The 57,671-nt window shown below is 65.4% G+C and carries 46 protein-coding genes and 1 tRNA gene (1 of these 47 running past the window's edge); 30 read left to right on the top strand and 17 right to left on the bottom strand.

Annotation, left to right across the window (positions count from 1 at the left end; all coding sequences use genetic code 11):
• Together QQZ18_RS19145 and QQZ18_RS19140 are read right to left on the bottom strand one after the other, a co-directional pair.
• Window positions 1-834 carry the 5' portion of a carbohydrate ABC transporter permease gene (locus tag QQZ18_RS19145; RefSeq protein WP_284542587.1) on the bottom strand. Its footprint begins 9 nt before the window's first position, so 834 of the gene's 843 nt are visible here — the first part of the coding sequence; the start codon lies at window positions 832-834; its stop codon lies beyond the left edge, outside the window.
• Window positions 835-1,062: 228 nt separating this feature from the next.
• Window positions 1,063-2,358, bottom strand: coding sequence for an ABC transporter substrate-binding protein (locus QQZ18_RS19140; protein WP_284542547.1), 1,296 nt, complete (start codon window positions 2,356-2,358; stop codon window positions 1,063-1,065).
• A gap of 116 nt (window positions 2,359-2,474) precedes the next feature.
• Between QQZ18_RS19140 and QQZ18_RS19135 the strand changes: the two genes are divergently transcribed.
• The 7 genes from QQZ18_RS19135 (at window position 2,475) to QQZ18_RS19105 (ending at window position 10,994) form a co-directional block, all read left to right on the top strand.
• Window positions 2,475-3,473, top strand: a complete 999-nt coding sequence (locus QQZ18_RS19135; protein WP_284542546.1) for an ABC transporter ATP-binding protein — start codon at window positions 2,475-2,477, stop codon at window positions 3,471-3,473.
• Window positions 3,474-3,863: 390 nt separating this feature from the next.
• Entirely contained in the window at window positions 3,864-4,862 is a 999-nt protein-coding gene (locus tag QQZ18_RS19130) for a LacI family DNA-binding transcriptional regulator (protein ID WP_284542545.1), read from the top strand.
• Between the two features lie 38 nt (window positions 4,863-4,900).
• Window positions 4,901-6,190: an ABC transporter substrate-binding protein gene (locus QQZ18_RS19125; protein WP_284542544.1), complete on the top strand. Its 1,290-nt coding sequence runs from the start codon at window positions 4,901-4,903 to the stop codon at window positions 6,188-6,190.
• Between the two features lie 161 nt (window positions 6,191-6,351).
• Window positions 6,352-7,287 carry a carbohydrate ABC transporter permease gene (locus tag QQZ18_RS19120; protein WP_284542543.1) on the top strand — a complete coding sequence of 312 codons (936 nt, stop codon included), beginning with the start codon at window positions 6,352-6,354 and terminating at the stop codon, window positions 7,285-7,287.
• Entirely contained in the window at window positions 7,280-8,158 is an 879-nt protein-coding gene (locus tag QQZ18_RS19115) for a carbohydrate ABC transporter permease (protein WP_284542542.1), read from the top strand. Before QQZ18_RS19120 ends, QQZ18_RS19115 begins: the two co-directional genes overlap by 8 nt.
• Window positions 8,159-8,160: 2 nt before the next feature.
• A complete protein-coding gene (locus QQZ18_RS19110; RefSeq protein WP_284542541.1) occupies window positions 8,161-9,843 on the top strand; it encodes a GH32 C-terminal domain-containing protein in 1,683 nt (560 codons plus the stop codon).
• A gap of 110 nt (window positions 9,844-9,953) precedes the next feature.
• Window positions 9,954-10,994 carry an ABC transporter ATP-binding protein gene (locus QQZ18_RS19105; protein WP_284542540.1) on the top strand — a complete coding sequence of 347 codons (1,041 nt, stop codon included), beginning with the start codon at window positions 9,954-9,956 and terminating at the stop codon, window positions 10,992-10,994.
• A gap of 13 nt (window positions 10,995-11,007) precedes the next feature.
• Here the strand turns inward: QQZ18_RS19105 and QQZ18_RS19100 are convergent, their stop codons facing one another.
• Window positions 11,008-11,907, bottom strand: a complete 900-nt coding sequence (locus QQZ18_RS19100) for an AraC family transcriptional regulator (protein ID WP_284542539.1) — start codon at window positions 11,905-11,907, stop codon at window positions 11,008-11,010.
• 151 nt (window positions 11,908-12,058) lie between these two features.
• Window positions 12,059-13,096, bottom strand: a complete 1,038-nt coding sequence (locus tag QQZ18_RS19095; RefSeq protein WP_284542586.1) for an NAD(P)-dependent alcohol dehydrogenase — start codon at window positions 13,094-13,096, stop codon at window positions 12,059-12,061.
• Between the two features lie 338 nt (window positions 13,097-13,434).
• Here QQZ18_RS19095 and ahcY point away from each other — a divergent pair, with 338 nt between their 5' ends.
• The 7 genes from ahcY (at window position 13,435) to trxA (ending at window position 27,156) form a co-directional block, all read left to right on the top strand.
• Entirely contained in the window at window positions 13,435-14,832 is a 1,398-nt protein-coding gene (ahcY, locus tag QQZ18_RS19090; protein ID WP_284542538.1) for an adenosylhomocysteinase, read from the top strand.
• Between the two features lie 456 nt (window positions 14,833-15,288).
• On the top strand, window positions 15,289-17,781 hold the full coding sequence (locus QQZ18_RS19085; protein ID WP_284542537.1) for a PAS domain-containing sensor histidine kinase: 2,493 nt from the start codon (window positions 15,289-15,291) through the stop codon (window positions 17,779-17,781).
• Window positions 17,778-19,301, top strand: a complete 1,524-nt coding sequence (gene tsaE / locus QQZ18_RS19080) for a tRNA (adenosine(37)-N6)-threonylcarbamoyltransferase complex ATPase subunit type 1 TsaE (protein WP_284542536.1) — start codon at window positions 17,778-17,780, stop codon at window positions 19,299-19,301. The genes QQZ18_RS19085 and tsaE overlap by 4 nt, the downstream gene beginning before the upstream one ends.
• A 40-nt stretch (window positions 19,302-19,341) precedes the next feature.
• Window positions 19,342-20,085, top strand: coding sequence for a nucleotidyltransferase family protein (locus QQZ18_RS19075; RefSeq protein ID WP_284542585.1), 744 nt, complete (start codon window positions 19,342-19,344; stop codon window positions 20,083-20,085).
• Window positions 20,086-20,088: 3 nt separating this feature from the next.
• The gene (gene addB, locus QQZ18_RS19070; RefSeq protein ID WP_284542535.1) at window positions 20,089-23,151 is read left to right on the top strand and encodes a double-strand break repair protein AddB; all 3,063 of its coding nucleotides are present in this window, start codon (window positions 20,089-20,091) and stop codon (window positions 23,149-23,151) included.
• Entirely contained in the window at window positions 23,148-26,639 is a 3,492-nt protein-coding gene (addA, locus tag QQZ18_RS19065; RefSeq protein WP_284542534.1) for a double-strand break repair helicase AddA, read from the top strand. The genes addB and addA overlap by 4 nt, the downstream gene beginning before the upstream one ends.
• Window positions 26,640-26,835: 196 nt before the next feature.
• Complete coding sequence (gene trxA, locus QQZ18_RS19060) at window positions 26,836-27,156, top strand: thioredoxin TrxA (protein ID WP_284542533.1); 321 nt, start codon at window positions 26,836-26,838, stop codon at window positions 27,154-27,156.
• A gap of 92 nt (window positions 27,157-27,248) precedes the next feature.
• On the opposite strand, the gene QQZ18_RS19055 is transcribed toward trxA, so the two are convergent.
• From QQZ18_RS19055 to QQZ18_RS19045, 3 genes are read right to left on the bottom strand one after another with little or no spacing between them, the layout of a single operon-like run.
• The gene (locus tag QQZ18_RS19055) at window positions 27,249-27,494 is read right to left on the bottom strand and encodes a FeoC-like transcriptional regulator (protein WP_284542532.1); all 246 of its coding nucleotides are present in this window, start codon (window positions 27,492-27,494) and stop codon (window positions 27,249-27,251) included.
• A gap of 5 nt (window positions 27,495-27,499) precedes the next feature.
• On the bottom strand, window positions 27,500-29,902 hold the full coding sequence (gene feoB, locus QQZ18_RS19050; RefSeq protein WP_284542531.1) for a Fe(2+) transporter permease subunit FeoB: 2,403 nt from the start codon (window positions 29,900-29,902) through the stop codon (window positions 27,500-27,502).
• Window positions 29,899-30,132 (bottom strand): FeoA family protein, encoded by a 234-nt coding sequence (locus QQZ18_RS19045; RefSeq protein WP_284542530.1) that lies wholly within the window; start codon window positions 30,130-30,132, stop codon window positions 29,899-29,901. The genes feoB and QQZ18_RS19045 overlap by 4 nt, the downstream gene beginning before the upstream one ends.
• Window positions 30,133-30,951: 819 nt before the next feature.
• Here QQZ18_RS19045 and QQZ18_RS19040 point away from each other — a divergent pair.
• Both QQZ18_RS19040 and QQZ18_RS19035 read left to right on the top strand, forming a co-directional pair.
• A complete protein-coding gene (locus QQZ18_RS19040; RefSeq protein ID WP_284542529.1) occupies window positions 30,952-35,580 on the top strand; it encodes a 2-oxoacid:acceptor oxidoreductase family protein in 4,629 nt (1,542 codons plus the stop codon).
• 299 nt (window positions 35,581-35,879) lie between these two features.
• Window positions 35,880-37,568 (top strand): methyl-accepting chemotaxis protein, encoded by a 1,689-nt coding sequence (locus QQZ18_RS19035; RefSeq protein ID WP_284542528.1) that lies wholly within the window; start codon window positions 35,880-35,882, stop codon window positions 37,566-37,568.
• Between the two features lie 77 nt (window positions 37,569-37,645).
• On the opposite strand, the gene QQZ18_RS19030 is transcribed toward QQZ18_RS19035, so the two are convergent.
• The 8 genes from QQZ18_RS19030 to QQZ18_RS18995 all read right to left on the bottom strand — a co-directional run bounded on the left by QQZ18_RS19030 (window position 37,646) and on the right by QQZ18_RS18995 (window position 43,403).
• Complete coding sequence (locus tag QQZ18_RS19030; RefSeq protein WP_446728682.1) at window positions 37,646-38,476, bottom strand: ferredoxin--NADP reductase; 831 nt, start codon at window positions 38,474-38,476, stop codon at window positions 37,646-37,648.
• A 226-nt stretch (window positions 38,477-38,702) separates the two neighbouring features.
• A complete protein-coding gene (locus QQZ18_RS19025) occupies window positions 38,703-39,005 on the bottom strand; it encodes a hypothetical protein (RefSeq protein ID WP_284542527.1) in 303 nt (100 codons plus the stop codon).
• A gap of 104 nt (window positions 39,006-39,109) precedes the next feature.
• A complete protein-coding gene (gene hisA, locus QQZ18_RS19020) occupies window positions 39,110-39,871 on the bottom strand; it encodes a 1-(5-phosphoribosyl)-5-[(5-phosphoribosylamino)methylideneamino]imidazole-4-carboxamide isomerase (RefSeq protein WP_284542526.1) in 762 nt (253 codons plus the stop codon).
• On the bottom strand, window positions 39,868-40,515 hold the full coding sequence (gene hisH, locus QQZ18_RS19015; RefSeq protein ID WP_284542525.1) for an imidazole glycerol phosphate synthase subunit HisH: 648 nt from the start codon (window positions 40,513-40,515) through the stop codon (window positions 39,868-39,870). The genes hisA and hisH overlap by 4 nt, the downstream gene beginning before the upstream one ends.
• On the bottom strand, window positions 40,512-40,982 hold the full coding sequence (locus QQZ18_RS19010) for a DUF2628 domain-containing protein (RefSeq protein ID WP_284542524.1): 471 nt from the start codon (window positions 40,980-40,982) through the stop codon (window positions 40,512-40,514). The genes hisH and QQZ18_RS19010 overlap by 4 nt, the downstream gene beginning before the upstream one ends.
• Before the next feature lie 11 nt (window positions 40,983-40,993).
• The gene (gene hisB / locus QQZ18_RS19005; protein WP_284542522.1) at window positions 40,994-41,587 is read right to left on the bottom strand and encodes an imidazoleglycerol-phosphate dehydratase HisB; all 594 of its coding nucleotides are present in this window, start codon (window positions 41,585-41,587) and stop codon (window positions 40,994-40,996) included.
• Between the two features lie 40 nt (window positions 41,588-41,627).
• Window positions 41,628-42,686, bottom strand: a complete 1,059-nt coding sequence (gene queG / locus QQZ18_RS19000; RefSeq protein ID WP_284542521.1) for a tRNA epoxyqueuosine(34) reductase QueG — start codon at window positions 42,684-42,686, stop codon at window positions 41,628-41,630.
• A 24-nt stretch (window positions 42,687-42,710) separates the two neighbouring features.
• Complete coding sequence (locus QQZ18_RS18995; RefSeq protein WP_284542520.1) at window positions 42,711-43,403, bottom strand: glutathione S-transferase family protein; 693 nt, start codon at window positions 43,401-43,403, stop codon at window positions 42,711-42,713.
• Window positions 43,404-43,609: 206 nt separating this feature from the next.
• On the opposite strand from QQZ18_RS18995, the gene QQZ18_RS18990 reads away from it, so the two are divergent.
• Entirely contained in the window at window positions 43,610-44,419 is an 810-nt protein-coding gene (locus tag QQZ18_RS18990) for an undecaprenyl-diphosphate phosphatase (RefSeq protein ID WP_284542519.1), read from the top strand.
• Window positions 44,420-44,429: 10 nt separating this feature from the next.
• Here the strand turns inward: QQZ18_RS18990 and QQZ18_RS18985 are convergent, their stop codons facing one another.
• Complete coding sequence (locus QQZ18_RS18985; protein WP_284542518.1) at window positions 44,430-45,410, bottom strand: complex I NDUFA9 subunit family protein; 981 nt, start codon at window positions 45,408-45,410, stop codon at window positions 44,430-44,432.
• Window positions 45,411-45,633: 223 nt separating this feature from the next.
• Between QQZ18_RS18985 and QQZ18_RS18980 the strand changes: the two genes are divergently transcribed.
• The 13 genes from QQZ18_RS18980 (at window position 45,634) to QQZ18_RS18920 (ending at window position 56,622) form a co-directional block, all read left to right on the top strand.
• Window positions 45,634-45,718: transfer RNA gene (locus QQZ18_RS18980), tRNA-Leu, on the top strand.
• Between the two features lie 241 nt (window positions 45,719-45,959).
• Complete coding sequence (locus tag QQZ18_RS18975; protein ID WP_284542517.1) at window positions 45,960-47,147, top strand: FprA family A-type flavoprotein; 1,188 nt, start codon at window positions 45,960-45,962, stop codon at window positions 47,145-47,147.
• A gap of 166 nt (window positions 47,148-47,313) precedes the next feature.
• Window positions 47,314-47,928, top strand: coding sequence for a ribonuclease D (locus QQZ18_RS18970; protein WP_284542516.1), 615 nt, complete (start codon window positions 47,314-47,316; stop codon window positions 47,926-47,928).
• A 223-nt stretch (window positions 47,929-48,151) separates the two neighbouring features.
• A complete protein-coding gene (lptC, locus tag QQZ18_RS18965) occupies window positions 48,152-48,892 on the top strand; it encodes an LPS export ABC transporter periplasmic protein LptC (RefSeq protein ID WP_284542515.1) in 741 nt (246 codons plus the stop codon).
• 85 nt (window positions 48,893-48,977) lie between these two features.
• On the top strand, window positions 48,978-49,526 hold the full coding sequence (gene lptA, locus QQZ18_RS18960) for a lipopolysaccharide transport periplasmic protein LptA (RefSeq protein ID WP_284542514.1): 549 nt from the start codon (window positions 48,978-48,980) through the stop codon (window positions 49,524-49,526).
• The gene (gene lptB / locus QQZ18_RS18955; RefSeq protein ID WP_284542513.1) at window positions 49,526-50,332 is read left to right on the top strand and encodes an LPS export ABC transporter ATP-binding protein; all 807 of its coding nucleotides are present in this window, start codon (window positions 49,526-49,528) and stop codon (window positions 50,330-50,332) included. Before lptA ends, lptB begins: the two co-directional genes overlap by 1 nt.
• A 102-nt stretch (window positions 50,333-50,434) precedes the next feature.
• A complete protein-coding gene (rpoN, locus tag QQZ18_RS18950) occupies window positions 50,435-51,952 on the top strand; it encodes an RNA polymerase factor sigma-54 (RefSeq protein WP_284542512.1) in 1,518 nt (505 codons plus the stop codon).
• A 346-nt stretch (window positions 51,953-52,298) separates the two neighbouring features.
• Window positions 52,299-52,904 carry a ribosome hibernation-promoting factor, HPF/YfiA family gene (hpf, locus tag QQZ18_RS18945; RefSeq protein ID WP_284542511.1) on the top strand — a complete coding sequence of 202 codons (606 nt, stop codon included), beginning with the start codon at window positions 52,299-52,301 and terminating at the stop codon, window positions 52,902-52,904.
• A 93-nt stretch (window positions 52,905-52,997) separates the two neighbouring features.
• Complete coding sequence (ptsN, locus tag QQZ18_RS18940; RefSeq protein ID WP_284542510.1) at window positions 52,998-53,462, top strand: PTS IIA-like nitrogen regulatory protein PtsN; 465 nt, start codon at window positions 52,998-53,000, stop codon at window positions 53,460-53,462.
• A 157-nt stretch (window positions 53,463-53,619) separates the two neighbouring features.
• Window positions 53,620-54,120 carry an MmcB family DNA repair protein gene (locus tag QQZ18_RS18935; protein ID WP_284542583.1) on the top strand — a complete coding sequence of 167 codons (501 nt, stop codon included), beginning with the start codon at window positions 53,620-53,622 and terminating at the stop codon, window positions 54,118-54,120.
• A 185-nt stretch (window positions 54,121-54,305) separates the two neighbouring features.
• A complete protein-coding gene (locus QQZ18_RS18930; protein WP_284542509.1) occupies window positions 54,306-55,706 on the top strand; it encodes a polyhydroxyalkanoate depolymerase in 1,401 nt (466 codons plus the stop codon).
• A gap of 90 nt (window positions 55,707-55,796) precedes the next feature.
• Complete coding sequence (locus QQZ18_RS18925; RefSeq protein WP_284542508.1) at window positions 55,797-56,225, top strand: Hsp20 family protein; 429 nt, start codon at window positions 55,797-55,799, stop codon at window positions 56,223-56,225.
• A 121-nt stretch (window positions 56,226-56,346) separates the two neighbouring features.
• Entirely contained in the window at window positions 56,347-56,622 is a 276-nt protein-coding gene (locus tag QQZ18_RS18920) for a BQ00720 family protein (protein WP_446728681.1), read from the top strand.
• A gap of 5 nt (window positions 56,623-56,627) precedes the next feature.
• On the opposite strand, the gene QQZ18_RS18915 is transcribed toward QQZ18_RS18920, so the two are convergent.
• Complete coding sequence (locus QQZ18_RS18915) at window positions 56,628-57,659, bottom strand: hypothetical protein (protein ID WP_284542507.1); 1,032 nt, start codon at window positions 57,657-57,659, stop codon at window positions 56,628-56,630.
• Between the last annotated feature and the right edge of the window lie 12 nt (window positions 57,660-57,671).

Below are 57,671 nucleotides of genomic sequence, written 5' to 3'. Positions count from 1 at the left end.
TTCATCCTTCGGCAGGAAGGAAGCATAGACGAGCGCCAGACCGAGGCTGATGACCAGCATCAGGATCGACAGCACGCTGCCGGCGGCGAGGTCATAATTCCGGAACACCACGTTGAACGTGTAGAGCGACAGCACCTCGGTAGCTCGACCGGGGCCGCCGCCGGTCAATGAAATGATGGCGTCGAAGGTGTTGAGCGTCTGGATGGTGATAAGGATCATGTTGACCAGGATCGCCGGACGGAGCTGCGGCAGCGTCACGAAGAACAGCCTTTGCCGGGCGTTGGCGCCATCCACCTCGGCCGCTTCATAAAGCGAGGGATCGATCGCCTTCAGCGCCGCGTACATCACCACCATCGAGAAGGCGGTGCCGCGCCAAATGTTGGAGAGCACGACCGACCACATGACCACGTCGGGGTCGGACAGCCACTGAACCGGCGCCATGCCAAGAACGCGCAGCAGGGAGTTGAGACCACCAAAGGGCGCCTCGTTGAACAACATCTTCCAGATGATGCCACCGGCGATGCCGGGCACGACCCAGGCGATCAGGGCTGTGGTTCTGAGGATTGTGGTTCCGAACAGATGGCGCTTCTCGGCTCGCACCACCACCAGCGCCATGGCAAGACCAATGAGCTGCTGGCCGACCACCGAGCCAGCCGTAAAGATGAAGGTCACCCAGACGATCTGCAGCAGTTCAGGGCGCGTCAGAACGTTGGCAAAGGTGGAAAGCGTGTAGTGGCCTTCGCCCCCCAAGAGCGTCAGATCGGTGAACGCATACCGAAAGACATCGATCACCGGGTAGAGATAGAACAGCCCCATCACCAGGATCACCGGCATGAGCCAGGGATAGGGCGACGGAACGCGATTGTGCCGGCCTGCGGCCCCGATGAAGGGCAATCTCGAGCTCAGGGCGCGTGCGGACATGGGCACCTCGGCATTGGTGAGCGACGAAGCGAAAGCGGCCGCCAAACTGGGCGGCCGCCCGCGGCGGAGTGACTCCTGAGCTTATGGAATCACCGTCCTGCCGGACGCCGCCCGCCTAGAGGAACGGCGGACGGCAAGGGCTCAGAGCCGGGCATAGGCATCGAGCGCTGCCTTGTAGGCTTCATCGACCGCAGCGTCGGTAGCCGCGGCGCCGGTCAGCACCTTGCCCATCATGATCTGGATCTGGTTGGAGATTTCCGGATAGATCAACACGCCTGGGCGGGCCTGACCGACCTTCAGCGCCTTGGCAAAGGTCTGGTTGGCTTCGCTCTTGAACACATCGTACTTGTCGTAGAGGTCGGCGCGGGTCGGCAACTGCTCCTGTAGCGCGTTGGCTGGCCCCATGTAGATCTCGCGGGCAAGCGCGGCGCACATTTCGACCTTCTCGGGTTCCGACGAGAAGGCGGCAACCGTCCAGCCGCCGGTGCCGGTCGATCGCTGGTCGGCGGTGATGCCCGGCAGCATCGAGAAGGTCCACTTGGCGAACTCGTCCGGCTCCATCGAGTTCTGCAGCTGACGATACTGCCAGTTGCCACCGACGAACAACGCGGTCGTGCCTGCAACGGCAGCGGCGTTGAGATCATCATAGTTGCCGATGGTGGTGACACGCTTGGGTGCGGCGCCGGACTCCACGAGGTCGCGGTAGTAGTTCACGGCCTTGATGAATTTGTCGCGGTTGGCGGCGTCGGCGAAGATCGGCTTGCCGGCGTCGTCGACCAGCTTGCCACCCTGGCCCCAGAAATTGCCGAGCCAGTCGAAGGCGGTGCCTTCGTAGCGGCTGCCATTGAACAGAATGCCTTCCATGCCGGCCTCGACCGACTGGAGGCCGGCCGCCTTGGCATCAGCCCAGGTCGCCGGTTCGTTCGGTACGACTTCCTTGTTGCGGTAGAGCACGCGCAAGTCGGTCGACCACCACCATGCATAGATCTGACCGTCCTTGCCGGTGACGCCATCACGCACGAAGGGGAAGAGCTGGTCGATTTCCTCCTTGGTAAAATAGGGCGAAAGCGACTTCAAAACGCCGGCCTGCTTGAACAGCGGCAGCACGAAGCTGTCGACGGCGGCACAATCGGGTGCATGGCCGGCCTTGGCCTGCTCCAGCATGCGCGCCTGTTCCTGACTGATGTCGCCGGTCATCATCTGCAGCTCGAGCTGCCAGCCGGGATGGTTGTTGATGAACTCGGTATAGAGCTTGCTGTAACCGGCCGCCCAAGTCGGATCGGTGCTCGACGGGCCGTCACCCGTCATGCGGAACACCATCTTTTTGGGGGCATCGGAGGGGCCGACGCGGTCGCTGGTAATGAGATCCTCGGCGGCAACCGGCAGACAGCCGAGCGCCGTCGCGGCGGCAAGTGCCGCCAGCAAAGATTTCTTCATCGCTTTTCCTCCCAGAAGGCGTGGAAGCCGCTCCTCTAAAATTCGGCTTCCCAAACCAACGTCGATTAGATTAAATCACTTTGCTTTGTTGTCAAGCCAGCGTCTGGGAGGTTCGCATGGCCACCGTCGAGATCAGAAATTTGCGCAAGGCCTATGGGGCGCTCGAGGTATTGCACGACATCACGATCGACATCGCAGACGGTGAGTTCGTGGCTCTCGTCGGCCCGTCGGGCTGCGGCAAATCCACACTGTTGCGGTGCATCGCCGGCCTCGAAACCATCCGAAGCGGCGAGATTTGCATCGACGACAAGGTCGTCAACGACCTCGCGCCGAAGGACCGGGACATCGCCATGGTGTTCCAGAACTATGCGCTCTACCCGCACATGAACGTAGCCGCCAACATGGGCTTTGCCCTGAAGTTATCCGGCCGGCCAAAGGCGGAAATCGAAGACCGCGTCGGCAAGGCGGCGACCATTCTCGACCTGACGCGTCAGCTCGGCCGCAAGCCGGTGGCCCTGTCAGGCGGTCAGCGTCAGCGCGTCGCCATGGGGCGCGCCATCGTTCGCGATCCCAAGGTGTTCCTGTTCGACGAACCGCTTTCCAATCTCGACGCCAAGCTGCGCGTGCAGATGCGCGTCGAGATCCGGGAGTTACAGCAGCGACTTGGCACCACGACCATCTATGTGACGCATGACCAGACCGAGGCCATGACCATGGCCGACAAGATCGCCGTGCTGAACGGAGGCAGCCTCGAGCAGGTGGGGGCGCCACTCGAACTTTACCGCTCGCCGGCCAACCTGTTCGTCGCCGGCTTCATCGGCTCGCCGCAGATGAACTTCATTACCGGCGATCTGGCCCAGAAAGCCGGTGCCGACACTATCGGAGTCCGCCCCGAGCATCTCGTCGTCAGTCGCGATGGCGATGGCTGGCGGGGTCGGGTGGTCTCTGCCGAGCATCTGGGCAGCGACACCTTCATCCACGTTGAAATGGCCGTTGCAAGCCGTCTCACGGCGCGTACTGTCGGCGATATGCCGGTGGCGGCAGGCGACGACGTCACACTCATGCCGATCGAGGGGCATCTGCATCGCTTTGGTACCGACGGCAAGGCGCTTTGACAGAAGACACCCTTCAAGAGACGACCGGGTGACATCGGGATCGTCAGGGCGTCGAGTTGTGCCGGCACTCCACTCCGGCGCAACGCCAGAACTATGACGCCTCGATCCGGGCGGCGGCGGATCTGATGATACACGGGAAGGCGATGGCCGGCGTCCGCGACGGTGTCGGTAGCGGCCGGCCCGTCAGTTTCAACCCGCTCACCAGTCCAGGTCGGCTCGTTGTTTCGGACAGCCCAGCGACGCAGACCTGATGCGAACGACCAACCTCCTTTCTCTTGACAAGGATTGAGCGCGGTGGCATTTGGGTAATCGATAACTCAAGGGCACGAACCAAAGACGGTCGAGGAAGCCGTCGGGGGCAGACGCAAGGTGCCTTGGGAGGAGCGAGTCGTGGCCGTTTCGTTGCAGGATATTGCAAGTCTCGCCGGGGTGTCGGTCAAGACCGTCTCCGGTGCGCTGCATGGTGGCTCGGCCCGCATGGCCGACGAAACGCGCGACCGGATTCGCAAGATCGCCGAGGAACTCGGCTACGTCACCAACTTCGCCGCCCGCAGCATGCGCCAGGGCTGGATGCCGCTGATCGCCATCATTGGCGACGAGCTGCTGACCTCGCCCTTCGCCACCGAGATCATTCGCGGCCTCGACAACTCCGCCCGCAAGGCCGATCTCTCGGTGTTCTTCACCACCATCGGCGGCGATCGCGACATCATCAAGGTCTATGACGACGTCAGCCGCTTCCGGCCGCGCGCCATCGGCTACGCGGCGATGTATCACAAGGAAGTCGTGCTGCCGCCGGAAGTCGCCGACCATATCGGCGTGATGATCAACTGCCGCGATGCGGCCGGTCTGGTCACCTCGCTGGTGCCCGACGAGGAAGCGGCCGGCCACACCATCGCCAGCCACCTGATCGACGCCGGCCGGCGCCGAATCGCCTTTATCAATCTGCCCGGCCTTCTGGCCGGCGAACTGCGCGAACGCGGCTTTCGCGCCGCGCTGGACGAGGCTGGGCTAGCCCCCGTCGCCGTGTTGCCGGCGGTAAAGCGCGCCTCCTATGCCGACCGCGCCCGCAGCCTCGTGGCGCAGCACGTCGCCGATCTCATGGCCGGTCCCGACCGGCCGGACGCCATCCTCTGCGGCAACGATCGCGTTGCCATGGAGGCCTATGCCGCGCTTCGCAAGGTCGGAGCCGGCATTCCCGACGATGTCGCCGTGGCGGGATTCGACAATCAGGTCGATATCGCCACGCGGCTCGACCCGCCGCTGACCACCATGGCTCTGCCGCACAGGGCGATGGGCCGGCTGGCGGCGGAGATACTTCAGGCGGCCGAACCGCCGGAGAGGGGGCTGAAACTGCTCCCATTCCAGCTCGTGGAGCGAGCTTCCGTCTGAGCTGGCGAGGAAACCAATGAGTGGAGGAGATTTTCACAATGGGTAATCGTTTACTTAGCACCCTTGTCGCCACCACGGCGCTGATGGCACTTGCCGGCGTTGCCGACGCCAAGACCGTCGTTCGCATGATGCATCAGGGCGATCCCGGCTGGGTGGCGCTGTACGGCAAGGTCGCCCAACGCTTCGAAGCGGCCAATCCGGATGTCGACATCGAGCTGATCTATGCCCCGCACGACGCCTATAACGAGAAGTTTTCGTCGGCGGTGATGTCCAAGCAGTTGCCGGACATCATGGAGCTCGATGCCCCGTTCCTCGCCAACTACGTCTGGTCGGGCTACCTCAAGCCGCTCAAGAGCTACATCGACCAGGACCTTCTGGACGACATGACGGCCTCCAACGTCGCCCAGGGCACCTATCCGATCGACAAGGAGCTCTACGCCATCGGCCTCACCGACAGCTCGGTGGTGCTCTACGGCAACAAGAAGTATCTTGAGAAGATCGGCGCACGCATTCCGAAGTCGGTCGACGATGCCTGGACGCGTGCCGAGTTCGAGGACTACCTCGCCAAGCTGGCCAAGGTGGATGGCGTCAAGTGGCCGATCGACACCTTCCGCGGCTATGGCATCAAGACCGAGTGGGTGACCTATGCCTACCAGCCGATCCTCAACTCCTTCGGCTGCGACCTGATCGATCGTACGACCTGGACGGCAACCGGCACGCTGGACAGCCAGCCTTGCGTCGACGCGCTGACGATGATGCAGACCTGGGTGAAGAACGGCTGGGTCGTGCCGATGTCGTCGGGCACCAACCAGTTCTACGCCGACGGTGAGCCGGCGGCGCTCGCCTGGGGCGGTCACTGGTTCTACGCCGAGGCCGCAGCCAAGATGAAGGACGACGTGGTGGTCATGCCGCTGCCGAAGTTCGGCGACAAGAGCGCCAGCCCCGACGGAACCTGGATCTGGGCGATCACCACCCAGTCCGAGCACCCCGACATCGCCGGCAAGTTCCTGAGCTTCCTCTTGAAGGACAAGGACTATCGCGACTTTGCCGTGAGCCAGAGCGCCTATCCCGGCCTCAAGAGCTTCGCCGCAGAGTCGCCGCTCTACGCCGAGGGTGGCCCGATGACCGTTGCCTTCGAGCAGGCGTCGAAAGTGGCCGTGCCGCGCCCGCCGCATCCGGCCTATCCGACGATTACCTCGGCCTTCATGCAGGCCGTCGACCAGATCTTCAACGGCGAGGACGCCCAGAAGGCGCTGACGGCCGCCGCCAAGAAGATCGACGAGGACATCGCCGACAACGACGGGTATCCGCCCTTCGACGGCAACTGATGTCCGCGCCGCGAACCGGCTTTCCCCTGGGACGGCTGGTTCGCGATCGGAACGCCGGGCCATGCTGATCCGCGCCCGCCCGGCACGGCTTGCCGGCGCGCGTCCGCCCTCCCTTCGGGCGCGCGCCGCTCTCCTATAACCCATCGCCCGGCGAGGGGCCCATGTCCGCACTTTCCACCGTTCCGAAGCGGCGTCGCCGCTCCATCATCGCCCGCGTCGGCTGGCCGCGCTTCCTTCAGGAAATCGGCATGCTGGCACCGGCGGTCGTGCTGATGACCGCCTTCCTGATCACGCCCTTCCTGCTGTCGTTCTGGACGGCCATGACCAACCAGCCGCTGGTCCCCCGACCGACGCCGGTGCGCTTCATCGGGCTCAACAATTTCCTGCGCATTCTTAACGACGACCTGTTCTGGACGTCGCTCTGGAACGTCACCCGCTTCACTCTGTGGGTACTGCCGGTCCAGTGCGGGCTGGCCTTCGTGACCGCGCTGATCCTCAATCAGAAAATCCCGTTCCGGAACCTGTTCCGCGGCATGTTCTTCCTCCCCGCCATCACGTCGATGGTGGTGGTCTGCGTCATCTGGGGCACGCTGTTCCAGTATCCGACGGGACCGCTCAACCACGTCGTCGTGACGCTGTCGGGCGGCTACATCCAGCCGATCGATTGGCTGGGCGATCCCAACTGGGCGATGTTCTCGATCGTGCTGCTGTCGGCCTGGCAGGCCTACGGTTTCCAGATGATCATCTATCTTGCCGGCATGCAGGGCATTCCCGACGAGCTCTACGACGCCGCCCGCATCGACGGCGCCGGCCGCTGGGGCCGCTTCTGGCACGTCACCATGCCGGGGCTCAGGCCGACCCACGTCTTCGTGCTGGTCATCACCACCATCCAGGCCTTCAAGCTCTACACCCAGGTGGCCATCCTGACGCAGGGCGGACCGAAGTCGTCGACCGAGACCGTCGTGCACTACATGGTGCGCGCCGGCTTCGAGGAGCAGAAGCTCGGCTACGCTTCGGCCGTGTCGGTGATCCTGTTCCTGATCGTTCTGGTCATCGCGCTCATCCAGCGCAGGCTCATGAGGCGCTTCGATGTCTGATCTCGCCCTTTCCTCCCGCAAGCCGGCCGCGCCGGTGAACGGTTACCGCGTCGTCCAGTCGATTTCTGTGTTCGTCATCGCATTGGTGGTGATCTCACCGCTGTTCATGCTGTTCATCGCCTCGCTGAAGGACGATCGCTTCCAGATCCTCGCCGACATGGGCTCGTTCCGGGCCTTCTGGGTGGACAACCCGACCTTCAACAACTTCCGCGAGGTGGGCAACTTCGCCGGCGAGCTGGCCTTCGGCCGCTATCTCGGCAACTCGCTGTTCATCCTGGGCTCGACGGTGAGCCTCGGTCTCGTGATCAACTCGATGGCCGGCTTCATCCTGGCCTGGGGCAGCCTGCCCGGGCGGGCGCTGATCCTGTCGGTGATCATCGCGCTCTACGTGATCCCGCAGGAAAGCATCATCATGCCGCTCTTGATCATCGTGTCGAGGGCCGGCCTTTCGGATACCTTCACCGCGCAGATCCTGCCCTTCGTGGCAAGCCCGCTCTATACTTTCCTGTTCTACCAGTTCTTCGCGCAGTTGCCGAAGGAGCTCTACGAAGCCGCGTCCATCGACGGCGCCTCGATCTTCCGCACGTGGTGGTCGATCTTCATGCCACTCAGCCTGCCGGCGCTCGCCACCGTCTCCATCCTGATGGGCATCGAGACCTGGAACCAGTATCTGTGGCCGATCCTGATCACCCAGACCGACTATGCCCGGCCGATCTCGGTCGCCATCGCCACCTTCTTCGGCCAGGACAGCATCTATTGGGATCGGGCCATGGCCGCCTCGGTCCTGATGATGATCCCGATCCTTGTGTTCTATCTCGCCTTCCAGCGCTGGTTCATCAGCTCCTTCGTCGGCTCGGCGGTGAAAGGTTGACCATGCCTCACCCATTTCCTGAAGCCGGCCGACCGGGCCGGGAAACGATCTCCTTTGCCCCGGTGGCGGCCGGCGAAACCGTCGAGCTGTTCCTGATGGCAAGAGGGTCGGAACCCGCCGTCGTGACATTGGCCGGCAACGGCGAAGTCACCGTTCGTCGAACCGACGCCTTCGAGCGCCACCGCATCGTTGTTGCCGGGACTCTCGACCGTGTCAGCTTCGATCCGGACACCACCCTCGTCTCGGCCGTCTACGCCTATGACCCAGCCACTGTGCTCGACAGCGGCATCCGCGTGCTTCATGCCGGGCCGGCGCCGACGCCGCCGGAGTTCACCGGCAGCTATCACTTCCGGCCACCTTTCGGCTGGATGAACGACCCCAACGGCTTCGGTCGCTTCGGCGGGCGTGCCCACCTTTTCTACCAGCACTATCCGCATCGTCTGCGCTGGCACGCCATGCATTGGGGACACGCCGTCTCCGACGACCTCATTCATTGGCGCCACCTGCCCGTCTTCCTCGAGCCGGGCGACGCGGTGTTCGCCGCCAACGGCGCCGGGGGCATCTTCTCCGGCTCCGCGATCGCCGTGCCGGGAGAAAGCGGCTTTCGCGCCTTTTTCACCGACCATATCGACGGCCGCAAACCGGAGATGGAGGTGCAGTGTGCGGTACCTTGTCCTGACGGCTTCACGGCCGGCACGCCAGCGGTCGTACTGGCGGGGCGCCCGGACGGACTCAGCCTCGGCGAGGACAACCGCGACCCTTACGTCTTCAAGGGGCCCGACGGCCGCCTCAAGATGCTGCTCGGCGGCCGCGATGCCGAGGGCGGCGTCGTCCTGCTGCACGAGACCGACGATCCGACCGGTGCGTCCGGCTGGCGCTTCGTAGGCCTTGTTCACCGCGAACGGGAGTTTGGGCGGACCGTGGGAGAGTGCCCGGCCATGCTGCCGCTTGACGGCCCGGCGGAAGATCCCGCCACGCGATGGCTGCTGATCGTCGGCCTCCTGATGAGCCGCGATCCGGCGACCCGGCGTCGGAACCTCACTTTCGGCATCGTCGGACGCTTCGACGGCAGGCGCTTCACGCCGGAGTTCCGGCAGGAGCTCGACTTCGGAACCGATGCCTACGGCTTCCAGGCCTTCGTCGACACGGATGGCCCGGTCGGCATCGCCTGGCTCGCCAACTGGACGGACATCGTCAAGACGACCGATTGGCCAACAGCCATGACGCTGCCGCGCCGACTGCTTCTGAAGAATGGCGCGCTGACGACCCCGCCGATCGACGCCGTCACCACGCTTCGGCAAGCGCTTGTCGACGACCGCCGCCTCGCCGCCGGCGAGACGGTGGCCCTCGACGGTGGTGCCGAGATCGTCATCGAGCTGGAAGAGGCAGGCGCACCGTTCGAACTATCGCTGTCGCACCCGACGCTGAAACTCGCCATCACGGCCGGCTCGAATGGCCTTGCCATCGTCCACGAGGACGGAACACCGTCGCCGCACTATCTCGCGGCCGGCGCGAAGGTGCGCTCGGTCTGTGTCTTCCTCGACCGGGGATCGATCGAAGTGTTCGCCGACGAGGGCCGCTACACGGGAACCAAGCGCATCGCCGATCCTGCCCCGATTACCGCCATTCGCCTCGAGGCACCACAAGGACGCACCGCCGCTCGCGTCTGGCGGCTTGGCCTCTGAACCTGGATCGCCAGAGCCCCGACGGATCGCGATCTAGTCTTTTGTTATCGCATCGGATTTTCCGAAAACCGGAATCCACTTTTCGGCCCGATGCTGTAGGGAGGAACACCATGGCCAGCGTTTCCATCGACAACGTCGCCAAGTTCTACGGCAACCATCAGGTCATCCATGGCATCGACATCGACATTGCCGATGGCGAGTTCGTGACGCTGGTCGGTCCCTCCGGCTGCGGCAAGTCGACGCTGCTCCGGATGATCGCCGGCCTCGAGGAAATCTCGGACGGCGACATCCGCATCGGCGACCGCGTCGTCAACGACGTGCCGCCGAAGGAACGGGACATCGCCATGGTGTTCCAGAACTATGCGCTCTACCCGCACATGACCGTGGCGCAGAACATGGGTTTTGCGCTGAAGTTGAAAGGCGAGAGCCGAGCCGCCATCGACGCCCGCGTCAAGGAGGCGGCGGCCATTCTGGCGCTCGACCCCTATCTCGACCGGCTGCCCAAGCAACTGTCGGGCGGCCAGAGGCAACGCGTCGCCATGGGCCGGGCGATCGTGCGCAGCCCGCAGGTATTCCTGTTCGACGAACCGCTGTCCAATCTGGACGCCAAGTTGCGCGTCCAGATGCGGGCAGAGATCAAGGATCTCCACCAGCGCCTTGGCACGACCACGGTCTACGTCACTCACGACCAGATCGAAGCGATGACCATGGCCGACCGCATCGTGGTGATGAAGGGCGGCGTGGTCGAGCAGGTCGGTCGGCCGCTCGAACTCTACGACCGGCCGAACAACCTGTTCGTCGCGACCTTCATCGGTTCGCCGGCCATGAACCTTCTCAAGGGGCGGGCGGGAGATGGCGGGTTCGTCACCGAGAGCGGCGTTGTTCTGCCACTGCCGGCGACGGCGGCGGCCGGTGCGGCGACCTATGGCATCCGCCCCGAGCACCTGACGCTCGACGAGACGGGGTTCCGGGCCGAAGTGGTGGTGATCGAACCGACGGGCGCCGAGACGCAGGTGTTGGCCCGCTGCGACGGCCAGACGCTGGTCGCCGTGCTGCGCGAGCGCGTTGACCTGAAACCAGGCGACAGCATCGGCCTCAAGCCGGATCTGTCAGCGGTGCATCTGTTCGCCGAGGACGGACGCCGACTCTAGTATTGCGGCGGTATCAAGCGGCGCGGGCCTTGCCGCGCGGGCCTGCCCGCCGCTCGGTGCGGAAGGTCGAGGGCGTGCGACCGATCAGGCGGAGAAAGTTACGGTTGAAGGTCGACAGCGTCTCGTAACCGACATCCATGGCGATCGAGGTCACCATGTCCTCGGTCTCTGACAGCAGCTGACACGCCTTGTAGATTCTGAGGTGGTTGATGTACTCGGCGCAGGAGCAGCGCAAATGCCGCTCGAACAGGCGCGAGAAGGCCGGCAGGGCCATGCCCTCCGTCGCTGCCACCTCACGGCAGGTAAGCCCCGGTCGGTTGAAGTTGGCCGCGATGTAGGCAAGCATCCGTTCGAGCCGACGCGGCTGGGCGCATTGATGCTCCATGCCTTTCAGCGACAGCGACCGGCGGTCGCCATCCTGTTCCAGCACGCGCATCAGCTCGAAGAACAAGGCGATGCGCTCGAAGCCGCCGGCGACCAGCAGCGCTTCCATCAGCCCGGCCGCCTCGGTGGCGGCGGAAGGCGAAAACTCGATGCCCGACCGGGTCGCGTCCAGAAGAGCGGAGAGGCCGGCGCAGTCGGAGAACTCCGCCATGCAGCGTTCGGCGAATCCCGCCCCCATCTGCAGCACCAGATCGCGGTCGCGGATGCGGCCGTCGACATCGCGGTCGGCGCCGTCCGAAACCCACATGTGCGGCAGGTTCGGGCCGGTCATGACGAGATTGCCCGGGCCGAACTCGCCGGCATAGGTGCCGACATAGAACTGGCCGGTGCTGCGGCGGATCAAATGCAGCTCGTATTCCGGATGATGGTGCCAACCGGAATAGGCGAAGGGGTAGTCGTGCGAGTAGACGCGGAACGTGCGCTCGAGCGGCGCCTCGATCACCTCCAAAACGGGCTTTGTCTGACCCACCTTCGCCTCCCTTTGGTGGATAGCGGGACCGTTCGTAGCCGACAACGATAACAGACTTGCCGGGCAACGCCGAGACCGGCTTTCAGAGCCTCGTGGCTCTCGTCACCCCGAACCGGAAGCCGCACGAGACGGCTTCCGGGGTAGCCGGCCTTCAGAACGTGATCTGGACCTTGACGTCCGACGGGTTCTGCTGGGCGGCCCGTTCGAAGGCCTCGATCGACTTGTCGAACGGATAGCTCGCCGAGATCAGCGGCTTGACGTCGATCTTGCCCGAACCGAGCAGCGCCAGCGTGCGGTCCCAGACGTTGGCGTAGCGGAAGATGCCGGTCAGGCTGATTTCCTTGACCTCAAGCGCCACCACGTCGAGCGGAACGCGATCCTGCGGCATGCCGACCAGAACCACCCGGCCACCCTGCGTCACCACGTCCAGCATGTCGTCGAAGGCCTTGGGAGCACCGCTTGCCTCGAAGAACAGGTCGGCGCCCTTGCCGGCCGTCCGCCGGGCGACAACGTCGGCAAGCTTTTCGCGGGTCAGGTCGACGGCGATGACGCCGGGCACCTTGGCGATGATGTCGAGCTTGGCCTTGGCGACGTCGCTGACGATCACTTCCGAGCAGCCCGAAGCGAGCGCGGCAAAGGCTACCATCATGCCGATGGTGCCGGCACCGGCCACCACGGCGATGTCGCCAGGACGGATGGCGCCCTTGGCGGCGGCGTAGACGCCGATCGCCAGTGGCTCGACCATGGCTCCCTCGGCGAACGACACACTGTCGGGCAGCTTGTAGGTCAGCGCCGCCGGATGCACCACTTCCGGCGTCAGGCAGCCGTGGATCGGCGGCGTCGCCCAGAAGCGCACGGCCGGATCGAGGTTGTAGTGGCCTTCCAGCGTCTGGCGCGAGCCGAAGTCGGGAATGCCGGGCTCCATGCAGACGCGGTCGCCGACCTTGAGGTGGGAGACCTTGGCGCCCACCGCCGTCACGACGCCCGAGGCTTCGTGACCGAGCACCATCGGCTCGTTGACGATGAAGTCGCCGATGCGGCCGTGCTTCAGATAGTGAACATCGCTGCCGCAGATGCCCACCGCCTTGATGGCGACCCGGACCTCGCCCGATGCAGGCTCAAGAGACCCAGGAAGCTCGATGTCGCGGAGCGCGATGTTGTTGACGCCTTCAAGGACGACCGCTTTGATTTTCATCTTCTTTCCTCCTCCGCTCCTCGCAAGGCGCGGGCCGACCGGATCTTCGTCCGGCAATGGAGGAAAGCATGCCTGTTCCCGCCAGCGGGGACAAAGCGCGGGTCAATCAATTTTTGTGCATGGTTTTACATCGCGACCCACCTCTTTCTTCGCGACCTCCGCTCTCCCCATGTCGGGATGAGCATGAACCCTTCATCATGATATAAGGATCTCTTTATATCGAGATTGCACCGGAGGCCGACATCTCCTATAAGGCGCTGACTGGCGGCCGATGCTGCCCTCCTGCTTGCCTCAACCAGCCTATCCTCATCCCTTAATCCGGAGATCCGCCGATGGTCGCCAAGGAATACATCGTCAAGGACATCTCGCTCGCCGACTGGGGCCGTACCGAACTCGACATGGCCGAGATCGAGATGCCCGGCCTGATGTCGGTGCGCGCCGAGTATGCCGCCGCCCAGCCGCTGAAGGGCGCCCGCATCGCCGGCTCGCTGCACATGACCATCCAGACCGCGGTGCTGATCGAGACGCTGAAGGCGCTCGGCGCCGACGTCCGCTGGGCCTCCTGCAACATCTTCTCGACGCAGGATCACGCCGCCGCCGCCATCGCCGCCGCCGGCATTCCGGTGTTTGCCGTGAAGGGCGAGAGCCTCAAGGACTACTGGACCTACACCGACCGGATCCTCGACTGGGGCAATGGCGAGACCGCCAATATGATCCTCGACGACGGCGGCGACGCTACGTTGCTGGTCACGCTGGGCTCCAAGGCCGAGAGCGATCCGTCCGTTCTCGCCGATCCCAAGTCCGAGGAAGAGGAAGAGCTGTTCGCCACCATCAAGGCGCGCCTCGCCAAGGACCCGACCTTCTATTCGCGCGCCAAAGCGAACATCCGCGGCGTCTCCGAGGAGACGACGACCGGCGTCATGCGCCTCTACCAGATGGAATCGCGCGGCGAGCTGCCCTGGCCTGCCTTCAACGTCAACGACAGCGTCACCAAGTCGAAGTTCGACAACAAGTATGGCTGTCGCGAAAGCTTGGTCGACGCCATCCGACGTGGCACCGACGTGATGATGGCCGGCAAGGTCGCCATCGTCTGCGGTTATGGCGACGTCGGCAAGGGCTCGGCCCAGTCGCTGCATGGCGCCGGCGCCCGCGTGCTGGTCACCGAGGTCGATCCGATCTGCGCCCTGCAGGCGGCCATGGACGGCTTCGAAGTCGTCACGCTGGAGGATGACATCCATCGCGCCGACATCATCGTTACCTGCACCGGCAACCTGCACGTCGTCACCGTCGATGACATGCGCAAGCTCAAGAACATGGCCATCGTTTGCAACATCGGCCATTTCGACAATGAGATCGACGTCGCCGGCCTCCGGAACTTCAAGTGGAAGAACGTCAAGCCGCAGGTCGACCTCGTCGAGTTCCCCGACGGCAAGAAGATTGTCCTTCTGTCGGAAGGCCGCCTCGTGAACCTCGGCAATGCCACTGGCCATCCGAGCTTCGTGATGAGCGCTTCCTTCTCCAACCAGACGCTGGCCCAGATCGAGCTTTGGACCCGCGGCAACAAGTACGAGAAGAAGGTGCACGTGCTGCCCAAGCATCTCGACGAGAAGGTCGCCCAGCTGCATCTCGCCAAGCTCGGCGCCAAGCTCTCCAAGCTGACGCCCGAGCAGGCCGACTATATCGGCGTCAAGTCGACCGGCCCGTTCAAGTCGGCCATGTACCGCTACTAACAGCGCGTTCGAACGCTCCTGATGCCCGTCCGCTCCCCCAGGGGATCGGGCGGGCTTTTTATTGTCGGCAAAGCCTTATCCACAGCTGTTCCACATATGCGGATTTTTTCGGGTCAACCTGCCCGCATTTACGAGACGTTAAGAAAAAGATGCTGGTCGAACCGCATAAGGCGAGTCCGGTCAGTCCCCTGGCACCACCCTGCCCACGGTTGTCGACTCCCTCAGGTCATTTGCCGAAGCGATAGAATGCCGGAACGTTCCGCGAACATTTGCCGTTCGGAGACCTGTTGCACTCCGAGGCACCAAACCGGCCGGCCACGACTCTTTTTGCCCCTCCTGAAAGGCGGTATTTTGGGGTGATTCGGATCGGCGGTGGGGCACGCGCCGGTCCGGGGCGGACCTCTGTTCAGGGGGCAACCGCCCTTTCATGGATGCGGCCATAAAGGGGACAAGTGCATGCCGGGGCTGGGCCGGACACGATTGCCGTTTGTGGGGCATGTCGGGAAGATCGCCCTGCTCTCGACCATCCTGTCGCCGGTGGCCGCGAGCCCGGCGCTCGCACAGGCCATCAAATTCGGCTCTGATGGCTCGATCTATTTCGAGCCGCTTCAGGTTGCCGCTCTGTCCGCCTTCGTATCGGCCATCTGCATCGCCGTGGTCTCGGCCGCTGCCCTGATCCGGGCCCGCCGCATGGCCGAAGAGGACCGCGAGCGCCTGCTGCGCGAGAACGCCGACCTGAAGCTCGCCGCCGACCGCACCGAAGCCGCGCTCAACGCCGACGACCAGCGCACGGTGATCTGGGGCTCCCGCGACGAGGCGCCGAAGGTCATGGGTTCGCTGCCGGAAGCATCGGGCGTTCCCCGCAGCCAAGTCGGCTTCCTTGCCTTCGGCCAATGGCTGGAGCCAGCCTCCGCCCAGCTTCTCGAGGCCCGTACCCGCGCCTTGCGCGCCGAGGGCGAGGCTTTCCTCGACGTTCTGACGACCACCAGCGGCGTCCACATCGAGGCGGCCGGACGGGTCAACGGCTCGCGGTGCTTCATCCGTTTCCGAAATCTCACGCGCGAACGGCAGCAATATGCCGAGCTCGCCGAGCGCTTCGAACGCCAGCGGACGCTTGTCGAGACCTTCGAGGGCCTGATCGACAAGGTGCCGATGCCGGCCTGGACGCGCGACAAGGCCGGCCGGCTCGTCTGGGTCAATGCCGCCTATGCGCGCGCCGTCGAAGTCGCCAGCTCGACTCAGGCGGTGGCCGTCGGCGCCGAATTCCTCGATACCGCCGCCCGCAAGGCGATCACGGACAGCCGACAGACGGCTCCCGTGTTCGAAAAGCGCCTGTCGGTCGTGGTGGGCGGAGCCCGCCGGGTGTTCGACGTCGTCGACGTCGAGACGGCTTCCGGCAGCGCCGGCATCGCCACCGACGTGTCCGAGCTGGAGCAGGCGCAGGTGGAACTGCGCCGGACCATCGAAAGCCACGCCCGCACGCTCGACCAGTTGGCCACCGCCGTCGCCATCTTCGGCGCCGACAAGCGGCTCAAGTTCTACAACGCCGCCTATCGTTCGCTGTTCGACCTCGACACCGCCTTCCTCGAATCCGGCCCGGACGATGCCGCCGTGCTCGACCAGTTGCGCGTTTCCCGCAAGCTGCCCGAGCAGGCAGACTTCCGAACCTGGAAGCGCGAGCAGCTCTCGGCCTACCAGGCGATGGAGGCTCGCGAAAGCTGGTGGCACCTGCCCACAGGCCAGACGTTGCGCGTCATCGCCAACCCGCATCCGCAGGGCGGCGTCACCTATGTCTACGAGAACGTCACCGAGCAGATCGAGCTCAAGAGCCGCTACAACGCCCTGACGCGCGTACAGGGCGAAACGCTCGACCATCTGTCGGAAGGCGTGGCGGTGTTCGGCTCCGACGGCCGTCTTCGCCTGTCCAATCCGGCCTTCGGCAGCCTCTGGAAGCTTTCCGACGAGATGCTGGCCGGCCGGCCGCACATCAACGACGTCGTCGGCCATTGTATGGCCGCGCACGGCAATCGCGAGGCGTGGGACCAGGTGCGCCTTGCCGTCGCCGGCCTCGCCGACAGCCGCAACCGCCTGACCGGCCGACTCGACCGTCGCGACGGCGGCGTCATCGACTTCACCACCGTGCCGTTGCCGGACGGCGCGACGCTGATCACCTTCGTCAACGTCACCGACTCGGTGAACGTGGAGCGGGCGCTGACCGAAAAGAACGAGGCGCTCGAAGAAGCCGACCAGCTGAAGAACGCCTTCATCCAGCACGTTTCCTACGAGCTGCGCTCGCCGCTCACCAACATCATCGGCTTCGCGCAACTGCTCGCCGACGACAATGCCGGTCCGCTCAACATCAAGCAGCGGGAATACACCGGCTACATCATGGATTCCTCGACGGCGCTTCTGGCGATCATCAACGACATCCTCGACCTCGCCACAGTCGACGCCGGCATCATGGAGCTGGACCTGGGCTCGGTCGATATCCCCTCGACCGTGGGAGCTGCCACCACCGGCCTCCGCGATCGCATCGCCGAGGCGCACATCGACCTTAAGCTCGACGTTCCCGCCGACATCGGTTCGTTCGTCGCCGACGAGAAGCGTATCCGTCAGGTGCTCTACAACCTCCTGTCCAACGCCATCGCCTTCTCGGACGACGGCGGCATGGTGTCGCTCTCGTGCCGTCGGACCGGCGAGGAAATCTCGTTCACCGTCGAAGACCACGGCCGAGGCATTCCCGACGAGTATCTCCAGGCGGTGTTCGAGCGTTTCGAGAGCCGCACCAACGGCGCCCGCCGACGCGGGCCGGGTCTCGGCCTCTCAATCGTCAAAAGCTTCGTCGAACTGCACAAGGGCAGCGTCGACATCACCTCCAAGATTGGCGTCGGCACTCGGGTCGTCTGCCGGTTGCCGATAAACCCCAGCATCGCCGAAGCGGCCGAGTGAGCGCCGCCGCGATGAGCCCGCAGCTTCGCCGAACCGTGAGCGTCACCGACGAAGCCGGCACGCTTCGCCTTGCCGACGACATCGCCGCCATCGCCCGGCCGGGCGACGTCATCGCCCTTCACGGCGATCTCGGCATGGGAAAAAGCGCCCTGGCGCGTGCCGTCGTCCGGCGCCTTGCCGGCAATCCCGACCTCGAAGTGCCCAGCCCGACCTTCACGCTGCTGCAGAGCTACGAGACCGCCCGCTTTCCCGTCCATCACTTCGATCTCTACCGTCTCGCCGATCCCGACGAGCTCATCGAAATCGGCTTCTCCGAGGCCGTCGGCGAGGGCCTATCGCTGATCGAGTGGCCCGAGCGGGCAGGCGAAGAGTTGCCGGGCGAACGGCTCGACATCGTCATATCCGAGGGAGACGGGTTCAATGGTCGCCGCTTCTCGCTGGAAGCGCACAGCGGCGGCTGGGCGGAGCGGCTTGAGGAGACGTTCGCCGTTCGCGGTCTTCTCGACCGGGCCGGTTTCGCGGGCGCCGAGCGGCGGCATCTGCATGGCGACGCCTCGACACGCAGCTTCGAACGGGCGACGATCGGCAGCGACGCGGCGGTGGTGATGCGCTGGCCAGCCTGGCGCGCCTTCCTGAAGCGGGCCGACGACGACCGCTACGAGGAGATCGTCCACCTCGCCGACAGCCTCTCGGCCTTCTCGGCCATCGCCGACACGTTGCGCCGTCATGGCTTTCGCAGCCCGCGCGTTCTCGACCGCGACGCCGAGCGGCGGCTGATGCTGGTCGAGGATCTCGGCTCGGACGGCATCGTGCGCGATGGCGTGCCAATAACGGAGCGCTACCTCGTCGCCGCCCGGCGGCTTGCCGACCTCGCGGCCATCACCTGGCCGGAGGTCGCCGTCGACGACGCCGGAAACCGCTGGCCAATGCCGCGCTACGATCGGCGGGCCCTGGCAACCGAGGTGGGACTCTTTGCCCTCTGGTACGTGCCGCATTTGACCGGCGCGCCGCTTGGCGCCGATGCCCTCGCCGAGTGGAACGATCTTTGGGACGGGCTTCTTGCCCGTTTCGACGAGGATCAGGGGCGGCTGGTGCTGCGCGACTACCATTCGCCCAACATCCTCTGGCAGGCTTCCGGCGATCCCATCGGATTGATCGACTTCCAGGACGGCCTCCTCGGCTCGCCGGCCTACGATTTCGGGGCTCTCGTCACCGACGCCCGCGTCGACATTCCCGATGACCTCGCGGTGGCGATGACCGCCGCCTATGTCGAACGCCGCCGGGTCCACGATGCCGGCTTCGATGCGGCCGACTTCCTGGAGCGCGCGTCGATCCTCGGTGCGCAGCGAAACGCCAAGATCCTCGGCCGCTTCGTCGAATATGCCGCGCGCACAGGCCGTACCCATCACCTTCGCTTCTTGCCACGCGTGCGCCGCAATCTCGAAAAAGCGCTGGACGACAAGGTTCTCGCCGACGTCAAGCTCTGGTATGAACGGCTCGGACTCGCTGCACGGCCGTGAGCCCGATCTTTCCAATCGCAGAGAGCCCGACCTTTCCAAGATGACCGATGCTGCTTTCCCCTCCGCCTTCCGCCCTCGCCGGGCCATGGTGCTCGCCGCCGGTCGCGGCAAGCGCATGCGTCCGATCACGGCGACCACGCCGAAGCCGCTGGTGGAAGTGCTCGGCCGCAGCTTGATAGACCGGGTCTTCGACCGCCTGACCGAGGCGGGCGTCGAGACGGCGGTGGTCAACGTCCATTACCTCGCCGATCTCGTCGAAGTGCACGTCGGCAAGCGGCGCGACCTGTCCGTCACCGTCTCGGACGAACGCGGCCTGCTGCTCGATACCGGCGGCGGCGTCGTGAAGGCCCTGCCGCACCTCGCCAGCGAGCCATTCTATCATCTCAACTCCGACTCCATCTGGATCGAAGGCGTATCCGCCAACCTGCCCGCCCTGGCGCGCGCCTGGGACGGCGACCGCATGGACGGCCTGCTGCTGCTCGCCCCCATCGTCGGGTCGGTCGGCTATTCCGGCGTCGGCGATTTCGACATGGCCGGTGATGGACGCCTGACACGCCGACGCGAACGCACGGTCGCCCCCTTCGTCTATGCCGGCGCGGCCATTCTCAAGCCCGAGATATTCGCCGATCGTCCGCTGGCGCCCTTCTCGCTCAACCGCGTTTTCGACGACCTGATCGGCAAGGGACGCCTGCATGGCCTTCGGCTGGAAGGTACCTGGCTGCACGTCGGCACGCCCGAAGCGATCAGACAGGCGGAGCGGACCATTCTGACATCGGCGGAGTAGGCAATGACCGGGCGCGTCTTCACCATTCACCCCGGTGCGCCCTTCCTCGCCACGCTGGCCGAAGCGCTTCTCGACGGCCGCCTGTTTGCCGGCCGCGACTATCGGCGCAACCCTCTCGACCTTGCCGACGTCAGCATCTACCTGCCGACCCGACGGGCTGGCGCAGCGCTGAGACAGGCGTTCCGCGACGCCTTCGGTGCTGGGTCGGCAATGCTGCCCCGGATCCTTTCCATATCCGACGTGCTGGAGGCCGAGGACGATCTTCTGGCACCCGAGGCGCTCGATCTGCCGCCGGTGATCGCCGCCGCCGAACGACGCCTGATGCTGGCACGCCTCGTTGCCCGCTGGCGCGAGCGCGTGGCGAGCGATCAGTTGCTGACACCATCCGGCCAGCCGGTCGCCGTGCCGGGGTCACCAGCGGAAGCGCTCAATCTCTCAGCCGACCTTCTCGCCCTGCTGGACCAGGCCGAGCTGGAAGGCGTCGACTGGGGCAAGCTCGGCACCCTGGTTCCGGACGACTATGCGGCTTGGTGGCAGCTGTCGCTCAACTTTCTCAGGATCGCCACCGAGGCGCTGCCGGCCGCCATCGCCGAGCAAGGCCAGATCGGGGCCGGAGCCTTTCATCGCGCCATGGTCGAGGCGACCATTGTCCGCTGGCAGCGCCGGCCGCCGCCTGGTCCAGTGATCATCGCCGGTTCGACCGGTTCGGTGCCGAGCACCGCCGATCTGATGGCGGCGGTACTCTCCCTTGCGGAAGGGGCCGTGGTGATGCCGGGTCTTGCCACCGCCGCGCCGAGCGAAACCATCGCCGCCAGCCTACTTGATTGTGCCCACCCCGAGCACACCATGAACCGGCTCGTAGAACGGCTCGGAATCGAACGGGAAGACGTCGGCGAACTGGGCACGCCGGCGGCGGCACTGGCCGCCCGCGTCGACATCGTCCGTCGGGCTCTGGTGCCGGCCGCCGTCACCGACAGCTGGCCGCAGCACGCCGCCGTTCTCGACGCCGACCCCGAGGGCACCGATGCCGCGCTGGCCGGAGTTTCCCTTGCCGTTGCCGCCAACGAGGCCGAAGAGGCGCTCGCCGCCGCCATCGCTCTCCGCCAATGCCTCGAAAATCCGGATGCGCGATCGATCCTCGTCACGCCGGACCGCACCATCATCCGCCGCGTTGGTGCCGAGCTCGAACGCTTCGGAATCGAGGTGGAGGACACCGCCGGCCAGCCGCTGCCGCAAACGCCCTACGGACAGCTCGTCCTGCTCCTCGTCGAGGCCGCCGCCGAGAATTTCCCGCCGGTGAAGGTGGCGGCCATCCTGGGCCACCCGGAGGCGCGCTTCGGCTGGAGCGCGGCGCGGATTCGGCCGGCCGGGCGCCTGATCGCCCGCAAGGTGCTGCGCGGCCCCCGCCTTGCCGGCGGCGTTCCCGCGATCTCGCAAGCGTTGGGAGCGTTGGTGGAGCAGGCCGAGCCGGGCCGTGACGGTACCGCCCTGTCCGATGCGGTCGCCCTCGCCGCCGCCTTTGGCGATGCCTTGGCGCCGCTCGTCGCGGCAGCGGCCATGCCGGCGCCGACGCTGGCCGAGTTTCTCGGCGCCCTGCGCGAGACGCTGGGTCAGGTCACCCGCCGCGCCGAGGACGACAATGACGAGCCGACCCGGGCGGAACGGCAGCTTCTGTCGATCCTCGATGAGCACCTCCGCGCCCCAGACGCCGGACTGGCGCTCACCGGTACCGATTTCGCGCCCGTCCTGCGGGCGCTGATCGGCAACGTTCTGGTACTGACGCCGAGCCGGAATGCTCGCGTCATGGCAACCGGCCCGATCGAGGCGCGCCTTCTGCCCACCGATCGCCTCGTGCTGGTCGGACTCGACGAAGGCGTCTTCCCGCCGGTCACCGACACCGGCGCCTGGCTGTCGCGGCCGATGCGCGCCGGTCTCGGACTCAGCCCGCCCGAGGTCCGCATCGGCCTGTCCGCGCACGATTTTTCCTCGGCACTCGGCGCACCGGATACGGTCCTGATCCGATCGGCCCGGCGTGGCGGTGCGCCCACCGTGCCAACCCGCTTCCTCCAGCGCCTGACCAGCCTGATCGGTCCGGCACGAACTGAGGCCATGGAAGCGCGCGGCGGCCGCTTCCTCGACTGGGCGCGCCGGCTCGACGACCGGCCGGCGGTCTCGCGCGCGCCGCGGCCGAATCCCGCACCGCCTGTGGCGGCGAGACCGCGCATGCTGCCGGTCACCGACATCGAAACGCTGATCCGCGACCCCTACGCCATCTATGCCAAGCGCGTCCTGAAGCTCAGGCCGCTCGACAGCTTCGGCGAGACGCCCGACTTCGGCACTCGCGGGACGCTCATCCACGACATTCTCGCCGACTTTGCGGCGACCTGGACCGCTCCCTGGGACGAGACAGCCGTCGCGGCGCTGATCGAGCTCGGTCGGGGGCGTTTTTCCGAGGCGCTCGCCGCCCACCCGGAAGTCCACGCGCTCTGGTGGCCGCGCTTTCAGGCGCTGGCCCGTTTCATCGTGCTGGAGTTCGAAGCAAGGCGCGCGCCGCTGGCGCGTCACCCGGAAATCGAAGGCAGTCTGAAGGTAAGCGACGACTTCGCCCTGACCGGCCGAGCCGACCGGGTCGACATCGAAGCCGATGGCCGCGTCACCATCATCGACTTCAAGACGGGCCGGGCGCCCACGGCGGCGCAGATCGCCGCCCAGCTTACGCCGCAGTTGCCGCTTGAAGCGGTCATCGCCCGCCACGGCGGCTTTGCACGCCTGGCGAGCCCGCGCGAGTCGGCCGAACTGGTGCACGTGGTGTTGCGCGGCCTCGAAGGCCGCGACGAGATCGAGAGCTATACCGGTCACGCGCCGCGCGGCGGCGATCCTGTGACGCTGGAGGAGACCATAGCCGAGGCGGAACTGCGCCTGCGTGGCCTCGTTCGCGCCTATGCCGACCCGAAGCGCGGCTACCTGTCGCGCGCACGGCCCTTCCGCAAGACCGACCGCGGCGACTACGACCATCTCGCCCGGGTCAGCGAGTGGAGCATCGAGGACGACGGAGGCGAGGAATGAAAATCCCGGTCGCGACCCGTCGGACGCAGCTTCTCGCCACCGACCCCGAAGCCTCCGCCTTCGTGTCGGCCAATGCCGGCTCGGGCAAAACCTGGGTGCTGACACGGCGGGTGATCCGCCTGTTGCTCGATGGCGTCGACCCCGGCCGCATCCTCTGTCTCACCTTCACCAAGGCGGCGGCGGCCGAGATGTCGGGGCGCATCTTCGACGAGCTCGGCCGCTGGGCGGGGCTCAGCGACGACGACCTGATCGCCGTTCTGTCCGAGCTTGAGGGAAAGCCGGTGCAGCCGGAGCGTCTGGCGCCGGCGCGACGGCTGTTCGCCCGCGCCATCGAAACGCCGGGTGGCCTGAAGATCCAGACCATCCACGCGTTTGCCGAAGCCCTGTTGCAGCGTTTCCCGCTGGAAGCCGGGCTCGACGGCCGCTTCCGCGTCCTCGACGACGCACGCGCCGCCGACCTCTACGCCGAAGCGCGGGCCGAGCTTCTGTCCGCCTGCGCCGCTCATCCCGACAGTCCGGAAGGGCGGGCGCTTTCCGAGCTGGTGGCCATCGCTGGCGACGAAGCGCTCGACCGGGCGCTTTCCGCCGTAGTGGCCGCTCGCGACGAGCTGGCCGCCTTCTTCGGCGGCAAGCCATCGATAAACGAGACGCTGGCCGCTTTGCCAGAGGACCTCGGCGCGCCGGCCGGCGCCAGCCGGGAGAGCCTTGTCGGGGATATGGCAGCCCCGCCGGACTTCTCTGGATCGTTCCTGAGCCGGCTCATCGATGCCCTGGACGCCTCGAAGGCCAAGTCGATGACGACGCTCGCCGAGGGCTTCCGCGCCGCCCTGGCCGCTAGCGACGCCGAGGCGCGTAGGCCGCTCTGGCGCAACCTGTTCCTGACGGCCAAGAGCGAGCCGCGCAAACGCCCCTTCACCAAGGATGTCCTCGATGCGCTGCCGGAGGCGAGCGAGCGTTTCGAACAGGAAGCGCAGCGGCTTGTCGGCCTTGAACGCGCCCTGTCGGCGACGCTTTGGGGGACGCGCAGCGCCGCCCTCCTTCGCCTTGCCGACCGGATGATCGGCCTCATCGAAGCCAAGAAGGCGCGGCTCGGTCTCCTCGACTTCGACGACCTGATCGATCGGGCCGCCACCCTCCTCTCGAATTCGGACGCTACCGAGTGGGTGCAGTACAAGCTCGACGAGGGTCTCGACCACGTGCTCGTCGATGAGGCGCAGGACACCTCGCCGCGCCAATGGCAGATCGTCGAGGCGCTCACCGGCGAATTCTCAGCCGGCGAAGGAGCGCGACCGAACCGGCGGCGAACCGTCTTCGCGGTCGGCGACGAAAAGCAGTCGATCTATTCCTTTCAGGGGGCGGCACCGCATCTGTTCGGCCAGACGCGCAAGACGCTGGGGCGGCGCCTTGCCGCAGCCGGACTGCCGGTTCACGATCTCCGCCTTACCCTGTCCTTCCGCTCGACGGCCGCCGTGGTAGGGGCCGTCGATGCGGTGTTCCGCAATCCCGAAGCGCATGCCGGCCTTTCCACCGACCCCGGCCCGACCGTTCACGAGACGGTGCGCGGCCGCGAGCCCGGTCTCGTCGAGCTGTGGCCGTCCGTCGAGAAGCTGCCGGCGCCACCGCCCGGCAACTGGGAAGATCCTGTCGACGCCACGGCCACGGCCAGTCCCGCCGTGCGTCTTGCCGGCCGCATTGCCGATGAGATCGCCGGCTGGCTGCGCTCGGGCACCCGCCTCCCCGCCACTGGTGCTCCGATCCGGCCCGGCGACATCCTGGTGCTCGTCCGCAAGCGCGGCGCTTTCGTCGAGGCGGTCAACCGGGCCTTGAAGCAGCGCGGCGTGGCGGTGGCCGGTGCCGACCGGCTCGACGTGGTCGGCCACATCGTCACGCAGGACCTGCTGGCCGCAGCCCGCGTCGCACTCCTGCCCGAAGACGACCTGACGCTCGCCACCGTCGCCAAGTCGCCACTCGTCGGGCTTTCGGAGGAGGCGCTGTTCCGCCTTGCCCACGGCCGATCCGGACGTCTCTGGGACGCCGTCCGGCGACAGGCGGCCGAGGGGGACGCCGACGCCGAACGGTTGCGAGCCACCGTCGCGCTCTGGATGAACCGGGCCGACCGGGGCGAGCCCTTCGCCTTCCTGTCGCGACTCGTCGGTCCCGATGGCGGGCGTGCGACCTATCGCGCCCGCTTCGGCCGCGAAGCCGACGAAGTGATCGACGAGCTACTGACGCTGGCGCTGGTCTACGAAGGTGAGGAGACGGCCGGGCTCAACGGCTTCGTCGACCGGCTCGCCAAAGGGGGCGAACTGATCCGCCGCGAACTCGACGCCGAACGCGACGAGGTTCGCGTCATGACGGTGCACGGCTCGAAGGGCCTGGAAGCGCCCATCGTGTTCCTGATCGACCCCGGCGACAAACCGGCCAGCGAGAAGAACCTGCCCGACGTGCTGGCGGTGGGCGACGGTCCCAACCCGCCGATCGTCTGGCGCCAGGGAGGAGCCTTCCGTCCGGCGCCGGTGGAAGCGGCAGCTTCGGCCTTCATCACCGCGCAGGAGGAGGAATACAAGCGCCTGCTCTATGTCGGGCTGACGCGCGCCCGGGACCGGCTGATCGTCGCCGGGCTGAAAGGCGCCGAAGAGGGAGCCGATCGCCGCTGGCACGGGCTGGTCGAAGCGGCGCTCGGAACCGATGCCGAGGTGGTGAAGGATGCCGAAGGCACCGTTGTCGCCTGGCGATGGCATGCACCTGACGAAGATCCGCCCGCCCCGCCGAAGCCAGCCAAAGCGGGTATCGGCGAGCCCGAGCCGCTACCCGGATGGCTGGCCCGCAAGGTCGCCGACGCCGCTCCTGAACCGACAAGGGTTGCGCCATCGCGCGCTGCGCCGACGAGCCGGAGCGGCGGGCCGGGAACGACCTTCGATCCGGCGGCTGCGGCCCGTGGCATCTTGCTGCACCGCCTGTTCGAGCTTCTGCCCGACATCGAGCCTACCGCCCGCACCGCCGCCGCCGACAGTTATCTCGCCCGTCTCCTGCCGGACCTTTCGGACGGGGAACGGACCACGCTGGTCGAGAGCATCGTGGCCCTGATGGCCCGGCCGGACCTCATGCTGCTGTTCTCTCCGGCCGCCCGAGCCGAGGCGGCGATCGTCGGAAGCGTGACGACCGCCGGCGGGAAGTCGATTTCCATCGGCGGCAATGTCGACCGCCTTCTGGTCGAACCGGGAGCCGTGACCATCGTCGACTACAAGACGGCGGCGCATCCGCCGCGCACGGTTCCGCAGAGATACGTCCTGCAGCTTGCTCTCTATCGTGCCGTGCTCGGGCGCCTCTGGCCCGACCGGCCGGTTCGGGCCGCCATTCTCTGGACGGTCACGGCGCGGTTCGACGAGGTGGCGGAGGACACATTGGACGCGACGCTCGCCGCCTATCTCGAGGACTTGGATGCCGGCGGCGAGCCAATCGATCACAAAAGCGAAATCGGCGATTGACCCTGAAGCAAAAATCCGTTGGGCGGCCGCTCTAAGGCTTTGTTTTATCGAGGAGCGATTTCGAGTGCGGCTGGCGGCACCCACCGCCCATGCTTCAGCCGCGCTTGACGCTGAAGGGTCCGCTCCTTAGCTTTCTGGCAACAGGCGCGGCCCGACGATGAGTCGGCGCCGCGTCGTCCATCTTGCGAGGTCCGTCATGTCGACCAAGAAAGTCACCGACCAGTCGTTTCCCACCGACGTGCTTGCCTCGTCGACGCCCGTCCTCGTCGATTTCTGGGCCGAGTGGTGCGGCCCCTGCCGCATGATCGCTCCGGCGCTCGACGAAATCGCCGGCGAGCTCGACGGCAAGATCACCATCGCCAAGCTCAATATCGACGAGAACGGCAATACGGCGATGAAGTACGGCGTCCGCTCCATTCCGACGCTGATCATCTTCAAGGATGGCGAGCCTGCCGCCATGAAGGTGGGAGCCGCTCCGAAAAGCGACCTCGCCGCCTGGATCAAGGCCGCCATCTGACAGTTTTTGAGCTTTGAAAAGACAAACCCCGGTTCCGCGTCGCGGAACCGGGGTTTTTCGTTGGAAGCGGGTTCAGCCGGTTGGAAGCGCGTTCACCCGGCCAGCCTCAGGTCTCCGACCCACTCGTAGATCTCCTCGGCCTTGCAAGAGCAGCCGCAGGAACCCGCTCTCGAACAGGCGGCGCCGGCCGCCAGCGGACGTATCTTGCCCTTGGCGACCCAGAGATCCAGCACGGCGCGGACGGCATCCTCGCCGGCATCGAAGTGCACGGCGACGTCGGAGAGGGACGCGTTGCCCCGCTCCTTGAGATAATCGCGGACGGTGGAGGGCGTCATCATGGGCATCACTCCGCGGGCTGCGCGGCGAGCGAACGCCCGCGCGCCCGGCCGGCCATCCACATGGCGGCAACGCCGGCTGCAAAAATGACGGCGGCCATCAGCAACCAACGGGTGGAACTGGCAGGATGGGCGGCAAACGTCGCCGCCTGATAGAACGACACGGCGGCGAGATAGCCGACGGCGGTCGTCCAGACGGCCGCGAAGGCCGTCCACTTGCCACCGATCTCGTGACGCATGGCACCGAGCGCCGCGACGCATGGCGTATAGAGCAGGATCAGCAGCATGTAGGAGAAGGCTGCGGCGGTCCCACCGAAATGGGACTGCATGGCGCCAAACACCGAGCCGTCGACCTCCAGTTCCTGGGCAGCGGCGGCACTGTCGTCGACGTAGCCGACATTGATCCCGAGCGGATCGACGAGACTGCCACCAAGCGCCCCGAGGTTTTCGGGGATGGTCGCGAGCGCGCCGAGAAGCTTGCCGCCGAGACCGACCGCTTCCTCAGTGGTCGCAGCGCCTTCGGCAGCGGCGGGCGCCGCCCCTTCCGTACCGACTTGCTCGTAGAGGGCGTTGAGCGTGCCGATCACCGCTTCCTTGGCGAAAATGCCGGTGAACAGGCCGACCGCGGCCGGCCAGTTGTCGCGGGTCACACCCATCGGCTCGAACACCGGAACCAGTTCCTGGCTGACGACTGCCAACACGCTGCCGCGGGTGTTGTCGCGGTTCACGCTGCCATCGGTGCCGATCGCCGACAGGAAGGACAGCACCATGACGATCGGGACGATCACCTGACCGGCGCGGAGGATGAACTCGCGCAGACGCTGCCATGCCTGAACGGCGACGGAGCGGATGGTGGGAATGTGGTAGGGCGGCAGCTCCATGACGAAGCGGGTCGGCTCGCCGTCGAGCAGCGTCGACTTCAGGACGAGGCCGGTCAGCACCGCGAAGGCGAGGCCAACGATGTAGAGGCCGAACACGATGTTCTGGCCGCTCACCGGGAAGAAGGCAGCCGCGAACAGCGCGAACACCGGCAGGCGGGCACCGCAGGACATGAAGGGCGCCATCAGCGACGTCATGATGCGGTCGCGGCGGCTCTCAAGGGTTCGCGTCGCCATGATGGCCGGCACGTTGCAGCCGAAGCCGACGATCAGCGGCACGAAGGACTTGCCCGGCAGGCCGATGGCCCGCATGGCGCGGTCCATGACGAAAGCAGCGCGGGCCATGTAGCCGGAGTCCTCGAGGAAGGACAGGAACAGGAACAGACAGGCGATGATCGGCACGAATGTCGACACCGTCTGGATGCCCGAACCGAAGCCGACCAGAGCCGCCTCGACGATGGGAGGCGTACCGAGGGCGGCTAGCAGCCCGCCCAAGCCGTCGACGAAGACGGCGCCGAACGCCTGGTCGAAGAAATCGATGAAGGCTCCGCCCACCGAGATGGTGAACAGGAACATCAGATACATGGCGAACAGGAAGATCGGGACGCCCAGCACACGATTGAGGACGACGCGGTCGATCATCTGCGACATTGAAGCGGACAACCGCTGCGTCCGCCGAAAGACGCCGGCCATCAGCTCGCCGATGAAGCGATAGCGGCCGTCGGCGATGACGATGTCGGCATCCTCGCCGGTCGCCGCTTCGATGGCGGCACGGGCGTTGGCGACATCGGTAGCCAGGCTTGGCCCGGCTATGGTCTCTGCGAGGGTATCGCCTTCGATCAGCTTCAGCGCCACCCAGGCGGGATCGGCCTTCGCGTCACGGGCGGCGTCGGCGACGAGCGGAGCTAGCTTCGCGACGGCTGCGACGACGGCGGGATCCTGTTCGGGGCGGGCAATCGGCCTCGCTCCAGCGCGGGCGGCCTCGATGATCGCCGACTTGAGGGCGTCACGACGACCTTGATGGCCATGGTGATGCCCGTGGTGGGCGTGTTCGTGACGACCAAGCCCACGCGTTGCGATCGTTGGAATGACTGGGCAGCCGAGCCGCTTCGACAGCTCGTCGATGTCGATCTCCACGCCATCCGCCTTCGCCATGTCCATCATGTTGAGGACGACCAGCATGGGCACGCCGAGCTCGATGAGCTGTGTGGTGAGGTAGAGATTGCGCTCCAGGTTGGACGCATCGACGATGTTGAGGACGAGATCGGCCTCGCCGGACATGACGAAATCGCGCGCAACGCGCTCATCCTGCGAACCGGCATCGGCACTGCCGATCAGGTAGACACCCGGCAGGTCGACCACGTCGACGGGCTGGTCTTCGAGGAGAAAGCGGCCGACACGCTTTTCGACGGTAACGCCCGGCCAGTTGCCGACCTTTTGCGTCGCGCCCGTCAGAGCATTGAACAGGGTGGACTTGCCGCAGTTGGGATTACCGACGACGGCAACAACGAGAGGCTTTCCCGTGACCATCATACGGCCTCCAGCTCCAGGATGGCCGCTTCGGATTTGCGAAGGGTCAGCGTGAAATTGCGAACGGAAATTTCAACCGGGTCGCCGAGCGGTGCCTTACGCCGGACTTCCAGCACCGCGCCAGGGGTAAGGCCCATGGCGAGCAGGCGCTGCCGGTAGCCACGATCGCCGGCCACCAGGCCAGTGACGCGGGCACTGTCACCCGGCTTCATCGTCTCGATCGAAAGGCCCATTCTCGCGCACTCCGCCAGTGGCGCGCCCAACCGGATGATCCGGCCGGCAGCATCGACACTGCAACTCACTCTCAACTGTATATGTCCTCGTGCTTATGCCTCTCAATTCGTATTCGACCTTAGGCTTAACGAATGTCACGGAGGTCGCTTGATAACTTCAGCGAGTTCGGTGGCGATGCATTGGCAAACGCGGCAGTACAATCGGCCTGGTCTCGTGTAGAAACCGCCGGCGCCTGCCGGCGGTGGAATACGTAGGGTCGAAAGGGAGCTGGAAATCCAGCTTCTCGAGGATTAAACTTGCTTTCTGTGGTGGACTTTGAACTGCGGCGCCTCGCAAAGAAAAGAGCGCGATCGACATCGCGTAGATAAACCGATTAATTTTCTGACGAATACTGTCCGGCCCGTTGCGAGAAATACCGCTAATCACCAACCACAGGGGCCAGGAAAAAAGGCGCCGCCGAACTCAAGTTTCGGGGATTTCTGCTTTAGCAGCAGTAAGTTGCCGAAAGATGAGACGAAAGAGGACCATTGGTGGCGTAGCCGGTGCTCTGCAAAAAACGCATAGCAGTAAAACCTTCGCATTTTCACGTAGTCCCCGGTTGAGTACTTACGACAAAGCTCAGCCACACCTCTATAACGGCAGAAGGGTCCATCGGTAACAACACCGAAGCCCAAGTAAGTTTCGTATAGTTTTGACTGAAATCAAGGTCAAAACTCCATCGGCAGCTGAACATCGGCGTACGTTGCCCGAACCTCGACCAGTGACTGATCGGACGAGGGCGGACAGGAACACCAGATGCAGCAGGACGGATGCAGCAAATGAGCGCGAAATATCCAGGTCTTCCCACGGTCATCAACGGCAACGGCGCCGTTGCCCATGTCATGGGCCACGTATGCGGCGGCGTCATCGGCTACCCGATCACGCCCTCGACCGAAATTTCCGAAATCTATGAGAGCTTCCGCGCTGGCGGCGGCTGCAACGTCTGGGGCCGCCACCCCTTCTTCTACGAGCCGGAAGGTGAGCATTCGGCCCAGTCGGGCGCCCTCGGCGCGGCGCTGACCGGTGGCAAGTTCATCTCCAACGCCTCGTCCTCGCAGGGCATCCTCTACGGCCTCGAGTCGCATTACGTGACCGTCGGCAAGAAGGCCGGCGGCTTCGTGCTGCAGGTGGCCGCCCGCGTGGTGTCGAAGCATTCGCTCAACGTCATGGCCGGCCATGACGACGTCTACTCGCTGCTGCCCACCGGCTACACCATCCTGTTCGGCGCCAACCCGCAGGAAGCGGCCGATCTCGCCGCCATCTCCTACAAGGTGTCCGCGCTGTCGCTGGTGCCGGTCGCCAACTCGATGGACGGCTTTGCGACCTCGCACATGCTGTCGGAAGCCAAGATGCCGGAACCGGCGATGCTGAAGGAATTCCTCGGCGATCCCACCGGCCGCATCAAGTGCCCGACCGTCGCCCAGGAAATCCTGTTCGGCGCCAAGGGCCGCGCCTACCAGCTGCGTCAGTGGCTGGTGCGCAAGAAGGACACCTTCGTCGCCGCCGACGCCACCTCGCTCAAGGCCTACATTGACGCCAACGAAGAGGCCATCGAGGCCGACAACGAGGGCAAGCTGATCGAAGCCGCCGCCAAGTGGGTTCCGGCCGAGCTCAAGGGCCAGTTCAAGCGCCAGTGGCTGAACGCCTGGGAAAAGGGCACCCGCCAGCTCGTCCCGGCGCTGGTCGACATCCACAACCCCGGCCTGACCGGTGGCGTGCAGAACCAGCCCGATTTCCAGTCCGGTGCCGCCGACCATCGCACCCACTTCGTCGTGGACGTGCCGAAGTTCGTCAAGCAGGCCATGGACGAGTACGGTGAGCTGACCGGCCGCCACTATTCGCCGGTCATGACCTACAAGACCGAAGACGCCGACTACGTCATGATCGGCCTCGGCTCGGTCACCGACGACGTCGAAGCCGTTGTCGACTATCTGCGTTCGAAGGGCCGCAAGGTCGGTTCGATCGCCATCAAGCTGCTGCAGCCGTTCCCGGAAGCCGAGCTGATCGCTGCCATCGCCGGCAAGAAGGCCGTCACGGTGCTCGAGCGCTCGGACGACACCGCCCTGACCGGCTTCGTCACGCAGGCCCTGTTCAAGGCCCGCGAGAACGCCGACGGCGGCCGTCACGAGGGCATCCCCGCCATCGACAAGCTGCCCAAGGTCACCACGGCCATCTTCGGCCTCGGCGGTCATGACCTGCAGTCGCGTCACATCGTCGCCGCCTTCGACAACATGGAAGCGGCCCGCAACAACCCGTTCGTCTACCTCGGCTCGCAGTTCTTCTCGAAGAACCCGAATGCCCGCATGAGCGAAGTCCAGGCCAAGCTCAAGGCTGCCTATCCGCAGACCGAGTTCATGGCGCTGGAGACGGGCGAGAACCCCCGCCTGCTGCCTGACGATGCCTTCCGCGTCCGCTTCCACTCGGTGGGCGGTTACGGCACCATCGCCACCGGCAAGCTCCTGACCGATATCCTGGCCGGCGCCCTCGGCCTCTACTCCAAGGCCGCCCCCAAGTACGGCTCGGAGAAGTCCGGCGCGCCCACCAACTACTACATCACCCTGTCTCCGGAGCCGGTGAAGATCACCAACGCCGAGATCGAGGACGTCGAGATCGTCATCTCGCCGGACCACAAGGTCTTCGCGCACTCCAACCCGCTGCGCGGTCTCGCCAAGGGTGGCACGTTCATCCTGCAGACGTCGAAGTCGCCGCTTGAAGCCTGGCTCGACATGCCGGCTTCGGCCCGCAAGACGATCCGCGACAAGGAGATCAAGTTCCTGGTGGTCGACGCCTTCGCCGTCGCCAGCAAGAACGCTCCGTCGCCGGAACTCGCCACCCGCATGATGGGCATCGCCTTCATCGGCGCGCTCTGCGGCCATGAGAAGCGGATCACCGCCGGTGCCGACCGCGCCGCCATCCTGGAGAAGGTGCGTCAGCAGATCTCCAAGAAGTTCGGCGCCAAGGGTGACGCCGTCGTTGCCGGCAACATGGCGGTCATCGCCGAGGGTGCCGAGGCAACCCACGAAGTCGCCTACAACGACCCGGCCTTCAAGGCTGCCGAGGCCGACGCCCCGGTGACCCAGGCTCGTTCGGTGGCGGTCTCCGCCTCGATGTGCAGCCTCGACATCAGCTCGCCGGCCGGCATCTTCGACAACGAGTACTACGAGGACATGCTCGCCGGTCCGTTCAAGGATGGCACCATCGGCGAATCGCCGGTTCTGCCGGGCACCGGCATGTTCATGCCGGCCGGTTCCGCCGCCATGAAGGACAAGGGCCTCTTCCGCCGGCAGGTGCCGGTGTTCGATGCCGAGAAGTGCACGGCCTGCCTTGAGTGCACGCTGGTCTGCCCCGACGCCGCCATGCCGTCGACGGTGCATGAGATCGACGATCTTGTTGCCACCGCCGCTCGTCAGATCGACGTTTCGGAAGCCCGCCGCGCCGAGCTCGTCGCCAAGGCTCCGGCCATCGCCACTGCCATCCGCGAAGTCTACAAGGCTCAGCCGAAGGCCCGCGCCTTCCATGAGATCTTCGCCCAGGTGGCGCCCGGCATCGCCGCCGGCAACGCGTCGCTCGCTCTCGACTTCGACAAGATGACGACGGTTCTCGCCAACTTCCCGGTTGCGCGCACCCGTCTGTTCTTCGATCAGGCCGAGAAGAAGGTGCCCGGTTCCGGTGCTCTCTACTCGGTCGGCCTCGACCCGTGGAAGTGCTCGGGCTGTCTCGAATGCACCACCGTCTGTGGTTCCGACGCTCTGGTTCAGACCGAGCAGGACGACGCGCTCCTCGAGACGCTGCAGGCTCGCTTCGAGTTCCTGACCAAGACGGCCAACACCCCGTCTCGCTTCACCGAGCAGCTGACTGGCGCCAACGCCAAGCGCCTCATCCTCGACCGTGACAACTACTATGCCATGACCGGTGGTCACGGCGGTTGCCGCGGCTGCGGCGAGGTGACGGCGTTGCGCCTGATCATGGCGGCGAACAATGCTCTCCAGGGCCGCGCCCGCAAGGAGCACATCGCCGAGGTCGAGGCGCTGATCGCCAAGATCGAGACCAAGCTGTCGACGCTGACCGACGAGGGTCGTATCGCCCGTCTGAAGTCGTCGCTTGAGACGATCAATCACCACCTCTTCCTGCTGGAGAGCGGTCCGACGGGCGAAGGCCCGGCTGCCGCGGTGATTGCCAACTCGACCGGCTGTTCGAGCGTGTACTCCTCGACCTTCCCGTACAACCCCTACCGCGATCCGTGGGTGAACAGCCTGTTCCAGGATGCCCCCGCGCTCGCCAAGGGCATCTACGAAGGTATCGCGGCCGACGTGCTGGTGAACTTCAGGGCCATGCGCGTCGCCGAGCTGGAGCTCGACGACAAGTATGAGCCGGCGGTTCACGACAAGGCCTTCCGGACCTTTGCCTGGGAAGACTTCACCGAGACCGAACTCGGCCGCCTGCCGACCGTGTTCTCGATCGGCGGCGACGGCGCCACCTACGACATCGGCTTCGGCGCGCTGTCGCGGTTGCTGTCGACCAAGACGCCGATCAAGGTGATCGTGGTCAACACCGGCGTGTACTCCAACACCGGTGGTCAGGCCTCGACCTCCTCGCTGATCGGTCAGGACTCCGACCTCGCCCGCTATGGCGCGGCGCATGCCGGCAAGACCGACAACCGCAAGGAACTCGGCCTGATCGCCGCCTTCCACCCGGCGGTGATGGTGGTGCAGACCGCCACCTCCATCCAGGGGCACTTCCTGAAGAACGTCCTCTCCGCCCTGTCGCGGACGACGTCTCCGGCCATCATCGACGTCTACACGCCTTGCCAGGGCGAGCAGGGCATCGGTGACGACGTGTCGAGCGAGCATGCCCGCCTCGCCGTCGAGAGCCGCACCAGCCCGGTCTACGTCCACAATCCGGACGGCGGCTCGGTGCTGAAGGAGCGCTTCTCGCTGGACGGCAACCCCGACGTCGAGCAGGACTGGACGACCCTCGTCCTGACCTACAAGGACGCCGACGGCAACGAGCAGACGAAGGAAGTGCCGCTGACCCCGGCTCACTTCGCTCACCAGGAAGGCCGCTTCAAGAAGCAGTTCACCGGCAAGCCGCTTGCCGATGACGTCAACAATGCCGTGTCGATCGACGAGTTCATCGACCTCAGCGAAGAAGAGCGGGTCGGCAAGATCCCGTTCATCTGGGAAGTCAAGAAGGGCAAGCTCATCCGCTTCCCGGTTCCGGCCCAGATCGTTCGCCTGGTCGAGGAACGCCGCCGCTTCTGGCGCACCCTGCAGAACCTGGCCGGCATCGACGCCGCCAAGCTCGACGAGGCCCATCAGGCCGAACTCGACGCCCTGCAGAGCCGCTACGACGAGGCCGTTGCCGAGATCGAAGCGCTGAAGGGTGCTGCGAGCAGCGCCGCCGAGTAATCGGCTTCCAACTCGAAGACAATTGGGCCGCCGGGCAACCGGCGGCCCTTTTCATTTGGTGCCTCGTCAGAAGTTCTGATGACTACGTCGAATTACGATAGAGCTTAAACATCGGTATTTTTTAATGTGATATTAGGTGCGCTCATCGAGAGTGCCGTCAGAGAGGACCGGATGTCTTCCGCCTTGTTTCCGGCGGCAAAGCAATGGGTCTCTCGTCTTCCCTGATCAACCAGTGCCTTGACCCCGCCTCTTGCCGAGAGGCGGTACCGGCGCCTTATCCAATCCTTCCAGGAGCCTTCATGCGGAACTTTTTCGCCCGCGTATCGGTACGCTGCTACTCCATCGTCGCCTTCGTCTTGCTCGGGTTGGGATTCATGGCCGGCTATGGCCTTTGGCAGTTGTCAGCGGAGATCAGGGCCGGACGCCTCGAACAATTGCAGGCCGTCGTCGACAGCGCCGCCGCGATGGTGGCGGCCGAGGCGGAGCGCGTGTCCGCCGGAGAGACGGACGAGAAGACTGCGGCGAAGATCGTCGCCGACACCATGTCGAGCATGCGCTTCAACACGTCGGACTACGTGTTCATCATCGACGACCAGGGGCTGATGCTTGCCCATCCGGACCCCAAGTTGCGGGGCAACGATATCGCCTATACCCGCAGGGGGCCGGACGGCCGTGCCGTCATCCAGGAAATGGTCGCCCTGGCCCGCAAGGAAGGCGCGGCGTCGATGACCTACGACTGGACCAACGCCCAGACCGGGGCCAGTGAGCCGAAGGCGGCCATCGTCCGCCATGTCGACGCCTTCGGAGGGGTCACGGTCGCCGCGACGACGGTCGTCGCCGACATCAATGCACAGATCCGGTCCGCCGCCGGACGCTACTCGGGCCTGGCGGCGATACTGACCCTGGCGCTGACCGCCGTCGTCGTGCTGATCGCCCGGTCGATCAGCCAGCCGATCACCGGCATCCAGACCGCCCTCAAGGCGGTCGGCGACGGCGACTATCGCTTCCAGATCGATACCAGCGCCCATGGCGAACTCGGCGCGATGGCACTGACGCTGAGCCAACTGAGGGACAGCCTCTTGCGCGGCGAGGAAGATCGCGCCGCCAGCGAGCGCTTGCGCGAGGAGATGCAGACCCAGGTCACCAGCAACCGGCTTCTGCTTGCCGACGATTTCGAGAAGTCGATCGGCGAGATGACGCGCGCCTTCGTCGCATCGTCCGACAGCCTGCTCGGCTCGGCGCGCCAGTTGTCGCAGGCCGCAGACGCGGGCATCGCCAACGCCCGTACGGTGGCCGATGCAGCCGACGAGTCGGTCCGCAACGTCGAGACCGTCGCGGCGGCCACCACGCAGCTTGCCGCGTCCGTCGAGGAAATCGCACGACAGGTTGCCGAATCCAACAAGGTGGTCGGTCTCGCCACGGAAGAGGTCACCCGCACCGAGGTCGACATCAAAGCCTTGTCGGACTCGGCGGCCAAGATCGGTGAGGTGGTGGCGCTGATCAACTCGATCGCGGAGCAGACCAACCTGCTGGCCCTCAATGCCACAATCGAGGCGGCGCGCGCCGGCGAAGCGGGAAAGGGCTTCGCCGTGGTGGCGAGCGAGGTCAAGCAGCTCGCCTCGCAGACGGCGCGGGCGACCGAGGACATTTCCGCCCGCGTTGCCGGCATCCAGAAGGCGACCGGCGACACCGTGCAATCGATCGGCCGCATTGTCGAGACCATCGACTCCATCCGCAGCATATCCGCGGCGATCGCCGGCGCCGTCGAAGAGCAAAGCGTCACCACACAGGAAATCGCCGGCAACACGCAGCTTGCCGCCGACGGATCGGCAACGGTGACGCAGAACATCCACGCGCTGTCCGGAAACGTCGGGACCACCGCCGAAGCGTCGCGGACCCTCGAAACCCTGTCGGGAGATCTTGCCGGCCGATCCGAACGCCTGAAGCAGGACGTCGCCGGCTTCATCGCCATGCTGAAGTCCGCCTGACCTGCCGCATGACAAACAGAAAGGGCGCCCCGAAAGGGACGCCCTTTTTCGTTTGGCCTTAATGCCGCAGCCGAGCGTCAGCCGACGAAGGCGCGCTCGACGACAAAGGTGTTCGGGGCATTGTTGGCACCCTCGACGAGGCCGAAATGCTCAAGACGATCCTTGGTATCCTTGATCATCGCCATCGATCCGCAGATCATTGCGCGATCGGTCGCTGGATCGAAGGGCGGAACGCCGAGATCGGAGAACAGCTTGCCGGAATCGATCAGGTCGGTGACGCGGCCCTGTCGCGGATGGGGTTCGCGCGTCGCCGAGTCGTAGAGGCGAAGCTTGCCGGCGGCGAGCTCACCGAGGAACTCGTGGTTGGCCACTTCGTCGTAGAGCTCGCGGGCATAGTCGAGTTCGGCCACCTCGCGGCAGGTCTGGACAAGAATCACCTCGTCGAACTTCTCGTAGACCTCGGGATCGCGGATGAGGCTGGCGAAGGGAGCGACGCCTGTGCCGGTCGACAGGAGATAGAGCCGCTTTCCGGGCAAGAGCGCGTCGATGACCAGTGTTCCCGTCGGCTTCTTGCGCATCAGGATGGTGTCGCCGACCTTGACCTTCTGCAGGTATTCCGTGAGCGGACCGCCTGGTACCTTGATCGAGAAGAATTCGAGTTCGTCGTCCCAGGCCGGACTCGCGACCGAATAGGCGCGGAACACCGGCCGCTCGGCGTTGGGGAGGCCGATCATCACGAACTCGCCGGAGCGGAAGCGGAAGCTGGCCGGACGCGTGGTGCGGAAGCGGAACAGACGGTCGGTGTAGTGGCGTACTTCCGTGACCGTCTCGGCAAAGACGTTGTCGGGAATGGGGAAGGCCTGTGCGCCATCGGCGCTGGTCGCAACGGTCGACGTGAAGGCGTTCAAGATCGGCTTCCTCTGCCAGTGCATATCCGGCCGCGACCGACGCGAACCGCGTCGACGGGCATGATCACGTGCGAGGGTGATAGCACCCACTCACTTCCTAGATGAAGCAAACGAGTTGCAAATTCCAGTCATTCCAGGGAAAAAACCGCCGACGAGACCGCATGGCTGGATTGCGAGGCCGACAACCGGGGCGGAAAGCGCTCCGGTGTGGGACCTGACATCGGCGTCAGCGAAGCGCGGCCGCACCCGCCCGCGTGGGCCGGGCAGACTTGGCATCGGCCTCCTGAGTCCCGGACGCGGTCCGCGACAGACCGGCGCGCACCGACAGGGCGGCGAACGCGGCCAACTCGAACACCGTCACGGCAAGAATCACCGAGAGGGCGATCTTCCAGGCAGGAAACTCCAGCGCGGAAGCCCCGACGCCGGAGCCGAAGGCCACAATTGCCGCCAACAGGATGAGCGGGACGAGGCGAACACGCACACCGGCGACGAACCCCAACAGACCCGACATCGCGACAATCAACAGCATGGCCTTACTCCGGACAAATCCTGATATCCGGACTATGGCAGGCCTCGCTTAGGACCCGCTTACAAAAATAGCTCAATTTTGATTGAATTCGGTGCTGGCGATCATCACGCACCGGAAGGTGCCCCAATCGGGCGGATGTTGGCCAGCCGGTCGAGCGCGGCACGCGGATCGAGACGCCCGTCGTAGAGCGCCCGGCCCGTGATGGCACCGTCGAGCACCGCCGCCTCCGGCTGGCAGAGCGCCTCGATGTCGTCCATGGAGGCCAGGCCGCCCGAGGCGATCACCGGGATCGAGACGGCGCGGGCAAGCGCCAGGGTCGCGGGAAGATTCAACCCCTTCAACACGCCGTCGCGATCGATGTCTGTGTAGACGATGGCGGCGACGCCGGCATCCTCGAAACGACGGGCCAGTTCGGTGGCGGTCAACTCGGCGCTTTCCGCCCATCCCTCGACGGCGACCTTGCCGCCGCGCGCGTCGATGCCGACCACCACGCGGCCGGGAAAGGCCTTCGCCGCCGCCTTCACCAGATCCGGATCGCGCAGGGCCACCGTGCCGAGAATGACACGGGAGATGCCCTTGCCGAGCCAGGCTTCGATGGCGGCCATGTCGCGGATGCCACCGCCAAGCTGGACTCGCATGCCCGGCGCCACCGCCTCAAGGATGGCATCGACCGCCGCGCCGTTGACCGAGCGGCCGGCAAAGGCACCGTTGAGATCGACGACATGCAGCCACGGAAAGCCGATGTCGTGGAAGGCACGCGCCTGGGCGGCCGGATCGGAATTGTAGACGGTGGCGGCATTCATGTCGCCGAGCTTCAGGCGAACGCAGGCACCGTCCTTGAGGTCGATGGCGGGATAGAGAATCACGGGCGCCACCTCAGGAAGTTGGCAATGAGACCGAGACCGAGCGCCTGGCTCTTCTCGGGGTGGAACTGCGTGCCGGCGATATTGTCGCGACCGATCATGGCCGTAACCGGCCCGCCGTAATCTGCGACGGCGACCAGGGCATCGGTCTCGCGAAGCGTCATGTGATAGCTGTGGACGAAATAGGCGTGCAGGCCTTTCTCGCCGGTGGGCAATCCCTCGAGAAGGGCATGGGGACGGACAAGATCCAAGGTGTTCCAGCCCATGTGCGGCACCTTGAGCGACGGATCCCCGGGCGAGATCGGCTCGACATCGCCGTCGATCCAGCCAAGTCCTTCCGTGATCGTCTTTTCGAGGCCGCGCCGCGCCATCAGCTGCATGCCGACGCAGATACCGAGGAAAGGCCGACCTTTCCGCATGACGGTTTCGGTCAGCGCCTCGATCATGCCGGGAACAGCGGCAAGGCCCGCCTTGCAGTCGGCGAAGGCGCCGACACCCGGCAGTACCACCCGCTCGGCAGCGCGAACGACATCGGGATCGGAGGTGACGACGATGGTATCGCCGCTGCCATCGCGAGCCGCCCGCTCAAAAGCCTTGGCCGCAGACCTCAGGTTGCCGGATCCATAATCGATGATGGCGACGGTCATGGTCGCGCTCCGCTTTCGGGAAAGAGGCCGAGGACACCCGGCGGAACGCTTCTCGCCGGGTGAAGGACGGGCGGAAGCGTCGGCGCCGGCCGCGGCAGGACAAGCCAGGCGTCGAAGAACCGCCGCTCGGCCGAATCGCGGCTTTCTCCCTCGACGACTCCGGCCTCGCGAAAGCCGCGCAGCCGCAGCGACAGGCGGCGGACGTCGTTGGCGACGACGCCCGTGGCAATCGCCAGGATAAGCTCGAAGCCTCCGGTGGTGACGGGTCCCAGCCAGCGCTCGGAGAGCGTGATCAGGACAGACAGCACGAACCAGCCGACGAGCCCGAGCCATTCACGGTGGCGCAGGAACCACAACGGCCCGAACAGCATCGCCCAGATGGCGAAACCGTCGCGGACGAACACCATGCGCTCCGCAACGAGGTCCGGCTCGGCCTTGTCCGGCAGATGAACGCTGAAGATGGCCATGAATGCCTCCGTCAGGCTTCCAGCACGCCCTTGGTGGACGGCACGCGGCCACCCTGGGCCGGATCGACGGCGACGGCGAGCCGCAAGGCTCTAGCCAACGCCTTGAAGCAGCTTTCGGCGATATGATGATCGTTCGAGCCGTAGAAGGTCTCGACGTGCAGCGTCAGGCCGGCCTGCATGGTGAAGGCGCGGAACCACTCCTCGACGAGCTGGGTATCGAAACTGCCGATCTTGGCCGCATGGAAAGCCGTGCGGAACACCAGATACGGACGACCGGAGATGTCGACCACGACACGGGACAGCGCTTCGTCGAGCGGCAGCGTCACATCGGCGTAACGGGTGATGCCGGCCTTGTCGCCGAGCGCCTTGCGGAAGCATTGTCCGAGCGCGATGCCAACGTCTTCGACGGTATGGTGATCGTCGATGTGAAGATCGCCCTTCGCCTTGACCTCGAGATCGATCAGGCCATGGCGGGCAATCTGGGTGAGCATGTGATCGAAGAAGCCCACGCCGGTGGAGATATCGGCGTCTCCGCGACCATCGAGGTCGAGGCGGACGGAGATCTCGGTTTCGCGGGTCGAGCGGCTGAGGCTGGCCGTGCGCATGGCTCGCTGTCACTCCTTCGGCGGGAATAACCGGCTTCTATCAGGGGTGGGAAGAAATGGAAACGCCAAATGACTCGCGACTTGACGGCGCCAGCCGGGCGAGCGCCCAACGGGCGGCATCGGCCACGATCGGGTCGGGGTCGCCGAGAAGCGGCGCGAGCGCCGGAACGAGCGCCGGATCTCCCGAGTTGCCGATGGCCATGGCGACGTTGCGGACGAAGCGGTTGCGGCCGATCCGCTTGACCGGCGAGCCGGCGAAGAGCGCCCGGAACGCGGCATCGTCCAACGCGGCGAGGGCGGCAAGGGATGGCTCGGCAAGATCCGGCCTTGGCCGCAGCTTCATTTCCGCCGCCTCGGTGGCGAACTTGTTCCACGGGCAGACGGCAAGGCAATCGTCGCAGCCATAGATGCGATTGCCCATCAGAGGTCGCAGATCCTCCGGAATGGGACCGGCGTGCTCGATGGTGAGATAGGAAATGCAGCGGCGCGCATCGATCTGATAGGGCGCCGGCAAGGCACCGGTCGGACAGGCGTCGAGACAGCGGCGGCAGGCGCCGCACCGATCGGCGGCAGGCTCGTCCGGCGGCAGCGCGGCGGCCGAGAGGATCACGCCGAGAAACAGCCAGGAGCCGAACTCGCGCGAAACGAGGTTGGTGTGCTTGCCCTGCCAGCCGATGCCGGCCAGCGCGGCGAGCGGTTTCTCCATCAGCGGCGCCGTATCGACGAACACCTTGACGTCGGCGCCGGTATCGCGAGCAATGAGGCCGGCCACCTCCTTGAGGCGGCCCTTGAGAACCTCGTGATAGTCGCGGTGGCGCGCGTAGACGGAGATGTTGCCGACGCCGGGCCTTGCGAGGTTGTCGAGCGGGTCGCTGTCCGGGCCGTAATTCATGGCGAGAACCACGGCCGATCTCGCTTCCGGCCACAGCACGCGGGGATCGCCCCGCCGGTCGAGCGTCTCCTCCATCCAGGCCATGGAACCGTGCCGCCCAAGATCGACGAAGGCACGCAATCGGCGTGCCGCGTCGCCGAGCCGGTCGACCGGGGCAATGCCGATCGCCGAAAAGCCGAGGTCGCGGGCGCGGACCCTCCAGGTCACCGTGCCGCTCCCCCGGAAACCGGATCAGAAATCGAGGTCGGTGTAGATCGGCGCCGCGGGAAGACCGGCCAACCGGTCCGCCAGCAGGGTGCGGAAGGTCGGGCGCGACTTGATCCGGGCATACCAATACTTGGCATTGAGATCCTCGTCCCAGGGCACGTCGCCGACATAGTCGACGACGGACAATTCGGCAGCGGCGGCGAGGTCGGCGAAGGTGAGCTGCTCGCCGGAGAGCCAGTTGCGCGAGCCGGCCAGCCAGCCGACGTAGTGAAGATGATGCTTGATGTTGACGCGGGCAACCCTCAGCACCTGGTTGTCGGGCGACCCACCGCCCAGTTCCCGTGGCAGCTCCAGCTTCAGGATCTTTTCATGCTGGAAATACTGCACCGCCTCGTCGTGCGTCTTGTGCAGGAACCAGTCGACGAGGCGGCGCATTTCGGCACGCGCCTCGGGGTGGTTGGGCATCAGGCGACGATCACCAAGCGCGTATCCGCGCGTCTCGTCGACATACTCCATGATCGGACCGGCGCCGATGATCGGCGGACCGTCGTTCTCGACCAGGACCGGCACATTTCCGGCCGGATTGAGCTCGAGGAATTCCGGCCGCCGTTCCCAGCTTTTCTCGACGATGAGGTCCACCTTCGCATCGTGCTCGGCAAGCATCAGCCGCACGAAGCGGGAGGTGGTGGAGAAGGGGTGATGATAGAGCTTGAGCATCGAGGCCCCGGATCGCCGGCCGCGCCGGTGTCAGACAGAAGGGTGGAAACAATTCGCCTGGAGTATCTCGCAAGGCTCCGCGCCGCTCCGGATCGGAATGGTGGCGAGCCCCGCGAGACTGGCCTATAGAACCGACGACATGTATGAACAAGCGGTTACCGACCTATCGCATTCGATCCACCCATTTTGACCGAAAGTTTCGCGACATGGATCTTACGGGCCTCTTTCAAGCGCTCATCCTCGGCATCATTGAAGGTATCACCGAGTTCCTGCCGATTTCCAGCACCGGCCATCTGATCATCGCCGAGCAATGGCTGGGCGCTCGTTCGGACATGTTCAACATCGTCATCCAGGCCGGTGCCATCCTGGCGGTGACGGTCATCTACTGGCAGCGGCTTGTGGGCTTCCTGACGGGATGGCGCGACCGGGAGACGCGGCTTTACCTCGGCAAGCTGATCGTCGCCTTTCTGGTCACCTCTGTGCTCGGCCTTCTCGCCAAGAAGCTTGGCTTCAAGTTGCCCGAAACCGTGGTGCCGATCGCCTGGGCGCTGGTGATCGGCGGCTTCTGGATGATTCTCGCGGAACACTATGCGGCCAAGAGGCCGGAAAGCCGCCATATCAGCTGGACGATCGCGGTGGTGGTCGGCGTGGCGCAAGTGGTGGCGGGCGTCTTCCCCGGCACGTCGCGATCGGCTTCGACCATCTTCGCGGCCATGCTGCTCGGTGCGGGAAACAGGGCGGCGGCGACCGAGTTCGCCTTCCTTGTCGGCATTCCCACCATGTACGCGGCGAGCGCCTTCGAGATCGTCTCTACGCTGAAAGATGGCGCCGCGACCGCCAATGAGGATTGGCTGGCGCTCGCCATCGCCTTCATCGCCTCGGCGATCACCGCCTTCGTCTCGGTCAAGTGGCTGCTGGGCTACATCCAGACCAACCGCTTCACGGCCTTCGCCGTTTACCGCGTGCTGTTCGGCGGACTCCTGTTCGCCATGATCCTGACCGGCTGGGTTCACTGACCCGCCGGCTTCAGGCCGTGGCGTTGTCCCGGTCGTATTGGCCATGCGGGCGGAAGCGGACGGCATACTCCGGCAGCATGGCGCCGAGCGACGTCGGCGGGATGCCGAAGGCTTCGAGCGTACGGCCCTCGCCCGCAGCGGGGGCCGACACCACGCTTCCGGCCTTCAGAAGCTCGACCTGGTCGGGTGTCAGCGGAGCTCCGGGCATCCAGGCGGTCAGCCGAGCGAGAAGCGAGGCCAAGCCGAAGGGAATCGTCAACAGGCGCCGCCGACGGCCCGTCTCGGCGAGCAAGCGCTCGAGAATGGCGCGGAAGGTGAGCACCTCAGGGCCACCCAGTTCGTAGATGCGGCCGCCCGCGATCTCGCCATCGACGGCGCGGGCGATCGCCTCGGCAACGTCGCCGACGAACACCGGCTGCAAGCGCGTCAGGCCGCCACCGATCAGCGGCAGCACCGGGCTCATCATGGACAGTTCGCCGAATCGGTTGATGAACTGGTCTTCGGGTCCGAAAATGACCGACGGTCGCATCACCACGGCATCGGGGATAACGTCGAACACCGCCGCCTCACCAGCCGCCTTGGTGCGAGCGTAGGCGGAGCCGGACGCGGCATCGGCACCGATGGCCGACACGTGAACGAGGCGAGAAATGCCGGCGGCGGCAGCGGCCTCGGCCACGGCGCGGGCGCCGAAGGCTTGCACTGCGGCATAAGTCTGCCGGCCGGCGGGCGCGAGAATGCCGACGAGGTTGACGACGGCGTCGGAACCGCTGACCGCCCGATCGACCGAGGCACGGTAGCGCAGGTTGGCTTGCATCGGCATGATCTGGCCGAGGCCACCGAGAGGCTGCAGGTATGCCGCCAGATCGGGCCGTCGACAAGCCGCACGAATGCGCCAGCCGCGCTTGGCCAGTGCACGCACGACGTGGCGACCGAGGAAACCGGAAGCCCCGAAGACGGTGACGATCGGCTTTTCTTCCCGAACGACGGGCATGGCGATCCCTTCCTGCGAAAGTTTGCAACGAACGATCCCGGTCGCCGGCGCGTGAAGTCCGGCGCTCCAGTAAAACCAACTTATTAAGGCAGGAAGCCGCCCGCTGTACAGACCACACCGCGTAGCATTCCGTAGCCGGCGCCAATTCGTCGATAGGGATCGAAATGGCGGTTGACAACACCGCGCCGACCCCGTATTCACCCCGCCAGCCGACGACCCCTGTGCCCAGGTGGCGGAATTGGTAGACGCGCACGGTTCAGGTCCGTGTGCCGCGAGGCGTGAAGGTTCGAGTCCTTTCCTGGGCACCATCGTCGATCACCCAGATCGACGAGAAGTTGGCCTCATTCTTCTGAATGCGAAACAACCTGCCTCACGGCGGGTTTTTTCATGCCCGCGCTCCACGCGGGTCAGCCTTGCGCCACATCGTTTTAGAACCGTTCCACGCTTGCTGAAATTTGGCAGCGCGCATAATCCCTTGCCTGCCAACAACGACAAGCGCCGACGCGGCATTCGGCCGCGACGAGAGCCTAATTCGAGGAACGATACCCCATGATTGCCCAGCGCATCACCGACGACATCCATTCGCTTCGTGCCATCGATTGGGACCGAAAGCTGTTCGACGAACTGGTGCCGCTGCCCGAAGGAACGACATACAATTCCTATCTGGTCCGGGGACGGGACAAGACCGCGCTGATCGATACGGTGTATCCGCCGAAGGCCGAGGAACTGCTCGCCGCGCTGAAAGCGGCAGGCGTCGAGAAGCTCGACTACATCATCGCCAATCACGCCGAACAGGACCATTCCGGCTCGATTCCCGCGCTGCTCGCGATGTTCCCGGACGCGAAAGTGGTGACGAACGCCAAGTGCAAGCGCTTCATCCTCGACACGCTGCCGGTCGACCGGGACGCCTTCGTGACCGTACGGGACGGCGACACTCTCGACCTCGGCGGCAAGACGCTGTCCTTCCATCTTACGCCTTGGGTGCATTGGCCGGACACGATGGTCACCTTTGCCGTCGAGGATCGAATCGCCTTCACCTGCGACTTCCTCGGCGCCCATCTCGCCACCACCGAACTGTTCGCCCGCGACGAGGCGCAGGTCGCCATCTCGGCCAAGCGCTACTATGCCGAGATCATGATGCCATACCGCGCCTTCTCGGCCGAGGCACTCGGCAAGGTGGAGGCGCTCGCGCCCCTGTTCGTCGCGCCAAGCCACGGTCCGGTGCACGACCGGCCGTCCTTCATCTTCGATCTCTATCGCGGCTGGACGTCGGACGAGGTCAGGCCGCTGGTCGTCATTCCCTACGTTTCGATGTACGAGAGCACGGCAAAGATGGTTGCCGTTCTCGTCGACAGGCTCACCGAACGCGGCATCGCCGCGCAGCCGGTCAACGTCGTCGACCTCGACAGCGGCGCATTGGCCATGAGCATCGTCGATGCCTCGACCATCGTCTTCGCCTCGCCGACGGTGCTGTCCGGTCCGCATCCTAGCCTTGCCGCGGCGGCCATCCTGATCAACGCGCTGTCGCCGAAGACGCGCAAGGTGGCGGTGATGGGTTCCTTCGGCTGGGAAGGCAACCTGCCCGACCAGGTGATCGCCTTGCTGCCGCGCCTCAAGGCCGAGATCCTGGAACCGGTCATGACGAAGGGCCTGCCGCGCGAAGAAGCGCTCGGGGAGATCGCCCGGCTCGCCGACGATATCGCCGGCCTTCGCGCCGCGGAAGCGGCAGCGGCCTGAACCGGATGGCAAAGGCGGCATAATTTCCTTGCGCTGGGCCGCAGGGCGTCCGCATATACAGCGGAACGTTTCCCTCGGCTTGGCCGTGGCCGCCTTTCGCCTATCCGCTCTCTCCGATAGGCCGGGCGGCTTTCCGGAGAGAGCCGCCAGCTTGCAGAGTCCAGCCATGACCATTCGCCTCCACACCGGCGATCTTCCCGATCTCGACGCCTACGGCGACGTCGTCGCCATCGATACCGAGACCCTCGGCCTCAATCCGCATCGCGACCGGCTCTGCGTCGTGCAGCTGTCGCCCGGCAACGGATCGGCCGACGTCGTCCAGATCGCCAAGGGACAGACCGCGGCCCCCAATCTCGTCCGGCTGCTCACCGATCCCCGGCGCATCAAGGTGTTTCACTTTGCCCGCTTCGACATTGCCGTCCTGAAGCGGACCTTCGGCATCACCGTGACGCCGCTGTTCTGCACCAAGATCGCGTCGCGCCTCACCCGCACCTACACCGACCGCCATGGCCTGAAGGATGTGACCAAGGAACTCCTGGGCATCGACATTTCCAAGGCGCAGCAGTCGTCCGACTGGGGTGCCACGGTGCTCAGCCAGGCGCAGCTCGAATATGCGGCCTCGGACGTGCTCAACCTTCACGCCCTGCGCGAGCGGCTTCTTGCCATGCTCGAACGTGAGGGGCGCATGGAGATGGCGGAGGCGTGCTTCCGCTTCCTGCCGACCCGCGCCGATCTCGATCTTGCCGGCTGGGGTGAAGAGGATATTTTCGCCCATAGTTGAGCCCAGGCTCGGCTCGTAGGCGAAGTCCGGCAAGATGCCTGACGGACGACGCAGTCGCTTTTCAGCGATTGCTTGAATGTGATCGCGACCCACTCGCGGCACAGCAAGCCTTGGTTTATCTTTTGTGCCTAAAGTCCGCCGGGTGGAGATCGACCAGCCGTCCGGCGGGACGATCCGTGACGGCCCCCAAGAGCAGAGGTTCCGTCGACAACGGGAACGAAGGATGAGTGGCATCGCAGCAACCCGCGCATTCGATGGCGGCGGCATGGAACCGTTTGACGGATCCGCCGAACGGGGGCTGTTGTTTGCCAAGGCGGCTCGGGAGAGCCGGCGCGTCCGTCGTCTGCGCCTCATGCTGCCGGCGATCGGCGCGCTGCTCTGCGTGATCGTGATCGGCGCCACGGTGATCACCCGCATTTCCATCAGTCTCAGCATCGGCGACCTGAAGATCACCACCGACGGACTGGCCATGGATGCGCCGCATCTGTCGGGCAGCGACGGCAAGGGGCGGACCTACGCGGTAAGCGCCGAGAGCGCCGTACAGGACCTGAGTGACACCCGGATCATCCGCCTCAAGGGCATCGAAGCGAGCGTGACGCAAGCCGACGGCAGCCGCGCGCGCCTGCTTGCCGACAGCGGCGTCTACGATTCCACCGCGCAGACCGTGGTGCTCAAGGAAAACATCCGACTGAGCAACTCCGACGGTTCGGGCGGCGCATTGGAGCGTGCCGAGATCAATCTGTCCACCGGATCGCTGACCTCCGACAGTCCGGTAGCGTTCTCCTCCCGCCTCGGCGAAATCAACGCCGAGAAGATGGGCGTCGAGAAGAAAGCGGGGACCGTGACCTTTTCCGGAGGCGTTCGCATGACCGTCGATCCGTCCGTCCGTCCGGGTAGCATCGACAAAATACCTCCCGGGCGGACCGAGCCGGCTACCGGAAGCGTACCGGAAGCCGCTCCCTGACAATCATGATGGCTCGGAGCATTTTAACCGGGCCCAAACGTTCTAGCCGCCTCGACGAGGCAGAAGGCAACCGAAGATGACTCGCATGCCCCGCACCAGCCTCCTTAGCCGGGCCACCGCCGCCGGCCTGCTGGTCGCCCTCGCACTCACCCCGGCCTTTGCCGCCGAAAAGACGGGAAAGCTGCCGCCCAATGCCTATCAGGGTCTTGGAATGTCCTCGGACCAGCCGATCCAGTTCGAATCGGAACAGCTCGAGGTGCACGACCAGGACAAGACGGCGGTATTCATCGGCCATGTCATCGTCCGACAGGGGGCGACCGTCCTGAAGACCGACCGCCTCATGGTGTTCTACCAGGGCTCGCCCTCCGGTGAAGGCCCGCAGCAGGTCAGCCGCCTCGAGGCGACGGGCAGCGTGCTGGTGACCTCGGCCAACCAGACGGCAAGCGGCGACGCCGCGACGTTCGACACCGCCGCCAATACGATCGTGCTCACCGGCAATGTCGTGTTGACCCAGGGCGACAATGTCATCCGCGGGTCGAAACTGCTGATCGACATCAACACCAGCCAGGCCAAGATGCTGGGCGGCCGGGTCCAGATGCTGATCGCTCCGAAATCGCTCGACGCCAAGGGCTGATGCCCCCTTTTCCGCCGGATACCAGAGCCTTGCTGAAGCGCTTCGCACAACCCGAGAGCCCGCCGCCTCCCGAGGCGGCAGATACCTCAGACCTTGCCGTCTTCAACCTCGTCAAGACCTTCGGCCAGCGGCCGGTGGTGCGCGGCGTTTCCATGCAGGTTCGGCGCGGCGAGGCCGTCGGCCTGCTCGGTCCCAACGGCGCCGGCAAGACCACGCTGTTCTACATGATCACCGGGTTGATCCCCGCCAATGGCGGCAGCATCTTCCTCGATGGCCATGACATCACCGGCTATCCGATGTTCCGCCGCGCCCGGCTCGGCATCGGCTACCTGCCACAGGAAGCCTCCATCTTCCGGGGCCTCACGGTTGAGAACAACATCCGCGCCGTGCTCGAACTGGTCGAACCGAACCGCGACGCCCGCGAGGCGGAGCTCGATGCCCTGCTCGACGAGTTTCATCTTGCCCACTTGCGTCGCCAGCCGGCGATTGCCCTCTCCGGCGGCGAGCGGCGGCGCGCCGAAATTGCGCGGGCGCTGGCCAGCCGGCCGATCTTCATGCTGCTCGACGAACCGTTCGCCGGCGTCGACCCGATCGCGGTCGGGGATATCCAGGCCTTGGTCCGCCATCTGACCGGACGCGGCATCGGCGTCCTGATCACCGACCACAACGTGCGCGAGACGCTCGGCCTCATCGACCGGGCCTACATCCTGCATTCCGGCATGCTGCTGGTGGAGGGCACGCCCGACGACATCATTGCCGACGCGGATGCACGTCGCGTTTACCTCGGCGAGCAATTTACCCTTTGAAGCCGCCTCCTGGCTAGGTTATGAAGCAAGAAGCGGACCACCTTCGGCCGCCTCGTTGATTTCATGGCTTCCGCTTCGGCGCGGGATGGAGGGGGTTGCTCGATGGCGCTGTCGGCGCGGCTCGAACTCAGACAAAGCCAGTCGCTGGTGATGACGCCGCAGCTGATGCAAGCCATCAAGCTGCTTCAACTGTCCAATATGGACCTCGTCACCTATATCGAGCAGGAACTCGAGCGCAATCCACTCCTCGAACGGGCCGACGATGGCGAAGGGGAAGCGCCAGCCGTCGAACCGGCCGACGCCGACGTGCCGGCGCAGGCCGACGCGCCAGACTGGTTCGAGACCGAGGGGGCTCCGAGCTCCGAGCGGGTCGCCAACGTCCTCGACACCGATATCGGCAATGTCTACCCCGACGATACCGGGCAACCCGAGCGCCAGCCTCTCGACGTCGGCGCGCTTGCCGGTGGCGACTGGTCGTCGGTCGGGCGTGGCGGTACGGGCGAGGACTACAGTCTCGAAAGCTTCGTCGCCGGCGAAATCGGCCTGGGCGACCACCTTGCAGAGCAATTGGCCGTTGCGATCACGGATCCGGCGTTGCGGCTCATCGGTCACGACCTTATCGACCAGGTGGACGAGGCCGGTTACCTTAGGGCCGATCTTGCCGCGACCGCCGAACGGCTGGGCGCTTCGCTTTCCGACGTCGAGAAGGTGGTTGCCGTGCTCCACACCTTCGAGCCGACCGGCATCTGCGCCCGCAATCTCGCCGAATGCCTGGCGTTGCAGCTTGCCGAAAAGGATCGCCTCGATCCGGCGATGCAGACGCTCGTCGCCCATCTCGACCTGCTTGCCCGGCGCGATCTCGCCGCGCTCCGGCGCCTTTGCGGAGTGGACGACGACGACCTTGGCGACATGATCAAGGAAATCCTGGCACTCGACCCCAAGCCGGGCCATGCCTTCGGATCAACGCAGGTGCAGACGGTGGTGCCCGACGTGATGGTGCAACCGGCATCCGACGGCGGCTGGACGGTGGAGCTCAACACGGACACGCTTCCGAAGGTTCTGGTCAACCAGACCTATTATGCCGAGGTGTCGAAAACGGTCCGCGAGGAGGAGAAGACCTATCTCGGCGAGTGTTTTCAGTCGGCCAACTGGCTGACGAAGAGCCTGGACCAGCGTGCCAAGACCATCCTGAAGGTGTCGACCGAGATCGTCCGCCAGCAGGATGGTTTCCTGACCCATGGCGTCGCCCACCTGAGGCCGCTCAACCTCAGGATGATCGCCGATGCGATCGGCATGCACGAATCGACCGTGTCGCGCGTCACCTCGAACAAATACATGGCGACGACGCGGGGCATCTTCGAACTCAAATACTTCTTCACCTCCTCGATCGCCTCTTCCGAGGGGGGGGACGCCCACTCTGCCGAAGCCGTGCGCCATCGCATCCGGCAATTGATCGACGCCGAAACCGCCGACGACGTGCTTTCCGACGACACGCTCGTCAAGATGCTGCGCGACGACGGCATCGACATCGCCCGCCGCACGGTCGCCAAGTATCGGGAAGCGTTACGCATTCCCTCCTCCGTGCAGCGCCGGCGCCTGAAGCAGCTTGCCGGGGCGTAGAATCGCGGTAACCTTTCGGAAATCGGAGGTCATCCGGAAGGCTGATTGATATCGCCTCCGGCCGACGCCACATCTGAGATATGCGGGCGCGTCGCCCGGCAACGCCAACTCAGGGAGGCTCTTCGGCTTTTCCGCTTCCACCCCCGATCGGCGCCCGCCCCAGCCGATGGCTGCGGAGCAGAGGGGGAAAGCGGCAACACCACCCACCGACGAGACGGAAAGCCGCGCCCCCGCTCGTCGGCGCCGGCCACGATCCGCCAAGCGCGGGAGGCCGGAGACCCAGGTGCTGGACAAAATATCTCCAGCGACAGGTCGGTTCATAAAGGCGCGAGAAACGAGGACTCTGATGCCGCTTCGCATTACCGGAAAGAACGTCGACATCGGCCAGGCGCTTCGCGAGCACATCACCACACGCACCGCCGAGGAGCTCGGCAAATATTACGACGAGCCGTTTACGGGCCATGTCGTGGTGCAAAAGGAGGGTAAGGCCTACATTGTCGACTGCTCGATCCAGCTCGCCTCCGGCACGACGCTGCAATCGCGAGGCGAGGATTTCGAGGTCTATCCGGCGGCCGAGAAGGCAGTGGAGCGAATCGGCAAGCGGATGCGGCGCCACAAGCGCAAGCTGAAGAACTTCAAGGGCGGCGAGTCGGCGGCCGGCGATCAGACGCCGGGCGGGCGGTCCTGGGGCGACCTCGATGCCCAGGCCACGGTGTTCGCCGCATTCGACGACGAGGAACTCGGCGAGGACTTCGCGCCGACGGTCGTGGCGGAAACCACTCAGAAAATCCGCACCATGAGCGTCGGGTCGGCAGTCAGCGAACTCGATTTCACCGGCGCGCCGCTGGTGATCTTCCGCAATGCCGGCAACGGCGGCGTCAACGTCGTCTACCGCCGCAACGACGGAAACATCGGCTGGGTGGATCCCGCGCTGAACGAAATCGCCGGCTGACGGGGCTCATCCCATCTGTCCTTTCTCGGTTCGGACCTATATGAAGGCGAGGGCCGGGGTAACCCGGCCCTCCGACAAACTTGGAACAAGACGATGGATCTGAGCGACCTCCTTGTGATCGACGCAATCCTGCCGCGGCTCAAGACCGCCAACAAGAAGCAGGCGCTTCAGGAGATGGCCGCCAAGGCTGCCGCTCTCACCGGGCGAGACGAGCGCGACATCTTCGAGACACTGATGCAGCGCGAGAAGCTTGGCTCGACCGGCGTGGGGCACGGCGTTGCCATCCCTCACGGCAAGCTGGCCGGTCTTGAACGGCTGGTGGGCGTCTTCGCGCTCCTCGACAGGCCGATCGATTTCGATTCACTCGACGGCGAGCCGGTCGACGTGGTGTTCCTGCTGCTTGCGCCGGAAAGCGCCGGTGCCGATCACCTGAAGGCATTGGCCCGCATAGCCCGCGTCCTGCGCGACGATGAAACGGCCGCGAAGCTTCGCGCCGCCGACGATGCCGCGGCAATGTATACGCTTCTCACCGAAAACGTCCGTTCCGACGCCGCCTGAGGCCGCGCCACGGAATCGATCCCACCGACCATTTTCAATGCGACCGAGGCCCCTTTTCAGCGGTGGCCTCGGGAGCACTTCGCATGACGCGATCGATGCGTTCGTGCCGGTTGATTTTCAGAAACAAATCATGAACAATGTCGGCGGAGACCTGATGATGCCCGTGCCGACTGCCGCGTTTTCTTCCCCGATCGAAAGCTTCGTCAACGATGGCCGGCAATCGGAAGCCGCTCGCCTCGTGCAGCGCGGGGTTGGGCGGCTGTTGGCGGGGCACGGGTTTTCGGTTCTCTACGAGCTGCCGCTCGCATCGGGACGGCGGGCCGACGTGGCTGCCCTCGGCGGCAATGGCGACATCTTCATCGTCGAGATCAAATCGTCGGTGGAGGATTTCCGCGCCGATCGCAAATGGCCGGACTATCGGCTTCACTGCGACCAACTGTTCTTTGCCACCCACGCCGGTGTGCCCGCCGATATATTTCCAGAGGATGCGGGCCTGATCGTCGCCGATGGTTACGGTGGAGCGATCCTTCGGGAAGCACCCAGCCACCGGCTCGCCGGCGCGACGCGGCGGGCCATGACCCTGCGCTTCGCCCAGGTGGCGGCGCGGCGCATCCAGCAACTGATCGATCCGCAACTCCCCGACATGGGCGCCTTCTGAGGGCTCACTCGAAGGGCGGACAGACTGAAGTCTATGCCGGAAAGGCCTCCTTGGCAGCCTCTTCGCGACTAAGAGCGGGGGTGCGGCCGCTTGCCGCGACGGACGCGAGCGCTATCCTTTTCTTTACCGACAACGAGGCGGCGAGGACACTTGGAAGGGGCGGTCACAATCGCCTGGAGGACGGCGTGCCGTATTATCACAGCTATTTCGGGCCCGAGGCGACCAGACCGCCGCTGCCAGCCCATCGCCGGCCACCGGAGGCTTCCGGCCTGTCGGCAAACCTATATGCCCGCGTTGCGCGCCGTTACTGCCTGCCAACGTTCAATCTCGGTACCGCCTTCATTTCCGGAGTGCGCAGCCCCATCGTCGAGCGGGTAGCGCGGACGACCCCCTTCTGGAAGCTCATCTCCTTCGATCGGCTGGCCCCGGACCCCGACATTGCCGCTCCTGGCGTGCTGGTACTGCCCCCGTATGCCGGACACTGCCCGACTCTGGTCCGCGACACGGTGGCGGCCTTTCTGCCCGGCCATGCGGTGCACGTCGCCGGCTGGGAGGATGCCCGACGCGTGCCGCTCTCATCAGGCGCCTTCGGGTTCGGCGAGGCGGCGGAGGCCGTCATCGAGATGGTCTCGCAGATCGGCACCCCCGTGCATGTTGTCGCGGTCACGGAAGCGGGCGTCATCGGCATCGCGGCCGCGACCCTGCTGGGAAAGCGCAATCGCCCCCTGGCGTCATTGACGCTGATCGGCGGCCCCGTCGACTGCCACACAGATCCTGCCGGACTTGCCGCCGAGGCGACCGCGCGCGGGCTGGACTGGTTCATGCGGGCCGCGATCGCGCCGGTTCCGCCGCCCTTCGAAGGCGCCTACCGTGAAGTGTTTCCTGGTTTTTTTGCTCTCACTGGTTTCCTGACGCGCAGCCTCGATCGATCCTCGGTCGACCACAAGGAACTGTTCCTGGAGCTTGTCCGAGGCGACGGCGACGGTGCCGACGGCCATCGCGGCTTCTTCGAGGAGTTCCTGGCGGTCATGGACGTCCCCGCCGAACTCGTTCTGCAGTGGATCGAGGCGGTGCTGATCGACCGGCCATTTGCGCCGGATCTCGGCAGGGCATTCCGGTCAAACGCCTCGCCCCTCCTTGCCACGACGCCCTTGATGACGGTGGAAGCGGAGTGCGACGCCTTCGGCGGCGGTGGCCAGACCCATGCGGCCCACCGGATGACCAGCGCGCCGCAGGATGGATGCCGCCATACCGAAGGTGGGGCCGGCCGCTTTGCCCTCTTCAGTGGAGCTCGATGGCGCGCATCGGTTTTCCCGCGCGTGGCCGATTTCATAGCCAGCCATGCCAGCCCACCTGCGCGACCGCACCTCGGCAAGGTCGAGGATCTTCTGACACTGTCCGGACTTACGCCCGCGCTCGCTGCCCGGCTCAACCGAGAGGGCGTCTACTTCGTCCATCAGCTCGCCCGGCTCGACGACGCCGCGGCGAACGACCTCGACAGGCGGCTCGGGACGGTTGCCCATCCGCTCGCCGCCCAGCTCGGCCGCGAGGCACGCTTCCGCCTCGATGACGGCGGACGGTCTTGAACGTCAGGGACGGCAAGGCCATATAGAGCGCTGATCACCGGGTGCCTCAGGGGCTCGGTCAAGGTCGCTTCCTTGCGAGGACTTTGAAAGATGACGAGATTGGCAGGCTTCTCGAGCCCGTTTCTTCTGGGCTTCGATGAGATCGAGCGTGCGCTCGACCGCGTGTCGAAGGCCGCGAACGACGGTTATCCTCCGTACAACATCGAACGTATCGAACGCGACGGTCCCGAAGGCGACGTGTTGCGCATCACGCTGGCGGTCGCCGGCTTCACGCGCGAGCAACTCGACGTTTCGGTCGAGGAAAACCAACTGGTCATTCGCGGGCGACAGGCGGACGACAAATCGCGCCTCTATCTCCACCGGGGTATCGCAGCGCGGCAATTCCAGCGCACCTTCGTGCTTGCCGAAGGCATAGAGATCCTCGGTGCCGATCTCCGAAACGGGCTGTTGTCCATCGATCTCGTCCGCCCGCCACTCGAGCGCGTCATTCGGCGAATCGAGATCAACGCCGAGGACTGACGATAAACGCGCCGGTCACCTTTTCCTCCTAGACTGCTATTCAGACACGGCGCCCTTCGCGGGTGCACGGTGTCCTCCCCCTGTCCGGTCACGGTCGGCGCGGGGGGAAAGGAGTAATGCGATGGCTTCTTTCACCAAGACCACTCCCGCCGACGATCGGAAGATCATGCCCGATGCCGCCTTCCGGCAACTCGGCGGTGGCAGTGTCGCCTATCTTCGCCGCGTCTCCTCCGATGACGTGATCGCCGCTCATCCGGGCTACCTCGATCTCCGGCCCGGCATGAAGCTGTGGGCGCTGCATTCGGCGGACGGCCAGCCCATCATGTTGACGGACAGCCGCGAGGCCGCCATCGCCAACGCCAACGAAGCGGACCTGACACCGATGATGGTGCACTGAGCGGTTCAGTCCAAGCCATCGACAAGGGCGGAAAATCCCTCGTCCGTCGGGAAACGCTTTGCGGCCTCGGCTGCGATGCGACGTGACGCAACAATATCGCCAGCGTCTCTCAGAAGCCGGATGCGCCGGCGCGGCACCTCCTTGAGGTAGCGTTTGACAAGGCTCGACAGGATGGCATCGGCAGCGATGGCCGCGTCGAGCCCGGCAAGCAAGGCTTCCGCCCGGCCAATGTCGCCTCCTCGTTCCGCCGCCTCGGCGGCGAGCAACGCAAGGCCTGGATTGATCTCCGGCAAAAGCCCCATCAGTGCATCCGGAACAAGCGCGGCTCCGGCGTCGAAGGCGACTCGGGCGGCGGCGAACCGCGCGTGGGCCAGCCAGTCGACAGAACGAACGAGCAAACCGCGCGCGGCCGCTTCGACGGCGATGTCGCGACGGAAGGTCGCGGTGACCTTGCGTATGATGTTCAGGCTATAGAGGTGGTCGTGAACTTCGTGACTTGAACGGAGCGGCACCAGCGTCACGTCGTCCGGCAACGACAGAGCGGCGAGACGAGCACCGACACCGGCGTCGTATGGGTCATAGAGCGGGACGATCACCCGCGCCGAGCCTCGGCGGGAGGGGGTGAGCAGGTGGCCGAGATCGGCCTCCTCTGCCTGCGAAGCGAGGCCGGCCGCAGCCGACTGGCTGCCCGGCTCGCCGATCCGGAAATCCGGCGCAAAGGCATAGAGCTCGGCGTCCAGGTGTCTGGACGCCGCCGCCGCGGCACCAAAGGCGCCCATCGAACTTCCGTAGAGAATGACGCGCCCGGCCTTCGCGGCCATGGCCGCCTCGCCGATCAACCGATCAATGTCCGCGCCGCAGCTCCGATACCAGTCGTTCGCCGGCTGGTTGAGAAGCAGGAGGCTGTGGCTCGTCCCTGCGAACAGACGTTCGAGACCGAACTTTCCGGCTGGAACCCGTACCTGGCTGAAGACGACGACCAGCGTATCGCCCCCCAGGCGGAACCTGTGGGCAAGATCGTCCCTGCCTGCATCCATCAAGGAAGCTGT

The sequence above is a fragment of the Pleomorphomonas sp. T1.2MG-36 genome, assembly GCF_950100655.1.
Taxonomy (GTDB): Bacteria; Pseudomonadota; Alphaproteobacteria; order Rhizobiales; family Pleomorphomonadaceae; genus Pleomorphomonas.
This window is presented reverse-complemented; position numbering and strand designations above follow the sequence as displayed.

Coding starts and splice junctions, on each gene's coding strand:
- hisH (WP_284542525.1), bottom strand. CDS start 40,515: ATGACCGTCGCCATCATCGATTATGGATCCGGCAACCTGAGGTCTGCG.
- rpoN (WP_284542512.1), top strand. CDS start 50,435: ATGGCGCTGTCGGCGCGGCTCGAACTCAGACAAAGCCAGTCGCTGGTG.
- QQZ18_RS19025 (WP_284542527.1), bottom strand. CDS start 39,005: ATGCTGTTGATTGTCGCGATGTCGGGTCTGTTGGGGTTCGTCGCCGGT.
- lptA (WP_284542514.1), top strand. CDS start 48,978: ATGCCCCGCACCAGCCTCCTTAGCCGGGCCACCGCCGCCGGCCTGCTG.
- hisB (WP_284542522.1), bottom strand. CDS start 41,587: ATGCGCACGGCCAGCCTCAGCCGCTCGACCCGCGAAACCGAGATCTCC.
- QQZ18_RS19110 (WP_284542541.1), top strand. CDS start 8,161: ATGCCTCACCCATTTCCTGAAGCCGGCCGACCGGGCCGGGAAACGATC.
- QQZ18_RS19055 (WP_284542532.1), bottom strand. CDS start 27,494: ATGATGACGCCCTCCACCGTCCGCGATTATCTCAAGGAGCGGGGCAAC.
- addB (WP_284542535.1), top strand. CDS start 20,089: ATGACCGGGCGCGTCTTCACCATTCACCCCGGTGCGCCCTTCCTCGCC.
- trxA (WP_284542533.1), top strand. CDS start 26,836: ATGTCGACCAAGAAAGTCACCGACCAGTCGTTTCCCACCGACGTGCTT.
- addA (WP_284542534.1), top strand. CDS start 23,148: ATGAAAATCCCGGTCGCGACCCGTCGGACGCAGCTTCTCGCCACCGAC.
- QQZ18_RS18995 (WP_284542520.1), bottom strand. CDS start 43,403: ATGCTCAAGCTCTATCATCACCCCTTCTCCACCACCTCCCGCTTCGTG.
- feoB (WP_284542531.1), bottom strand. CDS start 29,902: ATGATGGTCACGGGAAAGCCTCTCGTTGTTGCCGTCGTCGGTAATCCC.
- QQZ18_RS18975 (WP_284542517.1), top strand. CDS start 45,960: ATGATTGCCCAGCGCATCACCGACGACATCCATTCGCTTCGTGCCATC.
- QQZ18_RS19085 (WP_284542537.1), top strand. CDS start 15,289: ATGCCGGGGCTGGGCCGGACACGATTGCCGTTTGTGGGGCATGTCGGG.
- QQZ18_RS18970 (WP_284542516.1), top strand. CDS start 47,314: ATGACCATTCGCCTCCACACCGGCGATCTTCCCGATCTCGACGCCTAC.
- QQZ18_RS19120 (WP_284542543.1), top strand. CDS start 6,352: ATGTCCGCACTTTCCACCGTTCCGAAGCGGCGTCGCCGCTCCATCATC.
- QQZ18_RS19115 (WP_284542542.1), top strand. CDS start 7,280: ATGTCTGATCTCGCCCTTTCCTCCCGCAAGCCGGCCGCGCCGGTGAAC.
- lptC (WP_284542515.1), top strand. CDS start 48,152: ATGAGTGGCATCGCAGCAACCCGCGCATTCGATGGCGGCGGCATGGAA.
- QQZ18_RS19125 (WP_284542544.1), top strand. CDS start 4,901: ATGGGTAATCGTTTACTTAGCACCCTTGTCGCCACCACGGCGCTGATG.
- ptsN (WP_284542510.1), top strand. CDS start 52,998: ATGGATCTGAGCGACCTCCTTGTGATCGACGCAATCCTGCCGCGGCTC.
- QQZ18_RS19010 (WP_284542524.1), bottom strand. CDS start 40,982: ATGGCCATCTTCAGCGTTCATCTGCCGGACAAGGCCGAGCCGGACCTC.
- QQZ18_RS19040 (WP_284542529.1), top strand. CDS start 30,952: ATGAGCGCGAAATATCCAGGTCTTCCCACGGTCATCAACGGCAACGGC.
- ahcY (WP_284542538.1), top strand. CDS start 13,435: ATGGTCGCCAAGGAATACATCGTCAAGGACATCTCGCTCGCCGACTGG.
- QQZ18_RS19140 (WP_284542547.1), bottom strand. CDS start 2,358: ATGAAGAAATCTTTGCTGGCGGCACTTGCCGCCGCGACGGCGCTCGGC.
- QQZ18_RS18985 (WP_284542518.1), bottom strand. CDS start 45,410: ATGCCCGTCGTTCGGGAAGAAAAGCCGATCGTCACCGTCTTCGGGGCT.
- QQZ18_RS18925 (WP_284542508.1), top strand. CDS start 55,797: ATGACGAGATTGGCAGGCTTCTCGAGCCCGTTTCTTCTGGGCTTCGAT.
- QQZ18_RS19135 (WP_284542546.1), top strand. CDS start 2,475: ATGGCCACCGTCGAGATCAGAAATTTGCGCAAGGCCTATGGGGCGCTC.
- QQZ18_RS18990 (WP_284542519.1), top strand. CDS start 43,610: ATGGATCTTACGGGCCTCTTTCAAGCGCTCATCCTCGGCATCATTGAA.
- QQZ18_RS18915 (WP_284542507.1), bottom strand. CDS start 57,659: ATGGATGCAGGCAGGGACGATCTTGCCCACAGGTTCCGCCTGGGGGGC.
- QQZ18_RS18920 (WP_446728681.1), top strand. CDS start 56,347: ATGGCTTCTTTCACCAAGACCACTCCCGCCGACGATCGGAAGATCATG.
- lptB (WP_284542513.1), top strand. CDS start 49,526: ATGCCCCCTTTTCCGCCGGATACCAGAGCCTTGCTGAAGCGCTTCGCA.
- QQZ18_RS19075 (WP_284542585.1), top strand. CDS start 19,342: ATGACCGATGCTGCTTTCCCCTCCGCCTTCCGCCCTCGCCGGGCCATG.
- QQZ18_RS19105 (WP_284542540.1), top strand. CDS start 9,954: ATGGCCAGCGTTTCCATCGACAACGTCGCCAAGTTCTACGGCAACCAT.
- QQZ18_RS19045 (WP_284542530.1), bottom strand. CDS start 30,132: ATGGGCCTTTCGATCGAGACGATGAAGCCGGGTGACAGTGCCCGCGTC.
- QQZ18_RS19035 (WP_284542528.1), top strand. CDS start 35,880: ATGCGGAACTTTTTCGCCCGCGTATCGGTACGCTGCTACTCCATCGTC.
- QQZ18_RS18935 (WP_284542583.1), top strand. CDS start 53,620: ATGCCCGTGCCGACTGCCGCGTTTTCTTCCCCGATCGAAAGCTTCGTC.
- hpf (WP_284542511.1), top strand. CDS start 52,299: ATGCCGCTTCGCATTACCGGAAAGAACGTCGACATCGGCCAGGCGCTT.